Source organism: Shewanella sp. SM95 (assembly GCF_025653595.1).
In the GTDB taxonomy this organism is placed as follows: domain Bacteria; phylum Pseudomonadota; class Gammaproteobacteria; order Enterobacterales; family Shewanellaceae; genus Shewanella; species Shewanella oncorhynchi.
Genome location: NZ_JAKKSE010000005.1, coordinates 1 through 57671, shown reverse-complemented (window position 1 = coordinate 57671; position 57671 = coordinate 1). Strand labels below are relative to the sequence as shown.

56 protein-coding genes and 1 pseudogene (1 of these 57 running past the window's edge) are annotated in these 57671 nt (G+C 45.5%); 28 read left to right on the top strand and 29 right to left on the bottom strand.

Features of this window, described 5'->3' with window-relative positions:
- The 4 genes from L5M29_RS08370 to crr form a co-directional block, all read left to right on the top strand.
- Positions 1-45 carry the end of an ACT domain-containing protein gene (locus tag L5M29_RS08370; protein WP_028760054.1) on the top strand. Its footprint begins 351 nt before the window's first position, so 45 of the gene's 396 nt are visible here — the last part of the coding sequence; its start codon lies off the left edge, out of view; the stop codon is at positions 43-45.
- Positions 46-73: 28 nt separating this feature from the next.
- Positions 74-331 carry an HPr family phosphocarrier protein gene (locus L5M29_RS08365; RefSeq protein ID WP_028760055.1) on the top strand — a complete coding sequence of 86 codons (258 nt, stop codon included), beginning with the start codon at positions 74-76 and terminating at the stop codon, positions 329-331.
- 163 nt (positions 332-494) lie between these two features.
- Positions 495-2198: a phosphoenolpyruvate--protein phosphotransferase gene (gene ptsP / locus L5M29_RS08360; RefSeq protein WP_198573285.1), complete on the top strand. Its 1704-nt coding sequence runs from the start codon at positions 495-497 to the stop codon at positions 2196-2198.
- A 71-nt stretch (positions 2199-2269) separates the two neighbouring features.
- The gene (crr, locus tag L5M29_RS08355) at positions 2270-2779 is read left to right on the top strand and encodes a PTS glucose transporter subunit IIA (RefSeq protein WP_006081821.1); all 510 of its coding nucleotides are present in this window, start codon (positions 2270-2272) and stop codon (positions 2777-2779) included.
- A 221-nt stretch (positions 2780-3000) separates the two neighbouring features.
- Here crr and L5M29_RS08350 read toward each other — a convergent pair whose 3' ends face one another.
- The gene (locus L5M29_RS08350) at positions 3001-4371 is read right to left on the bottom strand and encodes an MFS transporter (RefSeq protein ID WP_219251548.1); all 1371 of its coding nucleotides are present in this window, start codon (positions 4369-4371) and stop codon (positions 3001-3003) included.
- Between the two features lie 269 nt (positions 4372-4640).
- Between L5M29_RS08350 and L5M29_RS08345 the strand changes: the two genes are divergently transcribed.
- From L5M29_RS08345 to L5M29_RS08295, 11 genes are all read left to right on the top strand, one after another.
- Positions 4641-4985, top strand: coding sequence for an ArsC family reductase (locus L5M29_RS08345; protein ID WP_105252601.1), 345 nt, complete (start codon positions 4641-4643; stop codon positions 4983-4985).
- A complete protein-coding gene (gene dapE / locus L5M29_RS08340) occupies positions 4985-6124 on the top strand; it encodes a succinyl-diaminopimelate desuccinylase (protein WP_263167408.1) in 1140 nt (379 codons plus the stop codon). Before L5M29_RS08345 ends, dapE begins: the two co-directional genes overlap by 1 nt.
- Positions 6118-6831 (top strand): M15 family metallopeptidase, encoded by a 714-nt coding sequence (locus L5M29_RS08335; protein ID WP_263167278.1) that lies wholly within the window; start codon positions 6118-6120, stop codon positions 6829-6831. The genes dapE and L5M29_RS08335 overlap by 7 nt, the downstream gene beginning before the upstream one ends.
- Positions 6832-6942: 111 nt before the next feature.
- Positions 6943-7773 (top strand): alpha/beta fold hydrolase, encoded by an 831-nt coding sequence (locus L5M29_RS08330; RefSeq protein WP_263167276.1) that lies wholly within the window; start codon positions 6943-6945, stop codon positions 7771-7773.
- Between the two features lie 325 nt (positions 7774-8098).
- On the top strand, positions 8099-9277 hold the full coding sequence (locus L5M29_RS08325; RefSeq protein ID WP_263167275.1) for a porin: 1179 nt from the start codon (positions 8099-8101) through the stop codon (positions 9275-9277).
- A gap of 10 nt (positions 9278-9287) precedes the next feature.
- Entirely contained in the window at positions 9288-9725 is a 438-nt protein-coding gene (locus L5M29_RS08320) for a phosphate ABC transporter substrate-binding protein (RefSeq protein WP_028760063.1), read from the top strand.
- A 288-nt stretch (positions 9726-10013) separates the two neighbouring features.
- On the top strand, positions 10014-10631 hold the full coding sequence (gene can / locus L5M29_RS08315) for a carbonate dehydratase (RefSeq protein ID WP_028760064.1): 618 nt from the start codon (positions 10014-10016) through the stop codon (positions 10629-10631).
- A gap of 193 nt (positions 10632-10824) precedes the next feature.
- Complete coding sequence (kdnA, locus tag L5M29_RS08310; RefSeq protein ID WP_263167274.1) at positions 10825-12015, top strand: 8-amino-3,8-dideoxy-alpha-D-manno-octulosonate transaminase KdnA; 1191 nt, start codon at positions 10825-10827, stop codon at positions 12013-12015.
- Positions 12016-12035: 20 nt separating this feature from the next.
- Positions 12036-13106, top strand: a complete 1071-nt coding sequence (gene kdnB, locus L5M29_RS08305; protein WP_263167271.1) for a 3-deoxy-alpha-D-manno-octulosonate 8-oxidase KdnB — start codon at positions 12036-12038, stop codon at positions 13104-13106.
- Positions 13107-13203: 97 nt separating this feature from the next.
- Positions 13204-13941 carry an 8-amino-3,8-dideoxy-manno-octulosonate cytidylyltransferase KdsB gene (gene kdsB / locus L5M29_RS08300; RefSeq protein WP_012197229.1) on the top strand — a complete coding sequence of 246 codons (738 nt, stop codon included), beginning with the start codon at positions 13204-13206 and terminating at the stop codon, positions 13939-13941.
- A 45-nt stretch (positions 13942-13986) separates the two neighbouring features.
- Positions 13987-14202 (top strand): DUF2897 family protein, encoded by a 216-nt coding sequence (locus tag L5M29_RS08295; RefSeq protein WP_263167268.1) that lies wholly within the window; start codon positions 13987-13989, stop codon positions 14200-14202.
- A gap of 181 nt (positions 14203-14383) precedes the next feature.
- Here L5M29_RS08295 and L5M29_RS08290 read toward each other — a convergent pair whose 3' ends face one another.
- From L5M29_RS08290 to L5M29_RS08280, 3 genes are all read right to left on the bottom strand, one after another.
- Complete coding sequence (locus L5M29_RS08290; protein WP_263167265.1) at positions 14384-14851, bottom strand: hypothetical protein; 468 nt, start codon at positions 14849-14851, stop codon at positions 14384-14386.
- A gap of 339 nt (positions 14852-15190) precedes the next feature.
- Positions 15191-16195, bottom strand: coding sequence for a rhodanese-related sulfurtransferase (locus L5M29_RS08285; protein WP_263167262.1), 1005 nt, complete (start codon positions 16193-16195; stop codon positions 15191-15193).
- A 47-nt stretch (positions 16196-16242) separates the two neighbouring features.
- A complete protein-coding gene (locus L5M29_RS08280) occupies positions 16243-16416 on the bottom strand; it encodes a hypothetical protein (protein WP_198573292.1) in 174 nt (57 codons plus the stop codon).
- Between the two features lie 144 nt (positions 16417-16560).
- Between L5M29_RS08280 and L5M29_RS08275 the strand changes: the two genes are divergently transcribed.
- A complete protein-coding gene (locus L5M29_RS08275) occupies positions 16561-17217 on the top strand; it encodes a glutathione S-transferase (protein ID WP_263167259.1) in 657 nt (218 codons plus the stop codon).
- 187 nt (positions 17218-17404) lie between these two features.
- Positions 17405-17602: a hypothetical protein gene (locus L5M29_RS08270; protein WP_028760072.1), complete on the top strand. Its 198-nt coding sequence runs from the start codon at positions 17405-17407 to the stop codon at positions 17600-17602.
- Positions 17603-17733: 131 nt separating this feature from the next.
- On the opposite strand, the gene L5M29_RS08265 is transcribed toward L5M29_RS08270, so the two are convergent.
- Together L5M29_RS08265 and L5M29_RS08260 are read right to left on the bottom strand one after the other, a co-directional pair.
- The gene (locus L5M29_RS08265; RefSeq protein WP_105252613.1) at positions 17734-19491 is read right to left on the bottom strand and encodes a SulP family inorganic anion transporter; all 1758 of its coding nucleotides are present in this window, start codon (positions 19489-19491) and stop codon (positions 17734-17736) included.
- 184 nt (positions 19492-19675) lie between these two features.
- A complete protein-coding gene (locus L5M29_RS08260; RefSeq protein WP_028760074.1) occupies positions 19676-20302 on the bottom strand; it encodes a LysE family translocator in 627 nt (208 codons plus the stop codon).
- Between the two features lie 92 nt (positions 20303-20394).
- Between L5M29_RS08260 and L5M29_RS08255 the strand changes: the two genes are divergently transcribed.
- Complete coding sequence (locus L5M29_RS08255) at positions 20395-21753, top strand: PLP-dependent aminotransferase family protein (protein ID WP_263167257.1); 1359 nt, start codon at positions 20395-20397, stop codon at positions 21751-21753.
- Between the two features lie 195 nt (positions 21754-21948).
- On the opposite strand, the gene L5M29_RS08250 is transcribed toward L5M29_RS08255, so the two are convergent.
- On the bottom strand, positions 21949-23823 hold the full coding sequence (locus tag L5M29_RS08250; RefSeq protein WP_263167256.1) for a choice-of-anchor I family protein: 1875 nt from the start codon (positions 23821-23823) through the stop codon (positions 21949-21951).
- Between the two features lie 452 nt (positions 23824-24275).
- Here L5M29_RS08250 and L5M29_RS08245 point away from each other — a divergent pair, with 452 nt between their 5' ends.
- From L5M29_RS08245 to ilvN, 3 genes are all read left to right on the top strand, one after another.
- Entirely contained in the window at positions 24276-25499 is a 1224-nt protein-coding gene (locus L5M29_RS08245) for a multidrug effflux MFS transporter (RefSeq protein ID WP_168827502.1), read from the top strand.
- 513 nt (positions 25500-26012) lie between these two features.
- Complete coding sequence (locus tag L5M29_RS08240; RefSeq protein ID WP_263167254.1) at positions 26013-27731, top strand: acetolactate synthase 3 large subunit; 1719 nt, start codon at positions 26013-26015, stop codon at positions 27729-27731.
- The gene (gene ilvN / locus L5M29_RS08235) at positions 27731-28225 is read left to right on the top strand and encodes an acetolactate synthase small subunit (RefSeq protein ID WP_028759823.1); all 495 of its coding nucleotides are present in this window, start codon (positions 27731-27733) and stop codon (positions 28223-28225) included. Before L5M29_RS08240 ends, ilvN begins: the two co-directional genes overlap by 1 nt.
- A 100-nt stretch (positions 28226-28325) precedes the next feature.
- On the opposite strand, the gene L5M29_RS08230 is transcribed toward ilvN, so the two are convergent.
- From L5M29_RS08230 to trmJ, 14 genes are all read right to left on the bottom strand, one after another.
- A complete protein-coding gene (locus tag L5M29_RS08230; RefSeq protein WP_028759822.1) occupies positions 28326-28769 on the bottom strand; it encodes an Hsp20 family protein in 444 nt (147 codons plus the stop codon).
- A gap of 254 nt (positions 28770-29023) precedes the next feature.
- Positions 29024-29455: a nucleoside-diphosphate kinase gene (gene ndk / locus L5M29_RS08225; protein WP_011789197.1), complete on the bottom strand. Its 432-nt coding sequence runs from the start codon at positions 29453-29455 to the stop codon at positions 29024-29026.
- Between the two features lie 200 nt (positions 29456-29655).
- Entirely contained in the window at positions 29656-29823 is a 168-nt protein-coding gene (locus L5M29_RS08220; RefSeq protein ID WP_081729028.1) for a hypothetical protein, read from the bottom strand.
- A 217-nt stretch (positions 29824-30040) separates the two neighbouring features.
- Complete coding sequence (iscX, locus tag L5M29_RS08215) at positions 30041-30238, bottom strand: Fe-S cluster assembly protein IscX (protein WP_028759821.1); 198 nt, start codon at positions 30236-30238, stop codon at positions 30041-30043.
- A gap of 113 nt (positions 30239-30351) precedes the next feature.
- Positions 30352-31257 (bottom strand): 30S ribosomal protein S6--L-glutamate ligase, encoded by a 906-nt coding sequence (rimK, locus tag L5M29_RS08210; RefSeq protein ID WP_263167252.1) that lies wholly within the window; start codon positions 31255-31257, stop codon positions 30352-30354.
- 157 nt (positions 31258-31414) lie between these two features.
- Positions 31415-31753, bottom strand: a complete 339-nt coding sequence (fdx, locus tag L5M29_RS08205) for an ISC system 2Fe-2S type ferredoxin (protein WP_006081852.1) — start codon at positions 31751-31753, stop codon at positions 31415-31417.
- An 8-nt stretch (positions 31754-31761) separates the two neighbouring features.
- On the bottom strand, positions 31762-33624 hold the full coding sequence (gene hscA, locus L5M29_RS08200; protein WP_263167251.1) for a Fe-S protein assembly chaperone HscA: 1863 nt from the start codon (positions 33622-33624) through the stop codon (positions 31762-31764).
- Between the two features lie 67 nt (positions 33625-33691).
- Entirely contained in the window at positions 33692-34216 is a 525-nt protein-coding gene (gene hscB / locus L5M29_RS08195) for a co-chaperone HscB (RefSeq protein ID WP_113940596.1), read from the bottom strand.
- 16 nt (positions 34217-34232) lie between these two features.
- On the bottom strand, positions 34233-34556 hold the full coding sequence (gene iscA / locus L5M29_RS08190) for an iron-sulfur cluster assembly protein IscA (protein WP_006081855.1): 324 nt from the start codon (positions 34554-34556) through the stop codon (positions 34233-34235).
- A gap of 14 nt (positions 34557-34570) precedes the next feature.
- Positions 34571-34954, bottom strand: a complete 384-nt coding sequence (iscU, locus tag L5M29_RS08185) for a Fe-S cluster assembly scaffold IscU (RefSeq protein WP_006081856.1) — start codon at positions 34952-34954, stop codon at positions 34571-34573.
- Positions 34955-34991: 37 nt separating this feature from the next.
- Positions 34992-36206, bottom strand: coding sequence for an IscS subfamily cysteine desulfurase (locus tag L5M29_RS08180; protein ID WP_113940595.1), 1215 nt, complete (start codon positions 36204-36206; stop codon positions 34992-34994).
- Between the two features lie 80 nt (positions 36207-36286).
- Positions 36287-36748, bottom strand: a complete 462-nt coding sequence (gene iscR, locus L5M29_RS08175; protein WP_006081858.1) for a Fe-S cluster assembly transcriptional regulator IscR — start codon at positions 36746-36748, stop codon at positions 36287-36289.
- Between the two features lie 366 nt (positions 36749-37114).
- Positions 37115-37936 carry a serine O-acetyltransferase gene (gene cysE, locus L5M29_RS08170; RefSeq protein WP_028759817.1) on the bottom strand — a complete coding sequence of 274 codons (822 nt, stop codon included), beginning with the start codon at positions 37934-37936 and terminating at the stop codon, positions 37115-37117.
- Between the two features lie 54 nt (positions 37937-37990).
- The gene (gene trmJ / locus L5M29_RS08165; RefSeq protein WP_263167246.1) at positions 37991-38719 is read right to left on the bottom strand and encodes a tRNA (cytosine(32)/uridine(32)-2'-O)-methyltransferase TrmJ; all 729 of its coding nucleotides are present in this window, start codon (positions 38717-38719) and stop codon (positions 37991-37993) included.
- Positions 38720-38872: 153 nt separating this feature from the next.
- On the opposite strand from trmJ, the gene suhB reads away from it, so the two are divergent.
- The gene (gene suhB, locus L5M29_RS08160; RefSeq protein ID WP_263167244.1) at positions 38873-39676 is read left to right on the top strand and encodes an inositol-1-monophosphatase; all 804 of its coding nucleotides are present in this window, start codon (positions 38873-38875) and stop codon (positions 39674-39676) included.
- A 276-nt stretch (positions 39677-39952) separates the two neighbouring features.
- On the opposite strand, the gene lolE is transcribed toward suhB, so the two are convergent.
- From lolE to L5M29_RS08145, 3 genes are all read right to left on the bottom strand, one after another.
- The gene (lolE, locus tag L5M29_RS08155) at positions 39953-41203 is read right to left on the bottom strand and encodes a lipoprotein-releasing ABC transporter permease subunit LolE (protein ID WP_105252620.1); all 1251 of its coding nucleotides are present in this window, start codon (positions 41201-41203) and stop codon (positions 39953-39955) included.
- Positions 41200-41895 carry a lipoprotein-releasing ABC transporter ATP-binding protein LolD gene (gene lolD / locus L5M29_RS08150; protein WP_028759813.1) on the bottom strand — a complete coding sequence of 232 codons (696 nt, stop codon included), beginning with the start codon at positions 41893-41895 and terminating at the stop codon, positions 41200-41202. The genes lolE and lolD overlap by 4 nt, the downstream gene beginning before the upstream one ends.
- A 134-nt stretch (positions 41896-42029) precedes the next feature.
- Entirely contained in the window at positions 42030-43262 is a 1233-nt protein-coding gene (locus L5M29_RS08145) for a lipoprotein-releasing ABC transporter permease subunit (RefSeq protein WP_263167240.1), read from the bottom strand.
- 94 nt (positions 43263-43356) lie between these two features.
- Here L5M29_RS08145 and L5M29_RS08140 point away from each other — a divergent pair, with 94 nt between their 5' ends.
- The 3 genes from L5M29_RS08140 to L5M29_RS08130 all read left to right on the top strand — a co-directional run bounded on the left by L5M29_RS08140 (position 43357) and on the right by L5M29_RS08130 (position 48570).
- Positions 43357-43998 (top strand): hypothetical protein, encoded by a 642-nt coding sequence (locus L5M29_RS08140; RefSeq protein WP_263167238.1) that lies wholly within the window; start codon positions 43357-43359, stop codon positions 43996-43998.
- A gap of 85 nt (positions 43999-44083) precedes the next feature.
- Positions 44084-47569 (top strand): transcription-repair coupling factor, encoded by a 3486-nt coding sequence (mfd, locus tag L5M29_RS08135; protein ID WP_263167236.1) that lies wholly within the window; start codon positions 44084-44086, stop codon positions 47567-47569.
- On the top strand, positions 47569-48570 hold the full coding sequence (locus tag L5M29_RS08130; RefSeq protein WP_263167234.1) for a peptidoglycan binding protein CsiV: 1002 nt from the start codon (positions 47569-47571) through the stop codon (positions 48568-48570). The genes mfd and L5M29_RS08130 overlap by 1 nt, the downstream gene beginning before the upstream one ends.
- 48 nt (positions 48571-48618) lie before the next feature.
- On the opposite strand, the gene L5M29_RS08125 is transcribed toward L5M29_RS08130, so the two are convergent.
- The 3 genes from L5M29_RS08125 to L5M29_RS08115 all read right to left on the bottom strand — a co-directional run bounded on the left by L5M29_RS08125 (position 48619) and on the right by L5M29_RS08115 (position 53447).
- Positions 48619-48894 carry an acylphosphatase gene (locus L5M29_RS08125; RefSeq protein WP_028759808.1) on the bottom strand — a complete coding sequence of 92 codons (276 nt, stop codon included), beginning with the start codon at positions 48892-48894 and terminating at the stop codon, positions 48619-48621.
- Positions 48895-49492: 598 nt separating this feature from the next.
- Positions 49493-51193, bottom strand: a complete 1701-nt coding sequence (locus tag L5M29_RS08120; RefSeq protein ID WP_263167231.1) for a toxin-antitoxin system YwqK family antitoxin — start codon at positions 51191-51193, stop codon at positions 49493-49495.
- Positions 51194-51203: 10 nt separating this feature from the next.
- Positions 51204-53447, bottom strand: a complete 2244-nt coding sequence (locus tag L5M29_RS08115) for a hypothetical protein (RefSeq protein ID WP_263167227.1) — start codon at positions 53445-53447, stop codon at positions 51204-51206.
- Positions 53448-54359: 912 nt separating this feature from the next.
- Between L5M29_RS08115 and L5M29_RS08110 the strand changes: the two genes are divergently transcribed.
- Both L5M29_RS08110 and L5M29_RS08105 read left to right on the top strand, forming a co-directional pair.
- Positions 54360-55097 carry a hypothetical protein gene (locus L5M29_RS08110; protein WP_263167225.1) on the top strand — a complete coding sequence of 246 codons (738 nt, stop codon included), beginning with the start codon at positions 54360-54362 and terminating at the stop codon, positions 55095-55097.
- A 402-nt stretch (positions 55098-55499) separates the two neighbouring features.
- Entirely contained in the window at positions 55500-56015 is a 516-nt protein-coding gene (locus L5M29_RS08105) for a hypothetical protein (protein ID WP_212601509.1), read from the top strand.
- Between the two features lie 229 nt (positions 56016-56244).
- Here L5M29_RS08105 and L5M29_RS08100 read toward each other — a convergent pair whose 3' ends face one another.
- Positions 56245-56835 (bottom strand): hypothetical protein, encoded by a 591-nt coding sequence (locus L5M29_RS08100; RefSeq protein WP_263167222.1) that lies wholly within the window; start codon positions 56833-56835, stop codon positions 56245-56247.
- A gap of 27 nt (positions 56836-56862) precedes the next feature.
- On the opposite strand from L5M29_RS08100, the pseudogene L5M29_RS23795 reads away from it, so the two are divergent.
- Positions 56863-57410 (top strand): annotated as a pseudogene (locus tag L5M29_RS23795) (EAL domain-containing protein); the annotation flags it as partial.
- A gap of 33 nt (positions 57411-57443) precedes the next feature.
- Here the strand turns inward: L5M29_RS23795 and L5M29_RS08095 are convergent.
- A partial coding sequence (locus L5M29_RS08095) for a transposase (protein ID WP_263167220.1) occupies positions 57444-57671 on the bottom strand: 228 nt, incomplete at its 5' end.

The window sequence follows — 57671 nt, the reverse complement described above, 5'->3', positions numbered from 1 at the left end:
AAAAAACAAGGCTATCACATCATAGAATCGAAAGACGAAGTGTAATACCCCTTTAAATATGAGCTCATCTACTATGTACGAAAAAACAGTCACCATTACCGCCAAACATGGCATTCATACCCGCCCAGCAGCCTTACTGGTTAAAGAAGCCAAAACCTTTGACTGTGATGTCATGGTCGAATGTAATGGTAAGCAAGCCAGTGCTAAGAGTCTGTTTAAGCTACAAACCTTAGGCTTATATTCTGGCGTCACGGTAAGAGTGTTTGCCGAAGGTGAACAGGCACAGGCCGCGGTTGAGAAAGTCTCTGAGCTGCTCATAACTCTAAGCTAGGCCTTTTCTTACGCTAAAGTGCATTTATCTGCAGGTTTAGCCGACACGCAAAAAACTCGTCTCGACCGTCTTGACATACTAATGCTTTACAAGCTTAGCGTCACTCAACTAGACTCGCTATCGCTAACGGACACTCAGTTCAGTGGTTAATTTAGGAAGGGATATGTCAATAACGGGGATTATAGTGTCATCGGGAATTGCCTTTGGACAGGCTCTTCACCTGCACCACACCGAACACCACCTCGATTATCGCCCTATTCCCCTGTCTAAAATCCCTCAACAACAGGGTAAATTTGCCAAAGCCTTGCAAGAACTACAGGCACAACTGACCCACAGCCAAGCTGCACTCGACAGCGACTCCGAAAATTATCAGTTGATCGAAGCCGACTTATTGTTATTAGAAGACGATGAATTAATCGAGCAAGTGAACGATGCTATTCGCACCTTACAATTGTCGGCAAGTGTGGCGGTTGAACGTATTTTTGCCCATCAGGCCAATGAGTTACAATCCTTAGATGATCCCTATTTAGCCAATAGAGCCCAAGATGTGCGCTGTTTAGGCCAAAGAGTCGTCGCGGCGATAAACGGCCATTTAGCTCAAGGGCTCGAAAAACTCGATAGACCCACTATCTTATTAGCGCAGGATTTGACCCCCGCCGAATTTGCCTTACTGCCGCGGGAAAACCTCTGCGGTATTGTACTGAAAACGGGCGGTTTAACGAGCCATACGGCCATTTTAGCCAGAGCAGCCGGCATTCCAGCCATCTTAAGTTGTCAGTTCGACGCAGACTCTATTCCCAACGGTACGCCCTTAGTGCTCGATGCGCTCGCGGGTGAACTTTGTGTCAATCCCAATCCAGACCAACAGGCAAGACTCACAGTCACCTTTCACCATGAACAAGCAAGACGCGCAGCACTTCAAACTTACAAGGATGTCCCAGCGCAAACCCAAGACGGTCATACTGTGGGACTCATGGCAAACGTGGGTAATCTCAACGACATCACCCATGTCAGCGATGTCGGCGCCGATGGAATAGGTTTGTTTCGCACCGAATTTATGTTGATGAACGTCGCCACCCTGCCCGATGAAAAAGCCCAATACAGCTTATATTGTGATGCATTGCACGCTCTAGGCGGTAAAACCTTTACCATCCGCACCTTAGATATAGGTGCAGACAAAGAACTCCCCTGTTTATGCCAAGAAATTGAAGATAATCCTGCCTTGGGTCTTCGCGGCATTCGCTACACCTTGGCGCACCCAGAATTATTTAAAACCCAATTGAGGGCAATTTTGCGTGCCGCCAACCATGGCCCGATCCGTTTGATGTTCCCTATGGTCAATCAAGTCGAAGAATTGGACGAAGTGTTTGCACTTATTGCCCAGTGCCAAGATGCCTTGGAAGAAGAAGAGAAAGGCTATGGCGAACTTAGCTACGGTATCGTTGTCGAAACCCCTGCTGCGGTATTCAACCTCAACGCTATGCTGCCAAGACTCGATTTTGTCAGCATTGGCACCAACGATTTGACCCAATATGCAATGGCAGCCGATAGGACAAACCCGCAGCTTACCCGTGACTATCCGTCCCTTTCGCCTGCCATTTTAGCCTTAATTAACATGACAATAACCCAAGCTAAGGCCGCTAATGTTAAAGTTTCTCTGTGCGGTGAACTCGCCAGTTCACCACAAATTGCGCCACTGTTAATCGGCATGGGGTTGGACGAACTCAGTGTTAACTTAAGCTCACTCTTAGAAGTGAAAGCGGCCATTTGCCAAGGCAGCATCACACAATTTTCGGCATTAGCGCACACAGCATTACAACAAGATAGAATTGCAAGCTTACAGCAGTGTATAACAAGCTATAAATAGAGACATTTATTCGTTATGCTGCATTACAGAACAAAAACAATGACAAAAACAAGCAAAAGAGGCTCTAGATTATGGGATTTTTAAGCCGAATAAGGCGCTTGGTATCGGGCCAGACTCAATTAGCTGGCGGTATCATGGTATATGCCCCCGTTTCCGGGGATATCGTCGCCATTGAAAAAGTCCCCGACGTGGTTTTTGCTGAAAAGATTGTCGGTGATGGCATCGCTATCGCCCCCAAAGGCGAATTAATTCTGGCGCCTATCGACGGCACTATAGGTAAAATTTTTGAGACAAATCATGCGTTCAGTATTGAGTCTCCCCAAGGTTTAGAGCTATTTGTTCACTTTGGTGTAGGTACAGTCGAGCTGAGAGGCAAAGGGTTTAAACGTTTGGCCCAGGAAGGTCAAGAAGTGAAAGTCGGCGATCCGATCCTGTCATTCGATATTGATTACCTTAAAGATCAAGTCGACAGCCTACTCACTCCTGTCGTTTTGGCAAACATGGAAGATGTCAAATACCTCGACAAAGCCCAAGGCAGTGTCACCGCAGGCAAAGACGTGATCTTTACGGTACAGCTCTAATTTAACCATTTCGAATCAATCGTTTATCGATTGTTTTCTGAATAATAAAAGGCTGACTCACCATCATGAGCCAGCCTTTTAAGTTTTTGAAAACCAAGCCTATACACGGTATTTGAATTCGCCAAACTGCACCGATACACAGGCTTGAGAGAATCTATTTCGACCATTCTCACGCTAAGCATCACGTTCCCTGCGAATAACGGCTACATGGATCTAGTACATTAATCTGCTTTAAACATGGCAAAATCGGGGCGCGGCAATTTATCTAAAATACTGTACAGATAAATCACCAATACCGAGAGTAAAGCGCCTGTCAAAAACAGCCACTGACCGCCAAAATGATCCAATATGATGCCACCTCCAAGGGGCGCGAGCGCAAATCCTAAGTCATAGAATGAAGCAGCCCCAAAGTAGGCGCCGCGAAGATGATCAGGGGCTAAGCGGTCGATATGCACATTCATAGTGGGGAACAAAATAGTCTCGGCGACGCTCATCACCACAATCGCACCTATCCAGCCCCAAAATAGATCCAGCGGATTAAATGCCAGCCAGATTTGTGAGCCGATCAGTAATAGCAATCCGATTTGAATCCGTTTGACGAGCGGAAAACGGGCCATGAGTTTCAATAGCAAAAATTGGGTGGAGATAATCACCATAGCATTGGTGAAAATCATGCCAGAAATTAACGTCAGCAAATCAGGCGCACCAGCGCGAGTAAGATATTGGATCAACGAACTGTCCATTTGGGCATAAATGAACATACACAAAATATTGGCAAAAATTAAACATTGCAGCAATTTATCTTGCAATAGAATGGCGATAATTTGCTTACGGCTCACGACTGCCGCTTTTTTCGTGCTTGCCTCTACATCAGTCGATAAGCTATTCACACCACGATTAACACCATCACTTGTCATGTCATTTACAAAGTCACTTTCACTGCCACTCGTATCGCCACTTAAATTGTCACTCGATAAGGCGCCAGCCGCCATAGCAGGTTCCTGACGGGTTTGATGGTTAAATCCCCAATATAACAAGGCCAACAATACGGCAAAGGCCACTGCAGTAAGGTAGAAACTGGATTGCTTGCCCGTAAGACCAAGCCATACCCCCAACATAGGGCCAACGGCGCAGCCAACGTTGACGATAAAATACAGCGACTGCATCGCCAATTCGCGTGTCTTAGGATCGGCAATAATGTCGCCAATAGCGGCGGATGTCAGCGGTCGCCACAGTGAAGTGGCCATAGAGCACAGGGTCATCACGACCACATACCCCTCGACAGAATTTGCTTCAGCCAATAACGAAAACGAGATGATATAGAGGATGCCCGTCAGGTACATCAGCTTATGACGACCGATTCTGTCGGACAATGAGCTACCAACAAAGCTCGTAAATACCGAAATAATCGCGGCGCTGGACAAGACCATGCCGACCTCTGTGGCACTTAGCGCAAATTTCTCATATAAAATAACGGCTAAGAATGGCCACACCATGTAATAACTGCCACGGGTGATAAAAGACCCAAACAAAAATATCCACATCAAGCGCGGAAATTGCTTAAATCGCTGCAATGAAACATCGCTGTGCATCTTAATCCTTTAAAAGCGCATTGACCTCAATGCTTAAATCAAACTGATTTTAATGAAAAAACAATATATACAAGGCACTTAAGTTAAACAAGTGTTAAAAAGTTAAACCAAAGCAAGTCACCAGCGATTATTATCTCTAGAAAATTAACGTTTTATTAATCACCAGATATCAGCCACACATCCCACTTGTGACATGCGACGCACAATGCCACAATGCCAGCAAAATCAATGCTTGCAAGCCAAGCGTCCATCCACACTGGAGCATCATTTTGACCCTCTACGGTATTAAGAATTGCGATACAGTGCGTAAAGCACGTAAATGGATTGAAAATCATCAACTTCCAGTTCATTTCCATGATTTTAGAGATGACGGCCTACGTCAAGAAGACCTCGAATTCTGGTGTAACACCTCAGGCTGGGAAACCGTATTCAATAAGCGCAGCACGAGCTTTCGTGCGCTCAGTGACGCAGATAAAACCGATATCGATCAAACCAAAGCCATTCAACTTATGCTGACGCAACCGACACTGATCAAACGCCCCGTCTTAGTCGTCGGTGAACAAGTGCTGATTGGTTTTGATGAAGCCGCCTATAAAAGAGTATTCTCAGTATGATGCTTGCCGACAATTATCCCGTTACAGAACTGACAAAAGCGCTGATCGCCCGCCCTTCGGTGACACCGCTTGATGAAGGCTGCCAAACCTTAATGGCTGAAAGACTCAGCGCCATCGGCTTTAATATCGAACCTATGGTATTTGAAGACACCACCAATATGTGGGCTCGCCGTGGCAGTGAAGGTCCCGTTTTTTGTTTTGCGGGTCACACAGACGTTGTGCCAACGGGTGATGTGAGCCGTTGGCACACGCCACCTTTTGTGCCCACCATCATTGATGGCTACTTATATGGCCGCGGCGCAGCGGACATGAAAGGCTCACTCGCTGCTATGGTGATTGCCACCGAACGCTTTGTGGCTAAACACCCCAATCATCGTGGCTCTATCGCCTTTTTGATCACCAGCGATGAAGAAGGTCCATTCATCAACGGCACGACGCGAGTCATTGATACCTTAGAAGCGCGCAACGAGAAGATCACCTGGGCATTAGTCGGCGAACCCTCATCAACCCTAAAGCTGGGCGATGTGGTCAAAAATGGTCGCCGCGGCAGCTTAACTGGCAACTTAACCGTGAAAGGCATTCAAGGCCACGTGGCCTATCCACACCTTGCCGATAATCCAATCCACAAAGCCGCACCTTTCTTAGCCGAGCTAAGTCAGATGCACTGGGATAATGGCAATGAGTTTTTCCCCCCCACCAGCTTCCAAATCGCCAATATTAATGGCGGCACGGGCGCATCGAATGTGATCCCTGGTGCACTGGAAGTGATGTTTAACTTCCGTTACTCCACCGAAGTGACCGCCGAAATCTTGATTGAGCGAGTTGAAACTCTATTGAAAGCCTATGAGCTAGATTACGATATCAGCTGGATTTTCAATGGCCTACCATTTTTAACCGGTGATGGCCCGTTATTAGATGCAACCCGTATCGCGATCCGCCAAGTCACAGGCTATGAGACAGATCCACAAACCACAGGCGGAACATCAGACGGTCGCTTTATCGCGCCAACGGGCGCCAAAGTGTTAGAGCTTGGCCCTATCAACGCCACCATTCATAAAGTGAATGAATGCGTTAAAGTGGACGACCTTGAGCAGTTAGCCCTGTGTTATGAAGTCATTTTGGAACAATTACTGTGTTAGCACATCTGAAGATCCGTCCCGAAACCGCAAAGCTTTACGGCTTAAGCTCCCCTGAATTGGTGGATTATTTAAGCCCGTATCACCTTGGTTATCATAGCTTTGGGTTAGAGGAGAACACAGCTATCGCCTTTAAGTCTATGGCGGAAAAAGCTGAAGATGCGGGCATAAAACTCGCGATTTGCTCGGCTCATCGTCCCTTTGAACGGCAACTGGCAATTTGGAATGCCAAGGCTAGCGGTAAACGCGCGGTATTGGATGCCAATGAGTTACCAGTCAATATTCAGGGCTTAAGTGACGATGCCATAGTTGACTTGATTTTGCTCTGGTCGGCGTTGCCTGGCGCTTCACGCCACCATTGGGGTACCGATCTCGATGTGTTCGATGCGGCTCAAATTGATGTTAAAGCCCTGCGCCTTGTTGAAGCTGAATATGTTCAGGGCGGTCCCTGCGCTAAATTACATGCTTGGCTGGTAGAAAATGCCCATGATTTTGGCTTTTACTTCCCGTTTCAGCTGGGACAAAGTGCGGTAAGTCCTGAGCCTTGGCACATCAGCTATTTCCCTGTAGCACAGTTATTGTTGCCACAATTCGATCGTGCCGAACTGGCAATCCTGTTAGAAAACAGTGATATGTTGCTAAAAGATGCAGTACTCGCCCGATTAGACAATCTAATAGATGAATACGTGCTGCGTATCGCTCAGCCCTAATCACGAAATACTCGCAAAGATCAGTCAACACTGGTTAAGCATAGCGCTATATCGTCAAATGGGCGCCAAAATGCGGTTTAACACAATGATATATTTGATAAAGTAGGTTTTATGGATTTTTCTTCACACCGTCAGCAGCTTGTTATTGCCGATCGAAAATTAAGTTACCTTGATGTCGGCTCAGGCCCTGTATTGTTGTTTGGGCACAGTTATTTATGGGATAGCGCTATGTGGGCGCCTCAAATTGCCACCTTAAGCGCCCAGTATCGCTGCATAGTGCCTGAACTTTGGGGCCATGGTCAGTCAGATTTACTGCCCAATAACTGCAAAACGCTACTCGATATTGCCGATCAAATGCTTGAGCTAATGGATGCTCTTGAGATAACTCACTTTAGTGTTGTCGGACAATCTGTCGGTGCTATGTGGGGCGCAGAATTGGTACTGAAAGCACCAACAAGAGTTAAAACCCTCGTTATGCTCAACAGTTTTATCGGCTTCGAACCCGAAGTCACCCGTGCGAAATATGATGGCATGCTGGATATAATTACCGCCGCTAAGGCGATCCCTGCGCCGCTGATCAGTGCAATTTCACCTTTATTCTTCGCCAATGATGCCGAGAATAACACGCCCGAACTGGTTACGGACTTTGAACAGTCACTTGCCAGTATCACAGCGGAGCAAATCCCCACGATAGTTAAACTTGGACGAATGATTTTTGGTCGTCGCGATACCATGGAATACGCCGAGCAATTGACGCTACCCTGCCTCATCATGGCTGGCGTGGAAGATAAGGCCCGCAGCGTATTGGAAAGTTACCTGATGAGTGATGCCATTGACGGCAGCCAACTTGTGCATATTCCTGCGGCAGGACACATATCAACTCTCGAACACGCTGAATTTATTAACCAACATTTAGCCGATTTTCTGGCTAAACATTATTAATCAATCGCTAAATCTACGCTTCAAGGTGCGAAAACTCGCATCTTGAAGATGAGTATTTCTACTTAGCACATGTTACTAAGATGTGCTTATATCAATATTGCTCACCCATACTTAATTCCTATTTTATGGATAAATACATTAGGCTTTACTTTATTAAAGTCTGTTATTGAGCACGCCTCGTTTCATTAAACTCACCTGTGAAACCTCTATTAACAAGTAAAGACCTTGTTTTTGTTCCAAGCGGCTTAAAAAATGTTGCACAAAGGTGAAATCTACTAATTATCAACTACCTTTATACTGTATTCCCTCAACAAGGTATTCTGCCATGAGAAAAAGTACAGTTGCCCTCTGCGTATTCAGCACACTTTATATACCGTCTCTTTATGCCGATGTTCAAATAAATGGATTTGCCTCTATTGTCGCGGGCTCAAGTCTAAGTGACGATAAAAGCTATTATGGTTACGATAAAGAACTCGATTTTAATAATGATTCCAAAGTTGCCTTACAATTTACCGCCGATCTTGGTAGTGGCTTAAGAGCTACTGCACAAGTGCTATCCAGAGGCAGTAACGATTATAGCGCTGAATTCGAATGGGCTTATATCTCCTATGACATCAGCGACAAACTTATGCTTATGGCAGGTCGCCAACGTTTTAATCTCTATAAATACTCCGATTATATTGATGTAGGCTATGCCTATCATTGGATCACTCCGCCCCGCGGAGTTTATTCACTGCCATTTAATTCAGGTGAAGGTGTAGGCTTAGTTTATGCCGATTTATGGGGCGATACCGAAGTAGGTTTGACCTATAAATACATTACCACTTCAGTTTCTGACTACTCGCCTACCGGTTCATCAACGCCTCCTGCGCCCTTCTCCGCCGAGGGCCACATAATGAACTTTAACTTTGTAACCTCAGGGTTTGAGTACGGTTTAAATATTGGCATAGTCACCGATTTCTCCTACGAATTACCCGCATTGCTTGGCTTAGGCAATGCAATTTCTCAAACCGGACTCTTTACTCAGCAAGTGGTTGATGATCTTTTACCGATTAATGACAGCGCGCTACTCATTGGCGCTAACGTTAAATATGATGCTGAAAAATGGTTTATTTTGGCCGAATACACACGAATTGATGTCGATCCCAGTAGCTTTAATATTCAAGATTCAGCCTTTGTTTCCGGCGGGGTCCGCTATCACGATTTCACCTTCCACTTAACCTACGGTATTGATAAAGGTGAGCCCCAATACGATGCCTATGACGCTATGTTACCTGTTTACAATGGTCTGCCACCGGCAAACCAAGCTGCACTCGCACCGCTTGTTTTTGGTACACAAGCGGCGCTTGAAGCACAACAGGAAGACAGCGCCTACTACATCATAGGCACCCGCTGGGATTTCCATCCTTCTGCCGCACTGAAACTAGAGTACACCAACTACAGTAACGACAAACCGTCCTCCGATGAACAGTTGCTGAGTATGGCAATAGACTTAGTTTTTTAAGGAGTTAAGCATGAAACTATTAATAAGTTCTCGGTTGATGATAAAAACCTTAGTCGCCAGTGCGCTTCTACTTGGCAGTGCCTGTGTTCAAGCCGAAATTGCCGTCGTGGTGCACCCTTCTAATACGTCAGAAATTAGCGCTGCGGATATTTCACGGATCTATTTAGGCAAACTCAAGTCTTTCCCCAGTGGTGGCACTGTCGTCGCACTCGATCAACCTGAAGGCACGCCCGCACGTGATGCCTTTGTTAAACAGATCCTTAATAAAACCGAGAGTCAGTTAAAAGCCTATTGGTCAAAACTTGTCTTTTCAGGCCAAGGTCAACCGCCCAAAGTCGTCGACTCCAGCGCTGAAATGCTCGCATTGATTGCCGCCAATCCCAATATGATCGGATTTGTTGACGTCAGCGAAGTAAACGACAGTGTGAAAGTGATCAGTAAGTTCTAACCCATACGGCATCATCCTTGTCCGCCTTAACCTGTGGCGGACAAGGTTTCCACTCAGCATTAGCGCGATATAAACAACAAACACACTATCAAATGGTGCTTGAACCCTCAGAGAGGGCTTATCCATTTTAAGAAAAAATAATCTCGATTTTTCAATATCCTGATTCAAACCTTAATTGGATAGACCAGCAGATCCAAATTTGCTGGTATACTCTTGCTAAAAATGTGCTGCTTGCATGAATTAGAGCATGAGAAGACATTTTATATGTCAATAAAACAATAGGTTAAAATGAAACTACTCAAACCTTTATTCGACAATAACCGCCGCTGGGCCGGACGTATACGCCAAGAAAATCCTGATTTTTTTGAACAATTAGCGAAACAGCAACATCCTGAATACCTGTGGATTGGCTGCTCAGATAGTCGCGTACCCTCAAACCAAATCATTGATCTTATGCCCGGTGAAGTCTTTGTTCACCGTAATATCGCCAACATGGTGATCCATACCGATCTTAACTGCTTATCTGTACTGCAATACGCCGTCGATGTGCTCAAGGTGAAGCATATTATGGTGGTGGGTCACTACGGCTGCGGTGGTGTGCGCGCGGCCATGGGTCAGCAACGCTTAGGACTCATCGATAACTGGCTCGGGCATTTACGTGATATCTATCGTATTTATCAAGAAGAATTACAACAGATGGACGAAGCCAAACGTTTTGATCGCCTGTGCGAGCTAAACGTGATTGAGCAGGTTGCTAATGTGACCAGTTCAACCATAGTGCAAGAAGCTTGGGATCGCGGCCAAGAAGTGGCGGTACACGGCTGGATTTACGGCATTGATAACGGTTTACTGACAGATTTAGATGTCACGGTTGACCGTGAACATGGTTTAGCCAATCCACGCTAACAGCCTGAATATAGGCTTTCAACCCTTAGCTGAGTGTCATCTATGCTCAGATAAAACCTGCCACTGTGCAGGTTTTTCTTTTTCCATGACAATTTTCAGCAATAAAACATCGCAAGGGTCTATTACGCCAGTTATAATCCGCCAGTTAATTGCAGGCGACCTATGCGCCACAAATTCTAAGGAGATACCTTCCATGCCCGGTTTTGAATTATTTGGTCCTGAAGAGAAGCAGGAAGTCGCTGACGTTATGGAAAACGGTTTTACCTTCCGTTACAACTTCGACCATATGCGTAATGATCGCTGGAAGACGCGCGATATGGAGCAACTACTTTGCGAGAAGATGAACGTGAAGCATGCTCATCTTTTATCAAGCGGTACTGCTGCGCTGCAAACGGCCATGATGGCTGCAGGCATTGGTGCTGGCGATGAAGTTATCGTGCCACCTTTTACCTTTGTAGCCTCAGTTGAAGCGATTTTTATGGCAGGCGCTATTCCGATTTTTGCCGAAATCGATGAGACATTGTGTTTATCTCCAGAAGGTATCGAAGCCGCGATTACCCCACGCACTAAAGCCATCAACTTAGTGCACATGTGCGGTTCTATGGCGAAGATGGACGAGATCAAAGCCGTCTGTAAAAAACATAACTTACTGATTTTAGAAGATGCTTGCCAAGCCATTGGTGGCAGCTACAAGGGCCAAGCACTAGGTACTATTGGTGATGTGGGTTGTTACTCATTCGATTCAGTCAAAACCATCACCTGTGGTGAAGGTGGCGCTGTGATCACTAACAACACAGAAATCTACAACAACGCGCATATGTTCTCCGATCACGGCCATGACCACATTGGTAAAGACCGCGGCGCTGAGTCACACCCTATCATTGGCTTGAACTTCCGTATTTCGGAAATGAACGCCGCCTTAGGTTTAGCGCAATTACGTAAACTCGATACCATTATCGATATCCAACGTAAAAACAAAAAGACCATTAAAGATGCGATGGCCGCTGCTATCCCAGATGTGACCTTCCGCCTGATCCCCGATCCAGAAGGCGACTCGGCTGGCTTCTTAACCTTTATGTTGCCAACCGAAGCGCGTACTATTGAAATCAGCAAAAAACTGGCTGAAAACGGCGTCGATGGCTGCTTCTACTGGTATGTAAACAACTGGCATTATTTGAAAAACTGGAAACACATTCAGGAGCTTAAGGCATCTGCTGCGTTGCCAATCACATTAATCGCCGACAGACCTGACTATACTCAAGTTTCTGTGCCTAAATCCGATGCCATTATGAGCCGCACCATTTCTATGCTCATCAAGTTGTCTTGGACCGATGCTCAGATCGCTGAGCGTATCGAAAACATCAAGAAAGCATTTGCCCAATAATTCTACGGGAGTTTGTTGCAATGAGTTTTAAGAATTTTAAAGTAGTTGAAAAAATGATCTTCGGCCGTGGCTCATTCGTCCAGTTGGATGAAGTGTTAGCTGCTGAACGTAAAACCGCCGACGACTTCGTGGTGTTTTTAGTCGATGACGTGCATCAAGGCAAAGCCCTTGAGGGCCGCATTCCAGCTAAAGCACAAGACATGATAATTTGGGTTAACGTTGATGAAGAGCCAAGCACAATTCAAATCGATGCCCTGACTGAACAAGTTCAAGCTTTCAATAGCAAACTGCCAGTGAGCGTCGTCGGTTTAGGTGGCGGTTCAACCATGGACGTAGCTAAAGCAGTATCGCTGATGCTGACAAACCCAGGTGGCTCTGCTATGTATCAAGGTTGGGACTTAATCAAGAACCCAGCGGTACACCACATTGGTATCCCAACGATTTCTGGTACTGGTGCAGAAGCGTCACGCACCGCCGTATTATGTGGTCCAGTACGTAAGCTAGGCCTGAACTCAGATTACACAGTATTCGATCAAATCATCATGGATTCTGAGTTAATCGAAGGCGTAGAAACGGACCAATGGTTCTATACAGGTATGGATTGCTATATCCACTGTGTTGAATCTTTACAAGGTACCTTCTTAAACGAGTTCTCTAAATCCTACGCTGAAAAAGCCATGGATTTATGTCGCCAAGTGTACTTAGACGACCACGTAGAAAAAGACGACAAGCTAATGATGGCGTCTTTCATGGGCGGAATGAGCATAGCTTATAGCCAAGTGGGTGCCTGTCATGCGGTTTCTTACGGTCTGTCCTATATCCTGGGTTACCACCACGGTATCGGCAACTGTATCGCCTTTGATGTGTTAGAAGAATTCTATCCAGAAGGTGTTGAAGAGTTCCGTCTGATGATGAAGAAACATAACATCACGCTGCCGAAGAACATCTGTAAAGATCTGCCAGACGAAACCATAGCAAAAATGGTTGCCGTGACTAAGAGCATGGGTCCACTATGGGCTAACGTTTACGGCGCGGGTTGGGAAGAGAAAGTCACAGATGAAATGTTGACTACGCTGTTCCGTCGTATCTAAGCTCTAACACATGTTAAAAGGGCTCAATTGTGAGCCCTTTTGTCTATATGCATTGTATATCTACACTGTATATCTTTGATAAAAGTAGGATAATTTGATGAATGTGACTCTGTTAATCCCGGCTCGTTACGGTTCAAGCCGCTTCCCGGGCAAACCCTTAGCCCCGATTAACGGCAAGCCAATGATCCAACACGTGTATGAACGCGCGTCGTTAGCCAAAGGCCTCACCAATATTTATGTCGCTACCGATGATGACCGCATTAAAGCGGCCGTTGAAGGTTTTGGCGGCAAAGTGGTCATGACCAGCCCAGATGCAGCCTCGGGTACAGATCGTATCAATGATGCAATAAACCAACTGGGCCTGAAAGATGACGACTTAGTGATCAACCTACAGGGTGATCAACCTCTTATTGACCCAACCTCTATCGAGCAAGTCATCAGCCTCTTCGAGCGTCACCCTGGTGAGTTTGAAATGGCCACCTTAGGCTTTGAAATCGTCAATAAAGCCGAGCTTGACGATCCTATGCATGTGAAGATGGTGTTCGATAACAACAACTACGCCTTGTATTTCTCTCGTTCACGTATTCCTTTTGGCCGCGATACTCAAGATTACCCCGTTTATAAGCACTTAGGTGTGTATGCTTATACACGCAAATTCGTACAGGCCTTCGCCGCCCTACCATTAGGTCGTCTAGAAGATCTGGAAAAACTCGAGCAATTACGTGCATTAGAGTACGGCCATAAGATCAAAATCGCCATTAGCGCCTTTGATTCTATTGAAGTGGATACGCCAGAAGACATTCGTAAATGTGAGCAACGCTTAGCGGTTGATTAATCGCCCGTTAGGTGTGCGCGAGTCAATTCGAAACAGGAGCTGAGTATGTCGACCTTAGAAGTCTGGATCATTATTATTTTGATCGTCGGTGTCATCGCCAGCAATCTTGCCGCGTTGAAATACAGTGCTAAGTTCAAATTGCCACAGTTCGGCCAACATAGTAAAGATAAGCAGATCAAGCCTTCGACAGCTGAGAATGACGCAGAAACGGCTTCAAATAAGCCAAGTTCTACAGAGTCAGAAGCCAATAAAGCTGATTGAGCCACCTAAGCACTAAAACCAATGGCGGCTTTTAAAGCGTGGTCTAAAGATGGCTCTTGAACACGCCTTTTAAAGACTGTGCTATAAACACTGAGCAATGACGTTCGCAAACATAGAAAAGGCGCCACAGGCGCCTTTTTTGTCTCTCAAATAACAAGCTAGCCAATGCCACTCATCAGCCTTAGGCTTTTTTCGCTGATGTGCGACTCAATGGCTGCTCCTCAAGGTGCGCCACTAAAAAGACTAAAAAGCGAAACAGGGATTTAATCTTAAGATCATAATTTTTATCGGGCTCTGCCGCGACTAACTTCTGCAGTGATTTGATTCTAGCGTAAGCATTCTCGACTAAAGCGTCGTTCTCTTTACCGACATATTTATTAAACTCGGCAAATTCACCAATAAATATCAGTGTCACTTTACGGTGATTTAACGCAGTGAGTGCTGCGCCCTCTTTCAGTTTTGCCTCAAAAATACTGCATTCTAAACCGCTGGCGATCGCACTTTGCGACAAACCGCTGCTTAAGGCATCGGCCAGAAAACCCAAATTGGCTTTTAACTCGAAGGCAATCGCCTGCTTACTGGCGCTCGATTGCTGCCAGCGACTGCGTTCCTTATCGAAAATATCGTATAGTTCTTTCCAAATGCTCATGCGCTTTGCCTACCTTGCACTGAATCGCTCCCTTCGTATATAGCACTCGACTTTTTTGAAATGCTAGCGTTGTTAATACTAACGTTTTTAATACTAGCGACTGAAAGTTATCATAAATTTAAGGTTTTCTGCATAGCGCTATGATAAATAATAAGTTAAATAATGGCCTAAAAGCACATTCACGCTAAAACTAAAATCTATATAAAAAAATGGCCCGAACGAGTCGGGCCAGAGTGCAAGCCATATTCACTGTGAGAGCCATGTGAAAACTGCCTGAGTGAGAAGCAAGCTCAGTGCAAACTCATGACTAACTCACTACTCATCTAATGACATATAAAGTTAAAGCGCTTGCGATTTTTTCGCGTTATTTTTCTCGGCGGCGAGTCGACGCTGCGCTTCTTTTTTCTCACGGCGCGCTTCAATCACTTGATTCACATCGCTACCGATATGCGCTTCATTACGGGCCTTAGCCAAATTCACTTGACGTTCACGCTCAACGAAACGTTTACGCTGCTCGTCAGAAATTTTATCGATACAATGTGGGCAACTGACACCTTGCACATAGGCAGGACTCTGTTTTTCAGCTTCGGTGATTGGCATACGGCAAGCATTACATTGATCGTATTGGCCTTTCTTCAAGTCATGGTTCACTGCAACGCGGTTATCGAATACGAAGCACTCGCCTTCCCACAGGCTTTCTTCCGCTTTGACTTCTTCGAGATATTTAAGAATACCACCTTCGAGATGATACACCTCGTCAAAGCCTTGCTCTTTTAAATAAGCAGTTGATTTCTCACAGCGAATACCGCCAGTACAGAACATGGCGACCTTCTTATGTTTAGCAGGATCAAGATTCTGCTTCACATATTCAGGGAATTCTCTGAAGGTTTCAGTCACAGGATTAATAGCATTTTTGAAAGTGCCGATTTGCACTTCATAGTCGTTACGGGTGTCGACTAAAATCACGTCCGGATCAGAAATCAGCGCATTCCAATCTTTAGGCTTCACATAGGTGCCAACCACTTTAAGTGGGTCAATACCTTCAACGCCCATAGTGACGATTTCGTTTTTCAGTTTGACTTTAGTGCGGTAGAACGGCATTTCATCGTCAAATGACAGCTTGTGAACGATATTGTCTAGGCCATTTTGGCTGTTGAGCCACACTAATAACGCTTCAATAGCTTCTTGAGTGCCAGCAACTGTGCCATTGATCCCTTCACTTGCGAGGAGCAGAGTGCCTTTGATCTCGGCCTGTTCCATCATAGCAAGCAATGGCGCTCGGATAGATTCAAAATGCGGTAACGACACGAATTTATATAACGCACATACGACAACTTTAGCCATAACACCCTCTTTGCTGGCTGGAACTTAATTTCCAGTGCATAAACAAATCAATCATCTGCAGCCTTGCTGCAGATCCCAAAAATAGCGCGGAATTCTACCTGAGTCACAGCAAGATAAACACAGATAAAATACAGGGTCTTTAATTCTTTACGCACAGTGGTGAGAAAAATCATTCTATGATGGCAAATTAAGCAGAAATCCCAGTATGAAAGCGTTACCATCTGCGCCCTTTGAACATTGCATGATTGGCACGCAACATTCGCATTAGCATACTCGCGTCGTCAATAAGCATGCATAAACATGCTGACGTCAGCTTTAGTCGCATCAACTTCCACGCATGGCGCCGCACAGTAGAGGAAATCCGAATGACGCTAGTCGTCTTATACACCTTCCGCCGTTGCCCCTATGCTATGCGAGCACGTTTGGGACTCTTGTTAGCCCAATGCAATGTTGAAGTCCGTGAAATCACCCTTAAAGCCAAACCACCACAAATGCTAGCTGCCTCACCTAAGGGTACTGTGCCGGTATTAGTGCTAGCAAACGGCGAGGTGATTGCCGAAAGTCTTGAGATCATGCGCTGGGCACTCACGCAAGCAGATCCCTTAGATCTATTGTGCCAGCAAAATCCTGCTATTGAAGATAAAATGGCACAGCTTATCGCGAAAAATGATCAGCAATTTAAACCATGGCTTGACCGCTATAAATATGCCGACCGTTACCCTGAGCAAACGCAAGCTTATTATTATCAGCAGGCGAGTCATTTCCTCCTGCAACTTGAAACATGCTTAGGGCAACACCCCTTTTTAGTCGCCGATACACCTCGCCTTGCCGACTACGCAATCGTACCTTTTGTACGCCAGTTCGCCGCAGTGGATCTTAAACGTGCACTTAGTGATGATTTTCCGCGAGTCGCCGCTTGGCTAAATCGACTTATTTCGAGTGAAATATTTATTCGTGCGATGGAAAAATATGTGATCTGGGACGCTAGCCATTCTCCAACTTGCTTGTTAGGAGACGTGTAAGCCAATAAGATTTAAAGATTATTTTTATTTTATGTTATAGCCATCGGTAAAATATTCGAGTAAGGTATTTGCCACTAGGTAACTAATTTAGCTAATCGTAGCTAGACAATCTTCTCAAGAAAAGTAACCACGCCTAAAGACTCAAGGACGTGAATGATAGAACACAAGGATAAGACAGTTGGAAAATATGGATATTAATATCGTTATTATGCTTGGGGGCCTGGTGCTATTGCATTGTCTATTTGCCCTTCGGGCCTTCAAAAGTAAAGTGGATCTCAGCACCAACAAAAAGTGCTTATGGTGCCTACTAAGTCTGATACTCGGCCCTATGGGTTATTATGGTTTTCACGGTTTTATTCCCCTAGATAGAATTCTCAAAGACTAAACGGTAAAACTGAATACCTTCAAAAAGCTAGTCATCCAATTGATTTACTTATCAAATTAAGACAAAAAATAGCGCAACCTTAAGCTGCGCTATTTTATGACCCAGTTTAATCAAACAAGGCATTCAGTTAACTACAAATGACTGTGCAACAATACCGAGTCATCAGGAACTTTTTGGATCACAGGTGCTTGCCCTTCAGCCAAGGCTTGTTTATAGCTTTGATTCATTTTAAGGGCGAGATACAAATCTGGCCGGATCAAAATACCACCTTCCCCTGTCTGCATACCCGCTTGCTCAAACCAACTCAGCATCTGCCGTTTACGTCCCGCAAGCACTAAACGAACGCCACGTTTTTTAAGCAGTTGATGCAAATCAGCCAACATGGCCATCACACTTAAATCCAAATGGGTAAAACAAGGCACTGCATCAATAATGATGCAATCGACCGGCTCAGATTCCCGAATAAACTTTTCCAGCAAACGGCGCTTAAAATACGTCGCATTAAAGTAAGTTAACGGCGAATTAAAGCGATATATAAATACTCCTGGAACCGATTTAGCTTTACCCGATTCATCGACACTACGGATAACGCCCTTATGATCTAAACCAAGCACTTGATCCGTAGGCCGCATCACAGTAGCGAGGAACTGGAATAAACCCAGTAATACAGCCAAGGTTATCCCAGGGATAACCCCAATAAACAACACAGAGAACAAAGTGATACAGGCAAGTAAAAAAGCAGACCTATCCCGCACTCGTAGATTCCACAGTGACTTTAAATCGATAAGCGAGATTGAGGCAATCACCAGCACCACACCTAAGGCGGCACTGGGGATGAACTTCAAAGGCGCAGTGAAAAATAGCGCCACAACACCAATCAATACCGCCGCAATGATAGACACTAACTGGCTCTTACCACCATTGGCATCATTAACCGCAGTGCGGGAATCCGCGCCGCTCACCGCAAAACCTTGAGATATGGCTGACGCTATATTGGCTATACCTAACGCCCTGAACTCTTTATCGGCATCTATATCGTAACCGTTTTTTGCCGCAAAGCTTCGAGCCGTCAACATCATGCTCACAAAGCTCACCATGGCTAAGTTAAGCGCTGGTACCACAAGCTCACGGGCGATACCTAAATCAAATACAGGCGCTTGGAATGAAGGTAATCCTGAGGTCACTTCTCCGACGACGCTAATATCAAAGCTCGTCAGGTTAAACACCCAAACAAGGAAAGCCGCCATCGCCATTGCGCACATAGAAGCAGGCCATTGGGGACGAAACCGTTTCACTAAGGCATAAGTCGCTAGCGTCACAATCCCCATAGTCAATGTCGGCCAATGGGTTTTGGATAAGTAGGAAGGCGCACCGCTGAGGCGTTCGATTAGATAACGCTCATCGAAGGTAAAACCGAAGATTTTTGAAAACTGTCCCACGATAATGGTAATTGCAACGCCATTAAGCAACCCCATCAAAATCGGCTTTGATAGAAAATCGGCGAGCACCCCCAGCCTAAAACGACTCGCAATCAAGCACCAAAAGCCCGTCATGGCCGTCATGGTCATCACTAACTGCCAGTGCTTCATGCTATCCCCTGCAGCTAGGGGCGTGACAACCGCGGCGATAACAGCACAAGTCGCCGCATCTGGACCCACGATTAATTGTTTTGAGGTGCCAAATAGTGCGTATACCAACATTGGTAATACGCAGGAATACAAACCCACGGCAGCATTCACACCAGTGAGCTGGGCATAAGCAATCGCTACGGGTAATGCCACAGCGGCAACGGATAAGCCTGCGCGCACATCATCCCTAAGCCATTGCTTTTCATATTGTAATAATTGCGCCAATCCCGGCATAAACGAAATCAAACTAGGGAACTTCACTCGGCAACCTCCATATACACACTATCAAGATAAGCAATAAGTATAACTGAGACTGAAAATGTTCAGCTAAAAGGTCATTACCTAAAAAGCCATCAATAGTATGTTGGTTATGGCATAAAGCCAATCATTACGCGAGTGTCTTCCTCAGAATATTTATAGGCTTAGGCACTTAATTCAAGCCAAGCTAGCGTAATATCATAGGTAATGACACTAAGAGCAAGCTGCCCATAAACCAATTAAAATGGCGCTTACGTCTATCGGTATTGAGTTTCTTACTGATCGCTGCACCGACAAATACCCAAGTAAATGATGCAGGAAATCCCACTATGTTGAACATTAATACGCCAAGAAACGCACTCAACCAAAAGCCATCGCCACTTAATGTAAAAGCGCTACACAGGGTAATCGTCGACATCCAAGATTTAGGGTTAATCCATTGAAATAATGCAGCTTCAATGAGCGTCATAGGTTTTCGTCCATCATCCAAATGCGTGCTCTGCACTGGCGACGTCACTAATTTGTACGCGAGATACAGCAAATATGCTAAAGCGAAATATTTCAATACTTGGTGCAATACCGGTAATGCTTCAAACAAGGTACCGAGGCCGAATAATACCGCAAGATGTAAAGAGGTCGAACCCAAGCGGATCCCTGCAATATGTGGCACGGTACGCAGCACACCAAAATGCGCTCCAGAGCTAGCTAAGAGAATATTGTTCGGTCCGGGAGTCATTGTCATCGTCGCGCAAAACAGCGCGGTCGAGGCCATTAAAGTCCATAATTGTGGATCATAAAGCAGTGCAGTATTCATATTTCCCTTAAATTGTACGCATACATTTGTTGACATAAAAAGATGCAATAAATAATATACGGAGAATATTAGAGATCAATGGATTTATTGTCATGGGTACAATCTGGACGCCAGACCTAACGACTTTTTCAGGCCCGAAATATCAGCGCTTAGTCAGTGCCATAGAACAAGGCATTTTGCAGAAGGTGTTAACCCAAGGCAGTAAACTGCCACCGCAGCGCCGTTTAGCTGATGCCTTAGGCATCACAATTGGCACTGTGACCCGCGCCTATGCATTGGCGGAACAAAGGGGTTACGTCGAAGCACGAGTGGGAGATGGCACCTATGTCAACGCCTCCCCTGTACCTGAAATGGGTAACGTACAATTGAATATGGCGACCTGTCAGCAGCCACTCACAGATCAAATCAGCACCCTAAGCGATTGCCTCAGCCAATTAGCGAAAGACCCCACTAAATTGAGTCAGTTACTCGGTTATCGCGCCAGTCCATTAGATCAACACCAACAAGTGTTCCACCAATGGTTAAACCAACGCGGCATACAGCAAACGCCCGAGCAACTGGTCTTTACCCATGGCGGCCAGCAAGCCATTTTTGCCTGTTTGAGCGCATTTTTATCAACAGGCGATGTACTGTTACACGAGCAATACAGTTATCCAGGCGTGAGAATTTGTGCTAAACAGCTTGGTGTCACTAGCGTTGGAGTGTCCCTTACCCACGAAGGATTAGATCTGCCGCGCTTTGAAGCCCTATTACAGATCCACAACCCTAAATTAGTCTATCTCACGCTGAATAATCAAAACCCCACTTGCATTCAGTACAGTGAATCACAGCGGCAGAAAATCCTTGAATTATCAGAGCAATATCAATTCTATATCATTGAAGATGACGTGAATTATTGTTTACCTGAAGAATGGCATTCACCCCTGTGGCAATTAGCAAAACAGCTGGCGATACCACGGGTGATTTATATTTCCAGCCTGTCAAAATTGTTTTCTGGCGGCTTAAGGCAAGGTTTTATTCTGGTTCCTGACCCCCTTATCGCCCAAGTGCGACTCGCTATTCATAGCCAATGCTGGATGGTGTCGCCGCTGAATATTGAAATAGCCTGTCAGTTGATAAAGAAAGGTCATATCACTGCAGAACGAGATACGCTCGTACGTCAACGCCAACGTCACTGTATCGCCATGGGCGAACGACTGGGATTAACCCAAACTTGGCGAGGGTTAAACGGTTGGATACAACTGCCAGAAGATATCAAAGCCCATCATCTCGTTACCGCACTGGCCGCAAAAGGCATATTAGTCCGTAATGGTGATGACTTTAATTGCCATGATAATTTTATCCGCTTGAGCCTTGGTGGCGCCGAAAACGACACTCAATTCAATCTCGCGGTTGAATGCATAGAATCGACCATACGTTCCTTAGTGCAAAATGCTTATTCAGTGGTGTAAAAGCGCTTAAAGACCATTAAGCTCTGCCAATTTTTATGCGCCATTTCAGATGAAGTTAATTCACACAAAATGGCGAATTTTGTAGAAGAGTGAATAAAAAAGCGCCAGTATAGCATACATGCTACTGGCGCTGGTGTTACTGACAAGCTTGATGAACTATCGGTGAGCCATTAGCTATAACTTACTAGTGCACCACTATTTAATTTTAAGTTGGTAAACACTTGTGGTGCCACTGACTTCATTGCCTATGATTAACAAAGGATTACCGTTAGGGCTTTTATCGGCACTGACAAATTTCATCCCTTCTGGTCCCAAATCACCCGCCAATGTTGCATCACCTTTGACTGCACCTGTAGCGGTATCGACAACGAAGTCAGCTTCAAAATCACGGTTCACAACATAGTCGACAAAATGCACATCAAAAGGATTAGTCACGTCATAGATCATAAAGCCAGAGGTACGTTCTAAACCAACAAAGGCATATAGTCGTTGACCAATTTGGCCTAGGGCTAAAGCTTCTGGCTCTGGCCCCTTGTCATCGCTGCGACTATCACCTTTATTTTCTTCGTTGTTATTGTTGAACTTATCCCCCAGTAGTGCGGCGGTAATACGTTCAAAATCACTGCCACTGTCAAACACTTGCTGACCATCAGCATTCCAAATCGAGAATGAACGAGCACCAAAGCTCACGACTTTGTCGTAGTCGCCATCCTTATCATCGTCCCCCATGCTCTTCGTTACCTTAAGACGCGCTAATTGGGTTTTATCTTTTGCGGCGGCAAATTGTGGGTGATTCGGGTCGAGCACTAAATCCCCTGCGCGGGCTTCTTCCGAAAAAGCCGCATAGTCACGGGAGTCACCTTCATTCGCAGTCACAATAAAGTCAGTGTTATTCCAACGGTAGCTAGCAAGGGTATCGGGTTGATACATACCGTACACCCCTGTGTAGCTTTGCAGGTTAACAAGATTATCTTTGTCACTCGCATCAATTTTATTCACACCAAGCCCGTAATCTTTGAGGCCTAGCGGTAAAATCTTCGAGACTTTCGCATTGGCGATATCAATCACGGCAATAGCATTGTTCTCTTGTAAACTGACAAATGCACGGCGGTTATCTTGGCTAATGGCGATATATTCAGGTTCTAAATCCTGCGCCACACTCGCCATTGGACCATTAATTTTAATGTCAGCGGTGATTTCACTTGCACGCGCACCGCCCTGATTAAACACACTAAAATCTATGATGGTCGCAGTAGCTGCGGGCTTACCGTCAGTAATCGCAATAAGCGCAACACTGCCTTCAGGATCTAAGGTATAAGCAGGATTAGGTTCGCCTTCATTGGCCACGAGTAAGGTTTTACCGTCGTGGGTGAACACCACATTATCGGGTAAAGCACCGACTTCGACGGCGCTGATAAACTGCGGAGCATCTGTGCCGTTAAGTTGATAAAAAGCCACAAAACCATTGGCTTGGGTTTTATTGCCTGCAGCGTCACCACGCTCAATGGCAGCCGCTAACAAGTTGCCTGAAATACTCACGCTGTTAACGCTACCCATAAAGGTTTGACCCACATCCTTAGCAACATCGAGTTCTGCTAATTTGTCGAGATTATTCAATGCTAAAGGATCTGTGGCGTTTGATGAAGTCGCTAATAAGCTGCCATCGATAATATCAACTTTGCCGCTGATCGCATTAACCACAAAAATACGGTTTGAAGCACTATGATATTCAACAATTTCGGCGGCACTTAAGCCATAAACGCCAGTCTGATGACGACCAATTAACTCAGCTTTTAAGCTTGCAGTTTGTGGCTGGCAAACATATTGGGTTTGCGCGACTGCAATTTCACTGTTATCCAATTGTCCATTATGGTTGGCATCTAATCCGGTATCGATACGCTGACCACCAGCGGGACAATTTGCATCACCGATAGTTAATACGGTCACTTTAACCAGTGAATTTAAGCCGTTGTCGCCTTTATCACCTGCTGCGCCATCATCACCGCTGCAAGCACCGAGTAATAAGCTCGCCATAATGGCGGCTGCAAGCGGGAGTCGTTGTGTTTTCATCGTGTCATTCCTGAATATTTTATTTTTAGTAGGGTGAAGCTAAAGCCCACTAAATTAGTCAGCATAAAAGACACCTAGATGACAAAGCAGTGACACTCAGATGACAACTAACACTTTTGAATGAAGCATATTGGAGGATAACGGCTCGAGCCGCCAAGGTTATGCCTCGATTATCGAGACTTGCTACTTAGTTACAATTTAATCGGTAAAATACGGTAAAGAAATCATCGCAAAGATTGGTTTATTTGTCCTAGCGCTTTACTATGCTATTGCTTAATGCCTTACCGTGAAAATTGATCGAAGCACAATTCACTTTCCCCCAAACACTGCCAATTAGTGCAAGATGCTGGCTAAAAATGGACGGATTAGAGTGAATTGTCCTAGTACAATTTAAACCACGCCGCATAACCCTGAGAAATACGCTTTCAATTCTTTCGCCACCCGAGGTAACAGTGGACCCACAATCACAACCTTCTGCCCATAACGGTAGACGTATACCGAATTTAGCACTGCTTATTCCCATGCTAGCGGCGATTGTCGCGATCACACCATTGGCCATCGACATGTACTTACCTGCGATGTCGACATTGGCCCTTAGTTTTCATACCGATATCACAACAGTGCAACAGTCCCTGAGTATCTACTTAGCAGGTTATGCACTGGGCATGTTGTGTTTCGGTCCCTTAGCTGACCGCATTGGCCGTCGCCCTATGGTGATAATGGGGCTGAGTGGCTTTATGCTAACCAGTTTACTGATTGGTTTTGCTGGTCAAGTCGAAGTCTTTCTTGGGCTACGCTTTTTGCAGGCCTTTATCGGCGCAGCAGCGACTGTGGTGGTGCCGGGATACATCAAAGAAGTCTATGGCGACAATACCGCCAAAGGTATGTCTTACGTGAGTTTAATCATGATGTTAGCGCCATTACTGGCACCTAGCATTGGCAGCGTGATCCTCGAGCTCGGTGATTGGCATTTAATCTTCTTCATTCAATCTGCCTATGCCGCAACCCTGTTATTACTCGTGCTGTTTGCGCTAAAAATGCCCAGCGATAAAGATATGGATACTCGCAGCCAAAAATCGTTTCTTGGTGCCTATGCGACCGTATTTTCCCGACCTGGCGTTAAGTTGAACATTGCCAGCGGCGTGTTAACGTCTTTTGCGTTTTTCTGTTATCTCACCGCATCACCCTTCGTTTATATGGAAGTCTTTGCCTTAGATAAATCCTATTTTGCCATCTTGTTTAGCACCAACGTTGGCGCCTTGATGTTGGCCAATATCATTAATACTCGCATTGTCGGCCGCTATGGTTCGCTGCGTATGTTGCACGTATCGACCTTTTTTGGCGCTATTGCGGGAGCTGGTTTATTAACCGTCAACCTACTGGATATGAGCTATCATTTTACCGTGATCATGCTTATTCCTTTGATGGGCAGCCTAGGGGTGATGTCGGTCAACGCCGATGCGATAGTGCTGATGAAGTTCAAACAAGAAACCGGAACGGCAACGGCGGTTATTGGCACCTTAAGATTTGGCTGTGGCGCGTTAGCGGGGCCATTATTAGCGGTGTTCTATGATGGCACAGCAGTGCCCTTCTCTGCCCTCATGTTAGGCTCTATTGTGTTAGTCGGTATTTGCCAATTTAATCGTCCAAAGCATCAAATACAGCCGACGATTTAAGGATCTATTTTTAAGAAATCATGGATGCCAATGCCACATCGGCAACACATGTTTGATCGCGTGAAAACAGCGCATTGGCTTTTTGTAGCAAATAAGTAATATTTAATCGCAACAGTTAAGTATCTGCTTATCTAACGTCCCACACCAAAACGGCACTTTTAGTGCCGTTTTTGCTTTTTAAGCATCTAACAATCTGAAAAATATAAAATAAGCCCATAAATCAGCCTAGATTACTTAGCGATTCCAGCAAGTTATCCAGCCATTCAAACGTGAAATTGTTTCAAGTTGGTTATTTTTTACATAAAAGGCTTGAAATGTTGTTTTTTTTGAATATGATGAAATTCTGTTCATTGCAACAGTTGCTGCATCCTAAGGATGAATCACTTGTCTTCTACGAAGTCAGTTCAGCATTTCGGAGTCTGAATTACCCTTCAGGCTTAATTTTTAGAGCGATTACCGTCGCTGTAACAAAATACTGTTTACCGTAACGGTACTATGCAATAGGAGTTCCACATGGAGATGTTATCCGGCGCCAGCATGATAGTGCGTTCTTTGATTGATGAAGGCGTAAAGCACATTTTTGGCTATCCTGGCGGTTCAGTTTTAGATATCTACGATGCCCTGCACGTTATCCCAGGTATTGAACACATACTCGTTCGCCACGAACAAGCCGCCGTACACATGGCCGATGGCTACGCCCGTGCTACGGGTAAAGTGGGCGTGGTATTAGTCACTTCAGGACCCGGTGCCACCAACGCGATTACCGGTATTGCCACCGCCTATATGGACTCTATTCCCCTCGTGGTATTATCGGGTCAAGTACCGAGCAACCTTATCGGTAATGACGCCTTCCAAGAATGCGATATGATCGGCATCTCTCGTCCAGTGGTCAAACATAGCTTTTTAGTTAAAGATCCCACTCAAATCCCTGAAACGATAAAAAAAGCCTTTTATATTGCCTCTACCGGCCGTCCTGGGCCTGTGGTCGTCGACCTGCCAAAAGATTGCTTAAACCCAGCGCTGCTGCACGAATATATTTATCCCGAAAGCGTGAAAATGCGCTCATACAACCCGACAACCTCGGGGCATAAAGGACAGATCCGTCGTGGACTACAGGCACTATTAGCGGCTAAAAAGCCTGTGCTCTATGTCGGTGGCGGCGCCATTATCTCGGGTTGTGATAAGCAAATTTTACAATTAGCTGAGAGATTGAATATTCCCGTGGTCAGCACACTTATGGGACTCGGGGCTTTTCCAAGTACCCACAAAAACAGCCTAGGCATGCTAGGGATGCACGGTCGCTACGAAGCCAACATGACTATGCATAACTGCGATTTGATCTTCGGTATTGGTGTGCGCTTCGACGATAGAACCACTAATAATGTGGAAAAATATTGCCCGAACGCGACCATTTTGCACATAGATATCGATCCCTCGTCTATTTCAAAAACTATCCACGTCGACATTCCCATCGTAGGGTCGGCCGACAGTATTTTAGACAGCATGTTGACACTGTTAGATGAATCGAACGAGCACAATGACAACGATGCCATTGCCACTTGGTGGAATGATATTGAGCAATGGCGCGGCCGCGATTGTCTGGCCTATGACAAAAACAGTGGTCGCATCAAACCACAGCAAGTGATTGAAACCTTGTATAAGCTGACCAATGGCGATGCCTATGTCGCCTCTGATGTTGGCCAGCACCAGATGTTTGCCGCCTTGTACTATCCGTTCGATAAGCCGCGCCGCTGGATCAACTCAGGGGGTCTAGGCACCATGGGGTTCGGCCTACCCGCCGCAATGGGGGTTAAAATGGCGATGCCTGATGCCACGGTTGTCTGTGTCACGGGTGATGGTTCAATCCAGATGAACATTCAAGAGCTTTCGACCGCGCTGCAATATGATACGCCGGTTAAAATTATCAACTTAAACAATCGTTTCCTTGGCATGGTTAAACAATGGCAGGACATGATTTACTCTGGCCGTCACTCACATTCCTATATGGATTCAGTACCCAATTTTGCCCAAATTGCCGATGCCTATGGCCATGTAGGTATGACGATAAGCGATCCCGCCGAACTTGAGTCAAAAATGGCAGAAGCGCTGGCGATGAAAGACAGACTGGTCTTTATCGACATCATGGTGGATGAAACTGAGCACGTGTATCCTATGCTGATCCGCGGCGGTGCGATGAATGAAATGTGGCTGACTAAGACGGAGAAATGCTAATGCGTCGAATTATATCTGTATTATTAGAAAACCAATCCGGCGCCCTATCTCGTGTGGTCGGTTTGTTTTCGCAGCGCGGTTATAACATTGAAAGTTTAACAGTGGCGCCAACGGACGATATCACACTGTCGCGGCTTAACATCACGGTCGTTGCCGACGAAATGGTGTTAGAGCAAATAGAGAAGCAGCTACATAAACTCATCGATGTGTTAAAAGTTTCGAATATTACCGAGTCTGCTTATATTGAACGCGAATTAGCCCTTATCAAGGTCCGCGCCCAAGGCGAGTTTAGGGAAGAAGTTAAACGGATGGCGGACATTTTCCGCGGCCAAATTGTCGATGTCACCGCCAATTTATATACCATCCAAATGGTCGGCACATCAGAGAAACTCGATGCGTTTATCCATGCTCTAGGTGAAGTGACTAAATTGGTCGAAGTCTCTCGCTCCGGCGTGGTGGGTTTGGCTCGCGGCGAAAAGGCCATGAAAGCGTAACTTTCTCACGGAAATCTCGTGGACATTTTTTGCGTAAACACAAAAACATCAAGGGGAGCATTATGCTCCCCTTGTTTTTAGGTGGTTACCGCAGTGTCAATTATGACTGGCTGTCTAGCAAGCGCGATGAAGTGATCTCGATTTTGCGTGGTTTCAACGCTTCAGGGATTTCACGCACTAAATCAATATTGAGTAAGCCATTTTCTAAACTTGCGCCGAGCACAGTGACATAGTCTGCCAGTTGGAAAGTGCGCTCAAAACCGCGTTCCGCTATGCCTTGGTATAAATATTTACGCTCGGTTTGGCTTTCAGCTTTATTGCCTTTCACCAGTAATTTCTCACCTTCACTGCTGATCTCAAGTTCATTCATTGAGAATCCGGCCACGGCCATAGTAATGCGATAGCGATTTTCGCCTAATAATTCAATGTTATATGGGGGATAGCCAGTATTGCCATTATTAGCGGCGGCATGTTCTGCCAGCTGAGCTAAACGGTCAAAACCAATGGCACTACGGTACAGGGGAGCTAGATCATAATTACGCATATTCATATCCTTGTCTTAAGCAATATGGAGAATTGGCGGACGGTTTTCACGATGAAAACGCTTGCAGAGTCTGCCGAGTTAAATCTTCTGTCCTTACGGCACAGAATTCACACTAGGATCCTCATAGAGCGATCCTGAAATAGATATAAGGACGGAAGGGAAAATTTCAAGCAAGAAAATTTAAAAAATGCGCAGAATTTAACAAGACCAATAAAAAAGGAGCCTAGGGCTCCTTTTTCAGTCTTAGCATCGAATTAACGAGTGCGTGGACACAGTTCTTCAGCACTGAAGAAGTAAGCAATTTCACGAGCAGCAGATTCAACGGCGTCAGAGCCATGAGCTGCGTTTTCGTCGATGCTTTCTGCGAAATCGGCACGGATAGTACCTGGAGCCGCTTGAGCTGGGTTAGTTGCACCTAAAATTTCACGGTGAGCTAAAACAGCGTTTTCGCCTTCTAATACTTGGACCATGATTGGACCAGAAGTCATGAATGCAACCAGAGCACCGAAGAAACCGCGCTCGCTATGCTCAGCATAGAAACCTTCGGCTTGTTCTTTAGTCAGGTGAAGCATTTTAGCTGCAACGATCTTAAGACCAGCAGTTTCAAAACGATTGTAGATAGCACCGATGTGGTTTTTTGCAACAGCATCTGGCTTGATAATAGAAAATGTGCGTTCGATCGCCATAATAACTAGCTTCCTTTGTCAGCAAGTTTAAAAAATTCGCGCGGATTATACGAAATTTAAAAGCTAAATCCTATCTTTATAGCAAATTAGTCTGAGATATTGCGCACATTCGCTTTATTCGTAATCAGCTTGATCACGCAAAATACCCCGCTAGGAGGATAAATCCTTAGCAGGGTTCATTAACTCATTAAAAAATGGGATTATTTTTTGTTTTTTGCCCAAATACCAGCCCATGCAATTAAAGCGACTAAAATGACTGCGGGAGCAAGATCTAACAAGTGATGGAATAAACCAACACCGCCATGACCTGGATGAGCCCAAGCCATTGAAGGGACAAGCATACATAACAATACAAGCAAAAGTTTCATGTGAACATCCTTGCAGTTGCGATAATAAAGTTAAGCCATATAAATGCCTTAACCAATATACAACAAATTACGATATCCACTGAAAATGAACTTGACTGTGATCAAACTCTCGCCAAATATTCTCTGCGCCACTGCAAATACGTGAGATAAATCACCTTAGTTAATCTTCTGAAGGACAAGATGCCTCACATAAAAAGCCGGACTACAACTGTGCTCACTACTTTTCATCAATCCAACACTGCTGAATTGCTTCCAGTATTTTTTCATTGCAATGCTTAGGATCATCAGCAAAATCATTCAAAGCTAACACCCACTCATACAGTTGGGTGAAATGCAGTTGAGTAGGATTAACCTCTGGGTGTGCTTCGAGTAATTCCAACGCAATATCTAACGAATCTATCCAAGTTAATGTCATCGTTTTCCCCTATTCGGTTCGCTTGAATGGGTAAGCTAGTGCTTAACGCCGTTACCCATAAGGAGGTGAATCAAGTGTTGATATTCCGTAGTCAATACTCGACACCAAGGGTGCTAACCCTGTGCTTGCGTCACCTTTTTTACTTTAATCGCATTTTTTTCAACAAAATCAATAATAGCACCCGCCACATCTTTCGTGGTGGCGCCTTCAATCCCCTCAAGCCCTGGTGAGGAGTTCACTTCCATGATCACTGGACCGTGGTTTGAGCGTAACAAATCAACCCCTGCCACATTCAATCCCATCGTCTTCGCCGCACGAATAGCTACAGAGCGCTCTTCAGGAGTCAGTTTGACTAAACTCGCCGTGCCACCACGGTGCAAATTAGAGCGAAACTCACCGGGCATAGCTTGACGTTTCATGGCGGCAATCACTTTATCGCCGAGCACAAAACAGCGAATGTCTGCGCCGTTGGCTTCTTTGATATATTCCTGCACCATGATGTTGGCTTTAAGGCCCATAAAGGCTTCAATCACACTCTCAGCCGCTTTGCGGGTCTCGGCTAATACCACGCCAATGCCTTGGGTGCCTTCGAGTAATTTAATCACCAGAGGCGCGCCACCCACCATATCAATTAAGTCTGGAATATCACTCGGTTTATTGGCAAAACCGGTAATAGGCAAACCAATACCGCGGCGTGACATCAGCTGCATAGAACGCAATTTGTCCCGTGAGCGGGAAATTCCAACTGAATCATTTAAGGCATAGACGCCCATCATCTCAAATTGGCGCAACACCGCCGAACCATAAAAGGTAATCGACGCCCCAATACGGGGGATCACGGCATCAAATCCAGGTAACTCTCGCCCGCCAATGTGGATACTCGATTGCCGCATGTTGATATTCATATAACATTCAAGGGGATTGATTACGTGTACTTCATGACCACGTAATTGAGCCGCTTCAACGAGTCGCTTCGTTGAATATAACTCTGGCCCTTGCGATAAAATCGCTATTCTCATTTGGTCTCCGGCAACCATTAATTTTGAGCGCATAATACGCCTGCGCAAGGATAAATCAAACAACTAGAGGCATAGACAAGATTAGTTGCACAAATGCTCAACGCCAAAAGCAAAAAACCAGTCACGTGGACTGGTTTTAATCATTATCGAAGCAATATTAATTGCCTTCGCTAACCATGTTAACCGTGTATTTAGGGATCTCAATCACCATGTCAGTGTCGACCACTTTAGCCTGACAAGATAGACGGCTTTCGGGCTCGAGTCCCCATGCTTTGTCTAACATGTCATCTTCTAGCTCATCACTTGGCTCAAGATCATTAAAGCCTTCACGCACGATACAGTGACACGTCGTGCAAGCACAGGACTTTTCACAGGCATGCTCGATATTGATGCCATTACGCAGCGCAACATCGAGAATGGTCTCACCAACATTCGCCTCAAGCACAGCGCCATCAGGGCACAACTCGGCATGGGGAAGAAAGACTAATTGGGGCATTACATCACCTATATGTTGTCGATCGACTGGCCTTTAAATGCCACTCGAATAGAATTATCCATACGTCTGGCAGCAAAATCTTGGGTTTGCTCATCCAGTTTTTCAATCGCGAGTTTAATCGCATCGGCATCATCGCCCGTAGCCACTTGGGCCACATTGGCCATAGTAGCATCAATCTGCCCACGCTCATCGGCATTCAGCAAATCGCCATCCTTCGCTAACGCTGCATGTAAAGACTCGAGTACCCTCGCCGCCTCCACTTGCTGCTCAGCCAGCATACGACGACCGATATCGTCTTTAGCATACTTCATCGAATCTTTCAGCATAGTGGCAATTTCAGTATCCGATAAACCAAAAGACGGCTTAACTTGAATACTAGACTGCACGCCGGTGGATTTCTCCATCGCCGTCACGCTAAGTAAACCATCAGCATCTACTTGGAATGTCACCCGAATGTGCGCAGCGCCTGCAGCTAACGGCGGAATACCCTTTAAGGTAAAACGCGCCAGTGAGCGGCAATCGGCAACGAGCTCACGCTCGCCCTGCACCACATGGAATGCCATGGCCGTTTGACCATCTTTAAAGGTGGTAAATTCCTGCGCCCGTGCAACCGGAATCGTGGTATTACGCGATACCACTTTTTCCACTAAGCCGCCCATGGTCTCTATGCCTAATGACAAAGGGATCACATCGAGCAATAACAAATCCGATTCGGGTTTGTTACCCACTAAAATGTCGGCTTGAATGGCCGCACCAATGGCGACAACACGATCAGGATCGATAGACGTCAGGGGTGGTTTACCGAAGAAAGCTTCGACCTGTTCACGCACTAATGGCACGCGCGTTGAACCGCCAACCATCACAGTTTCAAGCACTTCATCCGTCGTCACGCCCGCATCACGCAGGGTACGGCGACAGCTGGCAATCGTCTTTTTCACCAATGCCGTAATCATGGCATCAAATTCAGCTTTAGTAACGATTTGCGTCAGTTCAGTACCATCGGCAAGGATCACTTTTGCTTCAGTTTCTGCAGCATCCGTTAAGGCTTCTTTGACTCGACGCGATTCAATCAACAGTTGACGGCTTAATTGTGAGTCGATGTCGCTAAGCTGCCACACTTGTTGCATATGTGCTTGCAGTAAATGATCGAAATCATCGCCACCAAGCGCTGAGTCACCACCGGTGGCTAACACTTCGAATACACCGCGATTCAAGCGCAAAATAGAAATATCAAAAGTGCCGCCACCTAAATCATAGATGGCAATCACGCCCTCTTGCTTAGAATCTAAGCCATAGGCAATCGCAGCAGCCGTCGGTTCATTCAACAAACGTAGCACTTTAACACCCAGCAAAGCTGCGGCATCTTTTGTGCCTTGGCGCTGAGCATCGTCGAAATACGCAGGCACAGTGATCACCACACCTTGCAGTTCGCCGCCTAAGGTTTTTTCAGCGCGGGCGATCAGCGGGCGTAAAATCTCCGCAGACACTTGCACGGGATTCACTTGGCCTTGGGGAGTCACAAATAAAGGTAAACCGTTTTCGCTTTCGGCAAACTCGTAGGGCAATAATTGCTCGCCAGCTTGAATATCCGCTAGGCTGCGGCCCATAAAACGCTTTACCGAAACGATCGTGTTTTGCGGATCCTGCGCCGAACTCAACGCCGCAAGTGCGCCGACTTCGACTGAATCTTGGGTATAACGCACGATAGAAGGTAATGAATGCTGTCCAAGTTCGTCCGGCAGGGTTGCCGTCTCTCCACTTCGAACGGCCGCCACCAAAGAATTGGTCGTACCTAAATCGATGCCAACGGCAAGTCTATGTTGGTGCGGCGCGGCACTTTGACCGGGCTCAGCTATCTGCAAAAGGGCCATATATATCCAACTTAGTAATGCCAACTCAAGCGTACTTGAGTCAGCAAAGTAACATAAACACGGAAAATCAATCTAACAGAGCGTCTTCGACTCTGGTCAACTCGTCGTGTAATTTTGCCATAAATTTGAGTTTGCGAACTTGATCTGCCGCTAACAATGCATCTTCAGCCTGCTCACTGGTTAACAGTTGAGTCAATTGCTGAGTGAGTTGCGCGCGGTACTGCGCAAACGATTGATATAGCTCGTCAATACTCGCTTGAGGATCGGCACTATCGCGTATATCTTCTAACGCCTCGCGCCATTCCATTTGCTGCATCAAGAAGCCAGTATCTTTCACTGTCGTGGTTTCATGGCTTAATTCAATACCACGCAGCGATAACATATGCTCGGCGCGGCGAATGGGATCTTTTAAGGTTTGAAAACCATCATTGACTTGCGCCGTGCGCTGCACCGACAGCAATTTTTGCTGATCAGTATCATTGGCAAATTTATCGGGATGAACCGCCCGTTGCAGTTCGCGATAGCGTTCTGCAAGTAAGGCGGTATCAATATCGAAGGCAGGGGAAAATTTAAACAGCTCGAAATAATTCATGCGTCAACTTTAGCGGTTAAACAGTGAAACTCTCACCACAACCACACTCACCTTTTGCGTTAGGATTATTAAATTGGAAGCCTTCATTCAGCCCTTCTTTAACAAAATCCAGCTCGATCCCTTGAAGATAGATAAGGCTCTTGGCATCTATGATGATTTTCACATCTTCGATATCAAACACTTCATCGTCATCATTTAAAGAATCAACGAACTCAAGTACATAAGCCATACCAGAACAGCCTGATGTTCTTAAGCCGAGACGCAGGCCTACACCTTTGCCTCGGTTGACTAAGAAAGATCTGACACGATCGGCTGCCGCTGGGGTCATTGTAATCGCCATCTTAACTCCAGATGTTACTTAGCTTGTTTCGATTTGTACTCGTCGATAGCAGCTTTAATGGCATCTTCAGCCAAAATTGAACAGTGGATCTTCACTGGTGGCAATGCCAATTCTTCAGCGATATCCGTGTTTTTGATCGCCGCAGCTTGTTCGATAGTCTTGCCTTTAACCCACTCAGTTACCAGTGAGCTAGACGCAATCGCGCTACCACAACCGTAGGTTTTGAACTTAGCGTCTTGAATGATGCCATCAGCACCAATTTTCAACTGAAGTTTCATCACGTCACCGCAAGCAGGCGCGCCTACCATACCGGTCACGACCGAAGGATCGTTTTTATCAAAAGAACCAACGTTACGTGGATTCTCATAATGATCTATCACTTTTTCACTGTAAGCCATGGTACTGCTCCAAAATTATCTATTGTAAAGGTCAGAATTAATGATGTGCCCACTGAACTTGGTTCAGGTCGATCCCATCTTTAAACATTTCCCACAAAGGAGACATTTCTCTTAATTTATCAATAGATTGAGTAATAACTTCGATAGCGTGATCGATTTCTTCTTCGGTTGTGAAACGGCCGATTGAGAAACGAATCGAGCTATGGGCCATTTCATCATTTAAGCCAAGCGCACGTAATACGTAGCTAGGCTCTAGGCTGGCTGAGGTACAAGCCGAACCCGATGAAACCGCTAAATCTTTCAGTGCCATCATTAACGACTCACCTTCAACATAGTTGAAGCTGACGTTGAGGCTACCGCTAACACGCTCAATCGCATCACCATTGATATAGGTTTCTTCAATGTGCTTGATGCCATTCCATAATTTGTCACGTAATGCACCGATACGAGCGTCATCAGAGGCCATTTCCGCTTTTGCGATTGCAGCAGCTTCACCTAAACCTACGATTTGATGCGTTGGTAACGTACCGCTACGCATACCACGCTCATGACCACCACCGTGCATTTGCGCTTCTAGGCGAATGCGAGGCTTACGACGAACATATAGTGCGCCGATACCTTTAGGGCCATACATTTTGTGGCCAGAAATCGAGATCAAATCCACTTTAGTGGCTTGCACATCAATAGGCACTTTGCCTGCACTTTGCGCTGCATCCATGTGGAAAATAATGCCCTTTGAACGGCATAGCTCACCGATTGCATCAATATCGTGGATAACACCGATTTCGTTGTTCACGTGCATAATGCTGACAAGGATAGTGTCGTCACGCATCGCTGCTTCTAAACGTTCCATCGGAATGATGCCGTTAGCCGCAGGCTCTAAATAAGTCACTTCGAAACCTTCACGCTCTAATTGGCGACAAGTATCGAGAACCGCTTTATGTTCAGTCTTACTGGTGATGATGTGCTTGCCTTTCTTGTGATAGAAATGAGCAACACCTTTTATCGCTAAGTTGTTCGATTCCGTCGCGCCAGAGGTAAACACAATTTCGCGGTGATCGGCGTTAATTAACTCGGCAACTTGGTTGCGAGCAATATCCACCGCTTCTTCGGCTTGCCAGCCGTAGCGGTGTGAACGTGAGGCCGGATTACCAAAGATGCCGTCCATTGTCATGCATTGGAACATCTTTTCCGCGACTCTAGGATCAACAGGCGTGGTGGCGGCATAATCTAAATAGATAGGAAGCTTCATAACACACTCCGTACTGAGCAGTCTCTGGTAGAGGCTACATACAACGTACAAAAATTATTTTTATATATAACAAAGTGCCGCTATAAACTGACTCTTTGTTCCTTTTGCATAGTGTCTTGCTTAAGTGAGATAAATTGCACATCTCGCTTCTGCATCAAGCCGGCAAGACTGATACCATCTAAAAAATCGGAAATTTGTTTGCTTAAATCGCCCCAAAGTGAATGGGTTAAGCAGCGAGTTCCACTCTGACAGTTGCCAAGTCCTTGGCAACGAGTCGCATCGACAGACTCGTCTACAGCATGGACAACCATGCCGACTGAAATATCATTGGCTTCTAGACCTAAGCGATAACCACCGCCCGGTCCACGTACACTGGCAACTAAACCGTGTTTTCTTAGCTTAGCGAAGAGTTGTTCCAGATAGGAAAGCGAAATCCCTTGTCTTTCAGAGATATCCGCTAAGGGAACTGGTCCCGATGCTGAGTGGATTGCCACATCTAGCATAGCGGTTACTGCATAACGACCTTTTGATGTAAGTTTCATAACTACCATAGCTCCCGAACAGGTATGCATTATTTCAACATACCCGAGTAATTCAGTCAAGTATTAAAACCTACTAAAACACTCAAGTATATGAGTGTGCACATAACCAATACCCTTTCATCTTGGTGGGGTATTTAACCTTTTTCTAGGCTAAGATTCAATGCTAAAGCGCCAATTAATCGACATCTAGCACGATATAAACGCAGGATAAAAGTGATCTCGGTACTATGGTGCGCTCAAACTCAGGTTTGATCACAATATGCGCCTTTACAACAGGATGAGCTAAAGTAAAACGCTAAACGAGACCCTTGTGAGGGTCAGCCCTTAAGCAAGTTAGACCGCTAAGTTAAACCATTTCGTTAAAACTTAGATACTCGGATCAAACTCATCTAATGCACTATGGCGTTTTTCCGCCGCCGCTTTTTCTGCATCATTAAACTCGCCCATATCAAGCTCTGGCAGCTTTTCAGTGCAGACATTGCCACCCAGCCCTTGAATGGCTTGACACAACTCTTGAACTTTCGAGTCCATCAAATGCATGTGATCGAGCATCTGCCCTATTGCATTGGCCACCGGATCGGGATTATCCGGTGATACCGCGTACGCATCGAAGCCATATTTTTTTGCCATCGCGCTGCGGCGTTCAGTTTTCTCTTTCGATTGCGGTGACGGTGTAGCCACCACGCGCCCAGGAATCCCCACAACCGTGGTATCTTTGGGCACATCTTTCACCACAACAGAATTAGAACCCACACGCGCACCATCGTGCATGGTAATAGGACCGAGGATTTTTGCCCCTGCGCCCACCACCACGTTATTGGCTAACGTAGGGTGACGTTTCCCCGCCTGCCAGGTGGTTCCACCAAGCGTGACACCGTGATAAAGGGTGCAATCATCACCAATCTCAGCCGTTTCACCTATCACAACGCCCATACCGTGGTCGATAAAAAATCGATGACCTATGGTTGCCCCAGGATGGATTTCTACACCCGTCAACCAACGGGAAAAAGTCGATAAACAACGTGCCGTTAAGCGCCAATCGCGCTTCCATAGCTTATGGCTTATCCGATGCAACCAAATGGCATGCATGCCCGGATAGTTAACCAAGATCTCAAACGCGCTGCGCGCCGCAGGATCACGGTGATATATAGATTCAATGTCTTCTTTTAGCCTAGCTATCACGCCCATTGTTTATCCCTTTGCAGTCATTCTATACGGTGATTATTGATGATGAGGATTTGGCTATTTATCTTTAGAACCAGTGACTTTATCAATAGAGGTCAAGATTCCCCTGAGGATATTCATCTCCTGACTCTCAATCCGCGCACGACTAAACAAGCGGCGCAGTTTCATCATCACTTGTCCGGGATGATTCTTAATGATAAATCCGGTTGATAGCAGCGTCGTCTCAAGGTGTGCAAAGAAACGTTCCTGATCGGCGGCCAAGGGATACTCGGTTAGCTCTTCTTCGGCCACTTCTTTTTGTGCGAGGTGGGCAACACGGGTTTCATAACAAATGATTTGTACGGCTTGTGCAAGATTGAGCGAGCTGTATTCAGGATTCGCAGGAATCGCCACATGATAAGTACACTGTTGCAACTCTTCATTACTTAAGCCGTGGTTCTCACGGCCAAATACTATGGCAACGGGGCCTTTAAGTGCCTCGGTCGCTAATTTAACCCCTGCTTCTCTTGGCTCTAACATTGGCCAGTCTAAGGTTCGGCTGCGTGCGCTGGTTGCAATCACGAGACTGCAATCAGCAATCGCTTCAGCGAGTGAATCCACTTTCACAAGATGTTTCAGAATATCCGATGCACCCGCGGCTAATGCAATGGAATGCCCATCGGGTTCAACACGCGGTTCTGCAAGGTACAGATTTGACAGACCCATAGTCTTCATCGCTCTGGCAGTGGAACCAATATTGCCGGGGTGCGAAGTCCCCACTAAAACCACTCGAATATTACTTAGCATGAAACAACTTAATTTAATTCATAAAACGTTGGGGACGAATATTATCACAGCCATTGCCGAATGCTTATATGAAAATCGGTATTTGATATAACTATCAAATCGAGTATAATGCCGCCCGCTATTTTAACGTTCTTTAACATCCAGGGGATTGCAATGCATCCGATGCTGACGATTGCTGTACGCGCTGCCCGCGCGGCCGGCCAAAATATTATGCGCGCCTATACCGAACTTGACCGTATTGAAGTCAGTTCAAAAGGTATCAACGATTTTGTTACCAGTGTAGACAAGGAAGCAGAAGCGACTATTACTTACCAAATTCGTAAATCTTACCCTGATCACACTATCGTGGGTGAAGAGAAAGGCGAAAACCGCGGTGAGAATAACGACTACGTTTGGATAGTTGACCCTCTGGATGGCACTAACAACTTTGTTAGAGGCATTCCCCACTTCGCGATTTCTATCGCTCTGCAACATAAAGGTAAAACTGAAGTTGCGGTTGTTTACGATCCTGTCCGTGAAGAACTCTTTACCGCCGTCCGTGGTAAAGGCGCAAAACTCAATGATTTCCGTTTGCGTGTTACCAACGTGAATGAATTAGCGCCTACCATGATTGGTACTGGCTTCCCATTCAAGGCGCGTCAACACACTGAAACTTATATGGCTATTTTCGGCGAAGTCTTCGGCCAATGTGCTGACTTACGTCGCGCAGGTTCTGCCGCATTAGATTTAGCCTATGTTGCTGCGGGTCGTTTAGACGGTTTCTTCGAAATCGGCTTAAAGCCATGGGATATCGCTGCTGGCGATCTTATCTGCCGCGAAGCGGGCGGTACAGTTACCGATTTCACTGGCAACCATAACTATTTGGTTTCGGGCAACATCGTTGCAGGCTCACCTAAAGTGACCACAGAATTAGTTAAAATCATGCGTCCATTATTGAACGAAGGTTTAAAACGTTAATCGAAATTAACGCTTAGCTTTAAATAAACGCATAAAACAGATACAAAAAAGGCCAGTGGTAATCTCTTTAAGAGCGCCCACTGGCCTTTTTGTTTATGTGGTTTTCATTCTAAAGCCTTAAGTACTCGAGTTATCAAGTCCTCAGTCGCCACAATATCGTATTTAGAAATAGTATAGTAATTAAGTAATAGTCATTGGGAAGAAAGGAGTGCCCTGAAAACATCTGCACTGATTTCAGCCCACATCGGCTAACATGACGAACAGCCACTTATCCAGTTATCTACCCGCTAACGCTTGTGCTGGTGCAATTTGGCTCGCCTTCCAAGCGGGATACAAAGTCGCGATTAAACTCATCACAAACGCCATCACAATCACCAGTACCGCATCCGAAACATGCAATTCAGACGGTAAAAAATCGACAAAGTAAACATCGGCCGAGAGCAGTTGAATACCGAGTAATTGCTCAACTGAGCTCGCAATCGCACTTAAATTCAGCGCCACACTAATGCCAATAATGCCGCCAAGACCACAGCCAAGCAGACCATTTAACGCGCCCTGCACCATGAAAATCCCCATCACAGCCAAACGACTCAGGCCCATGGTCATCAAAATCGCAATTTCGGACGCTTTATCCCGCACCGCCATGACTAAGGTGGAGACAATGTTAAAGCAGGCCACACCAATCACCAGCACTAAAACTAAATACATCACAGTGCGAACTAACTGAATATCTTGATATAAATGCCCTTGAGTACGAGTCCAGTCACTGATATACACAGACTGCTTTTGCGCATAACCGAGTTCGCGCACTTTTACTGGTGCATCAAACACTTTATCGACGCTAATACGCACACCCGTTACACCGTTATTCATGTTCAAGATCTGCGCCGCGTATTGCAATGGAATATAAGCGGTTGTCAGTTCAAGCTCGCCGCCCAGATGATAGGTGCCTGACACCACAAAACGATGGCTCTTCGCAGCACGTAAACTGCCTGCCGCGTCGGGATCGATATCCTGCACATATAAGGCCAGCGTATCACCCACCTCAAGCCCCAACTTAGTCAATAAACTCTCGCCAAGGACGATATGATTCTCATCTTGGCTCAGACTCTGCCAGCTTGCATCACTCATAAACTGTGACAAAGTTGAAACCTTCGTTTCTTCTTTCGGATCAATCCCCACCACGGCTAAGCCTTGAAAACCACCAGGCTTCTGCACTAAACCTTGCATGCGAATAAAGGGGGCAGCACCACGAATACCTTCAATTTGTAGTGCACCTTGCGCAACACTCTGCCAATTGACGATAGGTTCGTCCACCCCGACAATGTCCGCCTGCGGCACTACACCCAGTAATCTTTGCTCTAGCTCGCGCTCAAAACCATTCATTGCAGACAGAACTATGATCAATACCGCCACACCTAAAGCGATACCGGCAGTCGATGCAAAGGAAATAAAACTAATAAAACTGTTGGATTGGCGGGCGCGATAAAAACGCCAACCAATGGATAGGGCTAACGGTCCTTTCATACTTGGGTTTCCGCCGCTAATTGCAAGTAACCGTTTTTCATCATCAGTTGGCGGTCCATACGGGCAGCCAATTTATGATCATGAGTCACCACCACAAACGCCGTACCTAACTGATCGGCCAGCTCTCGGATCAACTCATAAACCGCATCGCCACTGTTAGCATCTAAATTACCCGTAGGTTCATCGGCCAGCACTAACTTAGGTTTATTAATCAACGCCCTTGCGATAGCGACACGCTGACGCTCGCCGCCCGATAGTTCAGCGGGAATGTGAGTCATGCGATGGCCTAGCCCAACCCGCTCCAATAAGACTTTGGCATCGGCGAGCGCTTGTTTACGATCTTTACCTTGAATAAATGCCGGCATAGCGACGTTTTCTAGGGCAGTGAATTCAGGCAATAAATGATGGAATTGATAGATAAAGCCGAGATCTTGATTGCGGATCTGCGCTTGGCGCGCACTAGACACTTGGTATAAATCTTCGCCTAGCAACAAAACTTTGCCCGCGGTTGGCTCATCCAAAGTTCCCATAATATGCAGCAGTGTACTCTTACCTGAGCCTGAACTGCCGACAATCGCCAACTGTTCGCCCTTAAACACCTGCAAATCGACATTAGACAACACTTGCGTGGTCACGGCGCCATCATGGTAACTCTTACTGACACTCTGCACTTGCAGTAACACGTCTTGCATTGAAGTTCTCTCTTAAACATGCTTTGGCATCAATTTATTTCATCAAATCAATGCATTAAGTTATTTTCATCTTGGCAAGCATCACTCACGGATGAATGCCCATGGGTGACGACTATTCATAAAAGCTCACGGGTTTACTCGTATCTCAGCGCAGTTGCGGGTTGCACTCTGGCCGCACGCAGCGCGGGATATAAGGTCGCCAACAAGGTGACCAATAGTGTGCCTATCACGATCACTGACAACTGCATCAACTCCAGTTTTACTGGCAAACTCTGTCCCGCACCTAAAATCGAAATGCCTAAGGTCGTCATAATGCCATTCAGATTCAAAGTGATAAGTATACCTACCGCGAGCCCAAGCACTAAACCAAGTACAGCATTGAGCGAACCCTGCACCACAAAAATGCCCATCACTGCGGGCGTGGTTACGCCTTGGGTTTTTAGCACTGCCACATCCGTGGTTTTATCGACCACCATCATCACCAGCGCCGAAACAATATTGAATGCGGCCACGGCCACAATCAGGCTCAGCATCAGTGACATCATGTTCTTTTCCATTTTTACCGCACCAAACAAGTGACCATAGGTATCACGCCAATCGCTGGTTGTTACCTTAATATCTTGTTTAGCGAGAACATCCTGCACTTTAGACGCTAAAGCGGGCGCGCTAAAGGGATCGGTTAAATAGAGTCTAAGCTGATCAATAGCCTCACTCGGTTGACGCATTAGACGCTTTGCATCTTGATAATGGATATATGCAACGCCAGCATCAACCTGAGAGCCCATTTCAAAAATGCCAGATACCAAGAACTTACGTTGACTCGGCACTGGGCCTAATGGCGAGTACACCACACCATCGCCACTCAATAATCGTACCGTATCACCAGGAGCGACTTTGAGTTGCCGTGCGAGCTCAGATCCTAAAATCACCTTGAAGTCGCCACTCGTCAACTGTTCAAATGCACCTGAGTAAGTGTGCTGCGCAACGGAGGATAACTTTTGTGCTAATTCGGGAAATACCCCATAAACCTGCACAGCGCGAATATTCGACGCCGATTGCACCATGGCCTGCGTCGATACGCTCGGTGTCACGCCTAACACACCCGGTAAGGCTTTAAGCGCACTCGCCTGCTTTGTCCAATCGACTAACGGCGCTTCGCTATAAAGGGTTAATTGTGGCACTGCACCTAAGATACGTTGCTTAAGTTGGCCTTCAAGGCCATTCATCACTGAACTGACAACGATCAGGGCTGCAACGCCTAAAAAAATGCCCGAAACGGCAAATAAGGTAATGAACGACGCGAACGCGTTCGCTTTTTTGGCCCGCCAATAACGGTAACCAATGTAGAAAGGGAATCCTGGATTCATTGAAAGAGGGTTGCGTCCTGTGTGCTGAACTTGCTAAATCATGAAGATGGGCACGATAATAGGGGTATTGGTCCTATAAATAAAGAGGCAAGCCTTGTTCACTGACACCAATCCGTATTTTAGTGTGCCTCACCACTTTACCGCCTACCTAAGCCAATGGCCGAGTTCCCAGCCATTACCCTCAGAAATGGCACTGAGATCAATGCAATCATTAGGCATTCAACTGCTCAGCGAAGTCAAAACACTCGAAGCTAACTGCTTGCTACAACTGCGCCATTTAGATAACGAGGCAAAAGTTGTCGTGGATTTTTTAAAGCTGCAATCCCGCAAAGTAGATTTAGTGCTGCAACATGTATTAGAAAAAGAAACCCAAGAGGGCGAAAAATGCTTTGGTAACCAATTTGGTGGCAGTGGCCTGAGATTACTCACCCCAACAGCCTTAGACATTGGCTCCCACTATAAAATTACTCTGTTTATTCACGACGAATTAGTTGCCATTCTCTGTTTTGGCAAAGTCATCGCCACTCAAGCACAAAAAATAGCACAAGCCGAAGGCGATATGAGTCGTAATGCCAGTACAGAGCAACATACTCAACCTGAACATCTACAATGGCAAACCGACTTTGAATTCAGTCAAATTCTTGAATCTGACGTGGAGCAATTAGTCAAAGCCAGCCTCAATGTGCAACAGAAACAACTCAAGTTACGCAAACTCGCCCGAGACGAGCGTCAATAGCCGCTGACTTTTCTCTGGCACCTACGCCATCAAGTCTCTACAATGTCTGCAACTCTTTGTGAATGAATCAGTTTATCGCACGCCAATGACTCACATATCTGCCCTAACGCCGCCAGCCGTCAAAAATGGCACTCAAATTCAGACTCTGTCCACCGTGGGCGGGGTTTGCCAAGCTGTTACACTCGCCAATTTAGCGCGTCAACATAAGGGAACGACCTTAGTCGTCACCAGTGACACGCCAAGCGCCTTAAGCTTAGAGTTAGAGCTAAGTTATTTGCTCAGTAAAACAGGCATTAAGGTCAGATTATTCCCTGACCGCGAAACCTTGCCCTACGACAGTTTTTCGCCCCATCAGGATTTAATTTCCCAGCGACTCGAAACGCTATCACAGCTGTCTCAGATTGAGCAAAATATCGTTATCGTGCCCGTCACCACCTTGATGATACGCCTGCCACCTAAGGCCTATTTAAGCGCCAACGTGTTTGTGCTCAAAAAGGGGGATAGCTACAAGTTACACGATGTACGCCAGCATTTAACCGACACTGGCTACCATTCGGTGGAGCAAGTGTATGAACATGGTGAGTTTGCCATTCGCGGATCGATTCTGGATATCTTCCCAACGGGGATGAATATGCCACTGCGCATCGAACTATTCGATGAAGAAGTGGAAACCATTCGCCATTTTGATCCAGAAACCCAACGCTCATTGCAGCCTGTTGACTCGATTCGCCTATTGCCCGCGAAGGAATTCCCAACCGACAGTTCGGCCATCGAAGGTTTTAGGCAAAGATACCGCCGCCGTTTCGAGGTCATAGTCAAAGAGCCGGAATCGGTTTATCAGCTAGTGAGCCGTAACTTGATGCCGGCGGGGATCGAAAACTACCTGCCGCTATTTTTTGATGACACCGCCACCCTATTCGATTACTTGCCCAAGGACACTCAACTCGTCACCTTAGGCGATATCGAAAAGTCAGCGCGCGCCCATCTGCAAGAAGTCGAACATCGCTATCAAGACAGACGCGTCGATCCACTGCGGCCATTACTGGCGCCTAAAGAGCTGTATTTACTCATAGAAGAGTTATTTGCAGCCTTTAAACCGCTGCCACGTTATCAAATGCAAGTGCCAACAGATGGCACTGAAACAACGAAAGCGGTTGTTATTGCCGCCAGCACCCTGCCCGACATCAGCGCCAATCATAAATTAAAGCAACCGCTGCTAGCGCTGCAAGATTATGCCGGCAGCGCCAAACGCATGTTGTTTAGCGCCGAGTCCGAGGGTCGCCGTGAAGCGCTGCTTGAATTGCTCGTTAAAATTCAGTTAAAACCTGCGCTGTTTAACCATTTTGATGAATTTATTCAAAGTGATGCCAAGTTAGGCCTTATCGTGTCGCCGCTGTCACGCGGTTGTTTGCTGCAGATCAGCGCCAAAGAAAGTATCAGTATTATTTGTGAGACTGAACTCTTCGGCCATCGTATTTCCCAGCAACGCCGGCGTGAAAAACAGCGTCAGATCAGTAATGATGCCCTGATTAAAAACTTGGCCGAACTCAAAGTTGGCCAGCCCATAGTGCATTTAGAACACGGCGTTGCACTTTATAGGGGCTTAGTCACCCTAGATACGGGTGGACTGGTCGCAGAATACTTGCAATTAGAATACGCTGGCGGTGACAAACTGTATGTGCCAGTGTCTTCATTGCATCTCATCAGCCGTTACAGTGTTGGCGCCGATGAAGACGCCCACTTAAATAAACTCGGCAACGAGACGTGGGCTAAAGCCAAGAAAAAGGCGATTGAAAAAATCCGCGACGTCGCGGCCGAGCTGCTCGATGTCTATGCCCGTCGCCAAGCGCGTCCTGGCGAAAGCTGCGCAATTGACGAAGAAGAATACGCTCAATTCGCCCGCGGCTTCCCCTTCGAAGAAACCGTCGATCAAGAAAGCGCCATTATCGCCGTGTTAGCCGATATGCAATCGCCGACCGCAATGGACAGATTAGTCTGTGGCGATGTGGGCTTTGGTAAAACCGAAGTCGCCATGCGCGCCGCCTTTGTGGCCGTCAACGCTGGCAAACAAGTGGTCGTGCTAGTTCCGACCACACTGCTTGCCCAGCAACACTATGAAAACTTTAAAGACAGATTTGCCGACTGGCCCGTGGTCACTGAAGTGATGTCACGCTTTCGTACCGCCAAAGAGCAGACTCAAGTGCTGCAGCAATTGGAAGAAGGCAAAGTCGATATCGTGATCGGTACCCACAAGTTACTGCAATCTGAGGCTAAGTTTGAAAACTTAGGTCTGTTGATTATCGACGAAGAACACAGATTCGGAGTACGTCAAAAAGAGAAAATCAAAGCGCTGCGCGCCAACGTGGATATCTTAACCCTGACCGCAACGCCTATTCCGCGCACCTTAAACATGGCCATGTCGGGTATGCGCGATTTATCAATTATCGCCACCCCGCCCGCCAAACGTTTAGCAGTGAAAACCTTTGTGCGAGAATCGGATCCCGCGACTGTGCGCGAAGCCATTTTGCGGGAAATTCTCCGTGGCGGCCAAGTGTATTACCTGCACAATAATGTTGAAAGTATTGAGAAATGTGCCCAAGGCATTATCGATTTATTGCCTGAAGCGCGAGTCGTCGTTGCCCACGGTCAAATGCGTGAGCGCGATCTAGAACGGGTAATGTCAGACTTTTACCATCAAAGATTCAACGTGTTAGTCTGTACCACTATTATTGAAACCGGTATCGACGTCCCAAGTGCCAACACCATTATTATTGAGCGCGCCGACACCTTTGGTCTGGCGCAGTTACACCAATTGCGTGGCCGCGTCGGGCGTTCGCACCATCAGGCCTACGCTTATTTGATGACGCCGCATCCCAAACGTATGACCCCAGATGCGCGCAAACGTTTAGAAGCTATTGATGCTCTTGAAGATCTCGGTGCGGGCTTTATGCTGGCGACCCAAGATTTAGAGATCCGCGGCGCAGGTGAACTTTTGGGCGATGAACAGAGTGGCCATATTTCGAAAATTGGTTTTAGCTTGTACATGGAAATGCTCGAAGCGGCAGTAAAAGCCTTAAAACAAGGCAAAGAACCGTCACTGGCGCAAATGCTCAATCAGCAATGCGAAATTGAACTGCGTATCCCCGCCCTGCTGCCTGAAGCCTATGTGAGCGACGTAAATATTCGTCTGTCGCTCTATAAACGCATCGCAGGGTGCGAAACACAGGCGGCGCTGGATGAGTTAAAAGTCGAATTGATCGACCGTTTTGGCTTATTACCTGAACCGACGCGTAACTTAATGGAAATGACCCTCTATAAACATGAGGCGACTCGCTTAGGTGCGACTAAAATAGAAGTGCACAGTAAAGGTGGCAGCATCGAATTTAGTGATGATCATGTCATAGATCCTGTGTTTATTATTGGATTACTCCAAAGCCAGCCACAAATCTATCGAATGGAAGGACCGAATAAGTTAAAGTTCAGCCTTGCAGCCGAAACCAGTAAAGACAGGCTCGCTTTAGTGAAACTCTTGCTAGAACAATTATCGCAACATCGTCTTGGAGATAAATAGTGTTACGTAAACTCGCGGTCTCTATCGCTACACTCATTGCACTATCACACAGTCAGGTCGTCCAAGCAGAAGCTTGGTTCGAGGTTGAAGTCTATGTGTTTGAACGCCAAAGCCAGTCAAGTGAACAATGGCCTGATGCGCCGAACAAGACGAAAACCGATAACGCAATAGACTTAATCTCCCCCGCTATCGCGCAAGCAATCACGCCGATACCCAGCGCATCTGCGCCTTGCACACTGGTATTTGATGCCGATGCAAATAGCCACTGCGCTGAAACCTTAAACGGTACCTCGACGTCAGAACCTATGCCTGCTGCGCCTGCGAGTGTGGAATATCGTTACCCGCCGGTGATCCCAGCAGAAATCAGCAGCGCACAGATCAATTATCCTACAGCCAATGGCAACCCAGTATTGTTAACCCGCAGCCAAAGTCAATTCGCGAGCATTATCAATAGTATTTCCCGCGAACGTGGTACGCGCAGTTTACTGCACATGGCTTGGCAACAACCTATGCGTGGTAAGAGTGGCTCAGTACCCATACGCTTATTTGCGGGTAAAGATTTCTCAGGTACTTATCACTTCGATGGCAGAAAAATCATTAAGCAAGCTCAAGCAGAGCCTATGACTAATGCCGATGGCACGCCAATACTTGCGCCTGCTGTATCACCAGTATGGGAATTAGATGGCACGCTGAATATCTATTTAAGCCATTATTTGTATATTGAAACTGCATTGCACTTGCGCAAAGAAGGCAGAAAATTAATGCCAGCCGTACCCAGTGATGCGGCCGATACCAACGCAACACTCACGGCGCCCAAAGTCATGACACCATTTTTAATGTCTGTGCCTTTGGAGCAAAATCGCCGCGTGAAGAGTGAAGAAATCCATTATTTAGATCATCCCGAAATGGGTATGGTGATCCAAATCCGCAAGATGGCGCAACCCAGTGCAATGCAAAATAATCAGAATGCCGAATCAATACAGACTGTTGGCCAATACTGAACAAACACACAACCCGCACAATTCTTAAGTTAACACGGTACGTTTAAATTAAGACTGAACGATGGAGAAATCGAGGTAGATATCATCAGCCTCGTCTTCTCCTACCGTTACTGTTAATCCCTCAGTGCAAGGCACACCTACTTCGCACCAAGCAATTAAAGCATTAACAGCAATGTCACTGCCTTGGGCGAGTACTTCAACACTGCCGTCGCGGCAATTGGTTACATATCCTGTCACACCCAAGGCTCTGGCCTTAGTCAAGGTCGCATGACGGCAACCAACACCTTGCACTTTTCCCGTCAAATTAATTAATACTCGCTTCATCTCACGCTCCTTTTTCACGGAACCTTGTTATAGAAATAAGCATAGCCGCAATTATCCAAAGGCTAAGTGTTAACCTATGGATTTGTAGAACAAAAAACAAACAATATTTAAATTTAGGCAAAAAAAACAGCTAACAAGACTGCTGCTAGCTGTGTCGGGCGACATACGCAAAGGGATATCCAATAAATGGACAAATAAAACAGCAACTCTGTATCATTTTGTTACAAAATAGCAAGGGTCGCTACTTTACACAATAAATAATTATTTTCAAGAGTTTGAAAAGTAAAACTATCCATCACGAATGAATATAATGCTTTTAGCTGAAAATCAGCTCGTACACCCATCTGCATTGTTCATGTTTAAAAACATCCCCTGTGATAGCCGAAGAAGTATAAAGGCGTGTTGACGTTTAACGCTGAGATTGTGTTTGTTCTGGCAAGTTAGTAAACGCGAAACGAGGGTTTGAGAAGTGAGCCCTCTAATGACAAGCGGTGCGTATGCCTGACGATAAAGCAAGGCAGCAAACTAGATGCAAAAAAGCAAAAAACCGACCTAATTAGTCGGTTTTTGCTTGATTGTGTGATTAGGTGATGAAGTGCTACTCGCTGATCATCTGACCATTTTGATAGCGATACTCGGATGACGGTTCACCATTAAAGTAGTACACCGACCTGCCGTGCAGTTGATTATCAAGATACTCATCACTTTGCAGCAGGCTGCCATCTTCATTAAAACTATAGCCTTTACCTTGCAATTGACCTTTATCATCATACTGGGCCTGCCCTAATAAATGGCCATTGACGGAAAAGGCCTGCCAGTGACCCACTTCGTGTCCTGCTTTATAGTTGCCATGCCAGAGCTTAACCATGCTGTAGCTGCTTTCATCTTGCAGCAGCCATTGGCCTTCGCGCTGACCGTTAACATACTGACCTTGGGCTTGAAGTTGTTTATCAAAGCCACGCAGTAAATACGCGCCATGTAACTTAGCGTTTTTATAAAACTCTCGGCGCATTATCGTGCCATCGGCTGCGATTTCTGTTTGTTCACCACTCAGCTCACCTTGTTGGTTAAACTGCTCATTGCGCGTCGTATCCGCGTTTTTTGTGACCCACTTGCCGGACTTTAACCCTAAGTGATATTGGCCGATGACAAAACCGCCGTCCTCGGCCTTGTCTTCTCGATATGCACCGTGCATTTGACCTTTGCGGTAGTTTATCCGCCTGATATAACCGTTCCAGCCAGCACCGATATACAAGCCATCGTATCGCCCCTTGAGTTGTTCATCACGTTCAATCAGCTCACCTGCTGCATCAAAACGCTGACGTAAGCTCCAGTCTTTTGTAGTATCTTGCTGATATTGATAAGTTAACTTTCCCGCAGAATCGAAGCGCTGTTCAGTGCTGGTCTGACCGTTAGCGAGGTATTGCGTGTCGGTTTGGGTCGCAACGTTACCGGCATTATCATAGGTAATATGTTGAATTTCACGACCATCCTTATCATACTTTTGCAGCTCTGCTAACCGCCCTTGTTCATCAAAACGCTGCTGGTTTCCCACCTGCTTATCATGCTCATAGTGTTTAATCTCTTGCAGCACATCGGCAGCTCGGTAAATCAACACTTCGCCGTGTATTTTCCCCTTAAGATAAAACTCTTTAGTGTATAACCAGCCTTCTTTTGTCCAATACAGTCTCTCGCCTTCTCTTTTCCCCGCCACCATATTAACGGTTTGCTCCGGCTGACCATTGTTATGAAAGCTTTCATATAGCCCTTCCATACCGTTAGCGCCGTAGGTTACGCGTGTTTGCAACTGGCCATTGTTAAAATAACTTTGCGATAATCCTAATTCAGCCCCATTCACACGATGCTGAAGCTCCCTTAATTGACCATTAGTATGGTAACTTTTCTGATCTCCATGCAACTGGCCATGCTGGTAGTGGTACTCTCCCGAGAGCGCTCCGTCTTCCCAATAATGCAGATGCGTGCCCTGATAACGCCCTTGTGCATCGCTACTGCCCTTGCGAGACAGTTGACCATCGGGGTAGAAAAACTCGAAATCACCAACGATAAAACTCTCGGCTAAATTGGGACTGTTGACGCTGCCCTTAAAAACGGGTTTATCCGTCTCCAGATAAAAGAGTTGTAGCGGCCACTCACCATTTTGCTCTGTCGGCGCTTGCTCCTGATAATAAATGGCTTCACCAGGCACATCGCTAAGCCGCCATAGTTCGTCGAGTAAAATTCGCTCAGCCGACAGATTAAACGACATAAGTAGCGCAGATAATAGTAATAAGACTCTCATATTCTGCTCCTTAAGGTAACGCAGGGAATGTATTAACCCACTGTTTATTGACCGGTTCGCCGCTTATCGTCAGCTGCTCTATCTGTGCTGCGCGCCCCGCCAGTACAAACCAGCGTTCCTCACGTAATACTTGCTGCAACGGACGCTGATAAAAATCACTGCTGTCACCTTGAATAGCAGGAGCTAGCTGTAAATTTTGCGCATTTAAAAAACGATAGCGCCGCATAAAGTCGGCCACGGTTTGACGGATATCAACATTCGGCAACTGAGTGATATCAATCAACCAGCTTTGCTCGGGTTGATACGCTAGCGCTTGCCATTTGGGCGTACCGGTACAGGCCAAAGTGCTGCTGACATTGATGTCGTAAAAATTGCGGCGGATCCCATCGGCGCTAGTCAGTTGATACAGCACAAACTTATCCAGCCCTCCACCAAAACCCGTGTTGTTAGTGTTAGTGCTTGTGTTTGTCCATTGCAGTGTGTGCCCGTTGACCTTAGGTGCATCGACAACACTGAGCGTACACACAGCTGCTTGCTCGGAAGTTAACAGCAAACTGACGCCGTATTTGGCCACGACTTGCGGCTCAAGTAAGGCTGGGTCTTCAGGTGCAGTAACTTGCGGCTGATTAACATAGGACGCATACATATCATCACTATAAAGCAGTTGTTGCTGCGCCGGCGGATAGGCGACATTTTGCGCGTAATCTTGAGTCGGAATAAAACGAATGTTCTTAGTCAGTTCACCACTGTCAACCACAGTATTCACATAGAGTGTCAGCGTCGGCGGCGCTGCGGGAAAGGTAAACAGTGTGATCGATTCATATTGTGCAGCTGAGGCCAACGCCACCATATTTTGCTCTGCCGGGGTTAACCAATCCGGCCCAGTGGGCGGCGGTGAAAGATATTTCACCATAGCGCCTTCGGCACCGTCAAAGCGTCGGTATAACCAAGATTTGTCAGTGCTGCCTCGCGATTTCAGCAAATAACTGAATGGTTTATCTGGGATTGGCGAGAGTTCCAGCTGTATATCTTCGTACTGCAAGACCACAGTTTTACTGGGATCGGGGGTCAGGTTAAGTTTGACTAATTTCGCGCCGCGATAATGGGCAGTCGCGCGAAACTCAGCAACCTGAGCTAAGAGGTCATTCGGCGCATTCCAACCGATAAGCAAATTCTGCTGCTCAGACTGATGGAAACCATCCTGTTCTGGATAACTGTAACTGCCTACCTTGCTCAATTGCAGCGGCAGTACTGTGCCATCCGCACTGTGTGCTGTGATATCGGTTAAGCTAAACCCGCCTTCGGGTTTAAAACCTGAAAAGTCATACTGATAAGTCAGCTTTAATAAATCATCTTGCTGGTAAAAGTAGCCCGCATCATAGGCAAATACAGCATCTTGGGTTAAGGTCTTATTGACATTATCCAACACAACGTCAGGTTGTTTTTGATACTCAAATACTGGGAAATCATAAAAACCTAAATACTGTGTCAGATCGCCCAACTGGCGCTCCTGCGGCAACATAATAACGTTGCTGCGCACAGTACCCTTATAGCCGTAGCGCTCAAACGGCGCTTCTGCCACTAAGGCTAACTGCGCTAACCACCCCCGCTCACGTTCTAACATCAGCTGACCGTATATTTTGGCTTGCTCGCCGCCACTTTCAACTTTGGCTAACACATGAGTATCAGTGACTTGCAAGACGGTAAGTTTTGCATTCGCGTGGCCTTGATAGGCAGGAAGCGCGACAACCGCCCCCGCTTTGGCGGGTATGGTGCTAAGAAAGGCCGATGAGCTAAAGAGCTTTTTCAGTTCCTGCTCAAGCTCTGCGCCGCGTTCAGCCAACAGCGCCTGCCATACAGGTTTGTTCAATGCACTGAATTCTTTAACGCTGCCATCGTCTAGATTTAAAGAAAATTCAAACCCCTGCGAGAAAATAGCGTGCATTTCTGGATTACGATCGGCCCGCTGGCCACTACTGACACCGCTCCCTTGGCCATCGCGCATGTTCATATAATCGACATGCACTTGAAACCGACTGTTTTTGCCTGTTTCGAGGACCTTATAACGCAGCAATTGATGTGACGTGGCGTTAACCGTTTCGGTACGACTACCATTGTCTACCGTGATGTTAGTGGTGCTATACAGCTGATAAGAGCGCTCTTCCCCTTTTTCAGGTGTAAACTCAACATCAGCATCCCCAAAAGAACAGGCCGATAATAAACAGCATGCAACTACGCTAACCAAGTACTTCATGGTTATTCCTTGTATCTCAAATAGTAAGCGCCGCATTATGCCCTTTCATGCCCAGTAAATAAAATGCTTTGGCTATTTATGCCTGTCCAGCGCAACACCAGAGTGCGCGACTAAGCATCCTTTTTAGATAGTCACAGGTACTGCAATACCAATCTTAGGCAAGTTTTTAATGACGAATTCCGGCATCAAGAACAGATGCAAACAGCTAGCTGTGCGGCATTAATTGTCATTAATGCCCAGTGACTCTTCGATTTTTATTTAATAAGAAGTATCCCTCTGGACTCGACGGTAACATCTGCAGCACACGGAAGTGTAAATACCGCGTTCACATGGTCAATGATGTTCCCGACATCATAGTGACATTTCCCATATCCCTATGGGTCAGATGTGAAAGAGCAGCCATATCGCCAACGGTCACTGTTGTAACAAGGTCAAGCTTAACTAAGTCATTAATACACAAATCAGCCCTAAACAGCTTTTGCCCCAAAGTGAGTTAACACGGGGCGTTTGACCACAAACTTGCTACCTCATTTCCCAACAAATTCTCATCTATTTTCTGCTTTCAGCAATTCACCATAAGTGGCCGAAACTGGAGCGCTAGACAGTCGTATTAAAAAATGCGTAGCTCTGAGTGTTTTTAAGTCAATTTTTGTGCGCGCCATCTCAATCATTAACATCTAAAACTATTTAAAATTAATTAGTTATATAAAGCGAAACTTAGATAATAGGTTTGTAAAACACGCATGCGCGTTTTTCCGGATGGTGTATTTGAGAGAAAGCTGATAAGTTCCTTATATTACAAGTAATTAACTATTCGCGTTTTTACTGGTCTAATGAGGTAAACGCGCATGCCCCTCATAAAATGTTAGGCATCAATTTTATCGAACACTTTTTATCCTAAGGAATAATGTCATGGGAAGAATGTCAGATTTAATGATAGAGCTTGAAAATGAAAAGGCAGATCAATGGATAAGAGACCGTCTTGAGGATAAAGATGCAGATGAAGAATGCGAAGAGTATAGAGATTTAGCTGACGAATACTTTAATCTTCAAGAGCATTTAAGGGACCAATTTGAATTCGAAGAAGATCTAAAATGGTTACAAAAAAATGATTCTTCAACTCTTTACAGACTTTTTCTCGAAGAGATAAGAGAGCTTGAAAAACTTATAGTTAATAACCCACTAAAAACAAAACCATATATTATGTATAGAATGACTTATGCACATTCGGTTAGTTTGCTTGAGGCATTTCTCGGTGAAACTGTAAAATCTCTAGTAAATAATAATGATCGTTTTTTTGTGAATTCATTTAAAATCGAAGAATTAAAAAATGCAAAATATACGCTTGAGTTTTTAGCAGTAACAGAATCAAACCCCAAAGCGCTTGCTATAAAGGAACTATCTAAAATACTCTATCACAGCATGCCAAAAGTAAAAGTAATATTTGAGACCATACTTGGAAACAAAATTGATCTGAATATCTCTGAAGTAGATAAAATAACTAAAATTCGCCATGATATAGTCCATAGAAACGGAAAAACCAAAGAGGGTAATCCAATTTATTTGGACCAACAAGCTATTTTTAATATGTTTGTAGATATTAAAAAATTTGCAAATGAGCTTCAGGAAATCGTCAACAAAAATGCCTAACAAGTTGCTGCACGTGGACTTGATACAGTTGTCGCGCTTTTTGCTAAAACAAAATGCGGCAAAAACAGCACCAACTTACTCGTCGGTGAGCAAGGTGTTACCCATAGAAGTTTTAATTCGAGACTCTCTAATTCGAGCTAAAGTCTAACTCGAAAATGTCCAAAAATTAGCTAGTGAATCAGACTTTCCTAGTCTGGTTCATAGGGTAACATCCAGTAATAGATATCAACTAATTACTCTTCAAACGGTATAAAAAACGCTACCGCAAAAAAGCAAATTCCTATAGCATCATTTATACCAATTGACACGGATGTGGCAGCGGCCAAGTCCGGCAAGCGATTTATGCCCTGAAAACAGCACAGCGCATAAATACTAAGACGTTAGCTTTTTGTAGGGATGACAATGTCAACAACAGCATCATTAAAGTGTAAGTATTGTGGAAAATATAATGAAGTCGACGCGTGTTTTTTTGATGACTTTATGACCAGCAATGAAATTAATCTTTCATTTCATTGCGGAATATGTGGTAAAAATAACATTTATAGCAATCTCACACAGTCAGAACTGGAAGAAATAATTAATCCTTCAAGTGAATTAGAAAGACAGGCGGAATTCTTAGGTATCTCTGCTGCAAAACTTAGTGCATATGTTTATCCTCCGGATGTAATGAAGGAGGCAGATTTAGATAGAAGAAAAATTCGTGGTTTGTCTATAAAAGAGTACCTAAAATCATGTCGTCAGAGCTACCCAAAAAAGGAAGGGCAGAATTGGTGGCTCATTTATCAATTAAAGACATTAGATGCTGTTGTGTTCTTTCGTAGAGATTTTAAGTCATATAGGCTTCTAGATGGGAAAGGTAAATATCTTGAATTTGGAAACATCATAGAATTAGGAGATTACGTACGTGAAAGAATCTAAAAGCACTGCGGGGGCTGGCTGTCTAGGAGCTGTTCACCGTGGTTCTAGACAGTTGCTATGATATTACCAAGTCATCAGCATTGTAATGGTCAATAATCTGTGGGTATTGACACGCACACCAAGAACCTTGCCCAATATGTGTCCCGCATCAATATGCGCCTACAAAGTTGAGGGATGGATATACAAACAAAATTATGCCGAGGATGTTTAATAACCTCCTCGGCATTTATTATTTAAGAGATAGTGGTTTAAAATCAAGAAGGGAACTATCAAACTCCACAGACAACAATTTATCTTTGAAAGCTTCTGATATTATTATATTAAATGCACCACCCCACTCATACAAACGAAAGGCGTCTAAGTTTTCAGGTATTTTGTCCTTATAGACAACGGGTTCAATAAAAAATCGCCCACGCTTTGATTCCCAAACTTTTGGAATGTAGCCCAGAGGCCAGCGTTCAATTTTAGAACATTCCCAATCAACGCAGTCAGTATAATTAAATACATGCATCAACACATACTTTAAATTGTTATGCCTATTTATAAATGGTATTAACTGGACACCACTAACATTAATATCGTCCTCAAAAAAGACATCCTCATTAAACGCCAATAACCTGGTTCCAACCGAGACCACCGGAGGTGATTTACCTTCTTTTAAGGCATTGAAATATAAAACACCTTTGAATCCAGATTGAATCGCAGATAGTTTCACATCACTTAATTCATTTCCTTCGCCATCTATAAAAAATGAACTAGGATTCATATAATTCATCCATTTTTTACTTTCCGAATTTATACCTAATTTATAGTAATTCATTACTTGTTAACCTTCGTCAATATGTTAGTGCCAGCAGTAGTATCATTAAACTAGGATCCTATCTCTAAGCGCGGCGCCGCCTTCATTAAAGAAGGGAGATATTTATTAGACTCCTTTGTACAGCCGAATGTGTTTCCCAGCGCTGTTATCAATGTCGCTTTATCCATAACTGGCAACACGATCCCTGAATCACTCGAGTTTATAAAAAATAAGGTGATAACACTAGATTCTGAAGAGCACAATTTTTCAGTGTTATTAGAAATGTCCCCCGCATTTTTCTGGCATTTCTTATGGATATTTCTGGCCATTTCATGGCCAGTTAGCATCGTCTTACTTACGGGTTCTATCCTATTTGTACTCGATTCAAGAGTTACTCGCCATTCCCTCACCGATGACATTGTAGTGGAATAGAGAAAGAAGAGTTTTTCTTAGCTTATCAGCCAGTGATGTGCCGAGAAAGGTAAAGCTAAGGGAGTCGAGGCATTAGTACGTTGGCAGCACCCGCAAATGGGCTAGTGCGGCCTGATTTGTTGATTCCCATTGCCGAAGAGGACAAATTAATTGTTCCATTAACTAGGGTCTGTTGATCTTTGCTGTACAAATGTTGTTCAGCAATACATCGGCAGCCACATTAACATAAACGCCAGTGACACCATACTGGCGTAATTTCTTGCTAGCTTGTCATATCTTGTTGATATTGCTCGATAGTGCTTAATTCTTCCAAAAGCATTCTCCACTAAATGTCGATACCGATATAAGCACCAATCGACTCTTTCTTGAGGTGTATTCTTATAGCGGCGCCTTGGAATAACAGGCGCCTTGGAATAACAGATTTC

Bases quoted from the DNA above. Each gene is read 5' to 3' on its own strand.
- L5M29_RS08365 (WP_028760055.1), top strand. From the start codon at position 74: ATGTACGAAAAAACAGTCACCATTACCGCCAAACATGGCATTCATACC.
- ptsP (WP_198573285.1), top strand. From the start codon at position 495: ATGTCAATAACGGGGATTATAGTGTCATCGGGAATTGCCTTTGGACAG.
- crr (WP_006081821.1), top strand. From the start codon at position 2,270: ATGGGATTTTTAAGCCGAATAAGGCGCTTGGTATCGGGCCAGACTCAA.
- L5M29_RS08350 (WP_219251548.1), bottom strand. From the start codon at position 4,371: ATGCACAGCGATGTTTCATTGCAGCGATTTAAGCAATTTCCGCGCTTG.
- dapE (WP_263167408.1), top strand. From the start codon at position 4,985: ATGCTTGCCGACAATTATCCCGTTACAGAACTGACAAAAGCGCTGATC.
- L5M29_RS08330 (WP_263167276.1), top strand. From the start codon at position 6,943: ATGGATTTTTCTTCACACCGTCAGCAGCTTGTTATTGCCGATCGAAAA.
- L5M29_RS08325 (WP_263167275.1), top strand. From the start codon at position 8,099: ATGAGAAAAAGTACAGTTGCCCTCTGCGTATTCAGCACACTTTATATA.
- L5M29_RS08320 (WP_028760063.1), top strand. From the start codon at position 9,288: ATGAAACTATTAATAAGTTCTCGGTTGATGATAAAAACCTTAGTCGCC.
- can (WP_028760064.1), top strand. From the start codon at position 10,014: ATGAAACTACTCAAACCTTTATTCGACAATAACCGCCGCTGGGCCGGA.
- kdnA (WP_263167274.1), top strand. From the start codon at position 10,825: ATGCCCGGTTTTGAATTATTTGGTCCTGAAGAGAAGCAGGAAGTCGCT.
- kdnB (WP_263167271.1), top strand. From the start codon at position 12,036: ATGAGTTTTAAGAATTTTAAAGTAGTTGAAAAAATGATCTTCGGCCGT.
- kdsB (WP_012197229.1), top strand. From the start codon at position 13,204: ATGAATGTGACTCTGTTAATCCCGGCTCGTTACGGTTCAAGCCGCTTC.
- L5M29_RS08295 (WP_263167268.1), top strand. From the start codon at position 13,987: ATGTCGACCTTAGAAGTCTGGATCATTATTATTTTGATCGTCGGTGTC.
- L5M29_RS08290 (WP_263167265.1), bottom strand. From the start codon at position 14,851: ATGAGCATTTGGAAAGAACTATACGATATTTTCGATAAGGAACGCAGT.
- L5M29_RS08285 (WP_263167262.1), bottom strand. From the start codon at position 16,195: ATGGCTAAAGTTGTCGTATGTGCGTTATATAAATTCGTGTCGTTACCG.
- L5M29_RS08280 (WP_198573292.1), bottom strand. From the start codon at position 16,416: ATGGTAACGCTTTCATACTGGGATTTCTGCTTAATTTGCCATCATAGA.
- L5M29_RS08275 (WP_263167259.1), top strand. From the start codon at position 16,561: ATGACGCTAGTCGTCTTATACACCTTCCGCCGTTGCCCCTATGCTATG.
- L5M29_RS08270 (WP_028760072.1), top strand. From the start codon at position 17,405: ATGGATATTAATATCGTTATTATGCTTGGGGGCCTGGTGCTATTGCAT.
- L5M29_RS08260 (WP_028760074.1), bottom strand. From the start codon at position 20,302: ATGAATACTGCACTGCTTTATGATCCACAATTATGGACTTTAATGGCC.
- L5M29_RS08255 (WP_263167257.1), top strand. From the start codon at position 20,395: ATGGGTACAATCTGGACGCCAGACCTAACGACTTTTTCAGGCCCGAAA.
- L5M29_RS08250 (WP_263167256.1), bottom strand. From the start codon at position 23,823: ATGAAAACACAACGACTCCCGCTTGCAGCCGCCATTATGGCGAGCTTA.
- L5M29_RS08240 (WP_263167254.1), top strand. From the start codon at position 26,013: ATGGAGATGTTATCCGGCGCCAGCATGATAGTGCGTTCTTTGATTGAT.
- ilvN (WP_028759823.1), top strand. From the start codon at position 27,731: ATGCGTCGAATTATATCTGTATTATTAGAAAACCAATCCGGCGCCCTA.
- L5M29_RS08230 (WP_028759822.1), bottom strand. From the start codon at position 28,769: ATGCGTAATTATGATCTAGCTCCCCTGTACCGTAGTGCCATTGGTTTT.
- ndk (WP_011789197.1), bottom strand. From the start codon at position 29,455: ATGGCGATCGAACGCACATTTTCTATTATCAAGCCAGATGCTGTTGCA.
- L5M29_RS08220 (WP_081729028.1), bottom strand. From the start codon at position 29,823: ATGAAACTTTTGCTTGTATTGTTATGTATGCTTGTCCCTTCAATGGCT.
- iscX (WP_028759821.1), bottom strand. From the start codon at position 30,238: ATGACATTAACTTGGATAGATTCGTTAGATATTGCGTTGGAATTACTC.
- rimK (WP_263167252.1), bottom strand. From the start codon at position 31,257: ATGAGAATAGCGATTTTATCGCAAGGGCCAGAGTTATATTCAACGAAG.
- fdx (WP_006081852.1), bottom strand. From the start codon at position 31,753: ATGCCCCAATTAGTCTTTCTTCCCCATGCCGAGTTGTGCCCTGATGGC.
- hscA (WP_263167251.1), bottom strand. From the start codon at position 33,624: ATGGCCCTTTTGCAGATAGCTGAGCCCGGTCAAAGTGCCGCGCCGCAC.
- hscB (WP_113940596.1), bottom strand. From the start codon at position 34,216: ATGAATTATTTCGAGCTGTTTAAATTTTCCCCTGCCTTCGATATTGAT.
- iscA (WP_006081855.1), bottom strand. From the start codon at position 34,556: ATGGCGATTACAATGACCCCAGCGGCAGCCGATCGTGTCAGATCTTTC.
- iscU (WP_006081856.1), bottom strand. From the start codon at position 34,954: ATGGCTTACAGTGAAAAAGTGATAGATCATTATGAGAATCCACGTAAC.
- L5M29_RS08180 (WP_113940595.1), bottom strand. From the start codon at position 36,206: ATGAAGCTTCCTATCTATTTAGATTATGCCGCCACCACGCCTGTTGAT.
- iscR (WP_006081858.1), bottom strand. From the start codon at position 36,748: ATGAAACTTACATCAAAAGGTCGTTATGCAGTAACCGCTATGCTAGAT.
- cysE (WP_028759817.1), bottom strand. From the start codon at position 37,936: ATGGGCGTGATAGCTAGGCTAAAAGAAGACATTGAATCTATATATCAC.
- trmJ (WP_263167246.1), bottom strand. From the start codon at position 38,719: ATGCTAAGTAATATTCGAGTGGTTTTAGTGGGGACTTCGCACCCCGGC.
- suhB (WP_263167244.1), top strand. From the start codon at position 38,873: ATGCATCCGATGCTGACGATTGCTGTACGCGCTGCCCGCGCGGCCGGC.
- lolE (WP_105252620.1), bottom strand. From the start codon at position 41,203: ATGAAAGGACCGTTAGCCCTATCCATTGGTTGGCGTTTTTATCGCGCC.
- lolD (WP_028759813.1), bottom strand. From the start codon at position 41,895: ATGCAAGACGTGTTACTGCAAGTGCAGAGTGTCAGTAAGAGTTACCAT.
- L5M29_RS08145 (WP_263167240.1), bottom strand. From the start codon at position 43,262: ATGAATCCAGGATTCCCTTTCTACATTGGTTACCGTTATTGGCGGGCC.
- mfd (WP_263167236.1), top strand. From the start codon at position 44,084: ATGACTCACATATCTGCCCTAACGCCGCCAGCCGTCAAAAATGGCACT.
- L5M29_RS08125 (WP_028759808.1), bottom strand. From the start codon at position 48,894: ATGAAGCGAGTATTAATTAATTTGACGGGAAAAGTGCAAGGTGTTGGT.
- L5M29_RS08120 (WP_263167231.1), bottom strand. From the start codon at position 51,193: ATGAGAGTCTTATTACTATTATCTGCGCTACTTATGTCGTTTAATCTG.
- L5M29_RS08115 (WP_263167227.1), bottom strand. From the start codon at position 53,447: ATGAAGTACTTGGTTAGCGTAGTTGCATGCTGTTTATTATCGGCCTGT.
- L5M29_RS08110 (WP_263167225.1), top strand. From the start codon at position 54,360: ATGGGAAGAATGTCAGATTTAATGATAGAGCTTGAAAATGAAAAGGCA.
- L5M29_RS08105 (WP_212601509.1), top strand. From the start codon at position 55,500: ATGTCAACAACAGCATCATTAAAGTGTAAGTATTGTGGAAAATATAAT.
- L5M29_RS08100 (WP_263167222.1), bottom strand. From the start codon at position 56,835: ATGAATTACTATAAATTAGGTATAAATTCGGAAAGTAAAAAATGGATG.